The sequence below is a fragment of the Lunatimonas salinarum genome (assembly GCF_017811155.1).
Lineage (GTDB): Bacteria > Bacteroidota > Bacteroidia > Cytophagales > Cyclobacteriaceae > Lunatimonas > Lunatimonas salinarum.
In genome coordinates this window covers 1-50,173 of the sequence record NZ_JACVCV010000025.1, presented here as the reverse complement: position 1 = coordinate 50,173, position 50,173 = coordinate 1, and the positions used below count along the sequence as shown (strand labels likewise).

The 50,173-nt window shown below is 48.3% G+C and carries 36 protein-coding genes; 26 read left to right on the top strand and 10 right to left on the bottom strand.

Translation table 11 applies throughout. The annotated features are described in order from the left end of the window. The 4 genes from IAQ59_RS20360 to IAQ59_RS20350 all read left to right on the top strand — a co-directional run. The coding region (locus tag IAQ59_RS20360) for a Fic/DOC family protein (RefSeq protein ID WP_209332700.1) at positions 1 to 504 on the top strand (504 nt) is incomplete at its 5' end. Positions 505 to 1,342: 838 nt separating this feature from the next. After that, on the top strand, positions 1,343 to 1,441 hold the full coding sequence (locus tag IAQ59_RS22805; protein WP_425342625.1) for a DUF6934 family protein: 99 nt from the start codon (positions 1,343 to 1,345) through the stop codon (positions 1,439 to 1,441). Between the two features lie 7 nt (positions 1,442 to 1,448). Beyond that, positions 1,449 to 1,613 (top strand): hypothetical protein, encoded by a 165-nt coding sequence (locus IAQ59_RS20355; RefSeq protein WP_209332699.1) that lies wholly within the window; start codon positions 1,449 to 1,451, stop codon positions 1,611 to 1,613. Between the two features lie 552 nt (positions 1,614 to 2,165). Next, positions 2,166 to 2,678, top strand: a complete 513-nt coding sequence (locus IAQ59_RS20350; protein ID WP_209332698.1) for a GRAM domain-containing protein — start codon at positions 2,166 to 2,168, stop codon at positions 2,676 to 2,678. Between the two features lie 45 nt (positions 2,679 to 2,723). Here the strand turns inward: IAQ59_RS20350 and IAQ59_RS20345 are convergent, their stop codons facing one another. The 5 genes from IAQ59_RS20345 to IAQ59_RS20325 all read right to left on the bottom strand — a co-directional run bounded on the left by IAQ59_RS20345 (position 2,724) and on the right by IAQ59_RS20325 (position 7,823). After that, entirely contained in the window at positions 2,724 to 2,915 is a 192-nt protein-coding gene (locus IAQ59_RS20345) for a hypothetical protein (protein WP_209332697.1), read from the bottom strand. Between the two features lie 48 nt (positions 2,916 to 2,963). Further along, positions 2,964 to 3,536 (bottom strand): RidA family protein, encoded by a 573-nt coding sequence (locus tag IAQ59_RS20340; protein WP_209332696.1) that lies wholly within the window; start codon positions 3,534 to 3,536, stop codon positions 2,964 to 2,966. Between the two features lie 109 nt (positions 3,537 to 3,645). Then, complete coding sequence (locus tag IAQ59_RS20335) at positions 3,646 to 5,253, bottom strand: aminotransferase class V-fold PLP-dependent enzyme (protein WP_209332695.1); 1,608 nt, start codon at positions 5,251 to 5,253, stop codon at positions 3,646 to 3,648. Between the two features lie 5 nt (positions 5,254 to 5,258). Continuing rightward, positions 5,259 to 6,506, bottom strand: a complete 1,248-nt coding sequence (locus IAQ59_RS20330) for an amidohydrolase/deacetylase family metallohydrolase (protein ID WP_209332694.1) — start codon at positions 6,504 to 6,506, stop codon at positions 5,259 to 5,261. A gap of 18 nt (positions 6,507 to 6,524) precedes the next feature. Further along, a complete protein-coding gene (locus IAQ59_RS20325) occupies positions 6,525 to 7,823 on the bottom strand; it encodes an amidohydrolase/deacetylase family metallohydrolase (protein ID WP_209332693.1) in 1,299 nt (432 codons plus the stop codon). A 257-nt stretch (positions 7,824 to 8,080) separates the two neighbouring features. Here IAQ59_RS20325 and IAQ59_RS20320 point away from each other — a divergent pair, with 257 nt between their 5' ends. From IAQ59_RS20320 to IAQ59_RS20305, 4 genes are all read left to right on the top strand, one after another. Next, a complete protein-coding gene (locus IAQ59_RS20320) occupies positions 8,081 to 9,349 on the top strand; it encodes an Nramp family divalent metal transporter (protein WP_209332692.1) in 1,269 nt (422 codons plus the stop codon). 480 nt (positions 9,350 to 9,829) lie between these two features. Continuing rightward, entirely contained in the window at positions 9,830 to 12,886 is a 3,057-nt protein-coding gene (locus IAQ59_RS20315) for a SusC/RagA family TonB-linked outer membrane protein (protein ID WP_209332691.1), read from the top strand. A gap of 12 nt (positions 12,887 to 12,898) precedes the next feature. Then, positions 12,899 to 14,518 (top strand): SusD/RagB family nutrient-binding outer membrane lipoprotein, encoded by a 1,620-nt coding sequence (locus IAQ59_RS20310; RefSeq protein WP_209332690.1) that lies wholly within the window; start codon positions 12,899 to 12,901, stop codon positions 14,516 to 14,518. Positions 14,519 to 14,603: 85 nt separating this feature from the next. Next, positions 14,604 to 17,918 carry a VCBS repeat-containing protein gene (locus tag IAQ59_RS20305; RefSeq protein WP_245189741.1) on the top strand — a complete coding sequence of 1,105 codons (3,315 nt, stop codon included), beginning with the start codon at positions 14,604 to 14,606 and terminating at the stop codon, positions 17,916 to 17,918. Here the strand turns inward: IAQ59_RS20305 and IAQ59_RS20300 are convergent. From IAQ59_RS20300 to IAQ59_RS20290, 3 genes are read right to left on the bottom strand one after another with little or no spacing between them, the layout of a single operon-like run. Continuing rightward, the gene (locus IAQ59_RS20300) at positions 17,908 to 18,996 is read right to left on the bottom strand and encodes a bile acid:sodium symporter family protein (RefSeq protein ID WP_342450733.1); all 1,089 of its coding nucleotides are present in this window, start codon (positions 18,994 to 18,996) and stop codon (positions 17,908 to 17,910) included. The genes IAQ59_RS20305 and IAQ59_RS20300 overlap by 11 nt on opposite strands. Before the next feature lie 3 nt (positions 18,997 to 18,999). Next, positions 19,000 to 20,109: a bile acid:sodium symporter family protein gene (locus IAQ59_RS20295; protein WP_245189740.1), complete on the bottom strand. Its 1,110-nt coding sequence runs from the start codon at positions 20,107 to 20,109 to the stop codon at positions 19,000 to 19,002. Positions 20,110 to 20,142: 33 nt separating this feature from the next. Further along, positions 20,143 to 20,607, bottom strand: a complete 465-nt coding sequence (locus tag IAQ59_RS20290; RefSeq protein WP_209332689.1) for a RidA family protein — start codon at positions 20,605 to 20,607, stop codon at positions 20,143 to 20,145. A gap of 224 nt (positions 20,608 to 20,831) precedes the next feature. On the opposite strand from IAQ59_RS20290, the gene deoC reads away from it, so the two are divergent. The 4 genes from deoC (at position 20,832) to IAQ59_RS20270 (ending at position 26,847) form a co-directional block, all read left to right on the top strand. Continuing rightward, positions 20,832 to 21,491 (top strand): deoxyribose-phosphate aldolase, encoded by a 660-nt coding sequence (gene deoC / locus IAQ59_RS20285; protein WP_209332688.1) that lies wholly within the window; start codon positions 20,832 to 20,834, stop codon positions 21,489 to 21,491. Positions 21,492 to 21,871: 380 nt separating this feature from the next. After that, positions 21,872 to 24,202, top strand: coding sequence for a DUF1549 domain-containing protein (locus IAQ59_RS20280; protein WP_425342624.1), 2,331 nt, complete (start codon positions 21,872 to 21,874; stop codon positions 24,200 to 24,202). A gap of 25 nt (positions 24,203 to 24,227) precedes the next feature. After that, positions 24,228 to 25,655, top strand: coding sequence for a DUF1501 domain-containing protein (locus tag IAQ59_RS20275; protein WP_209332687.1), 1,428 nt, complete (start codon positions 24,228 to 24,230; stop codon positions 25,653 to 25,655). A 124-nt stretch (positions 25,656 to 25,779) separates the two neighbouring features. Next, entirely contained in the window at positions 25,780 to 26,847 is a 1,068-nt protein-coding gene (locus IAQ59_RS20270; RefSeq protein ID WP_209332686.1) for a twin-arginine translocation signal domain-containing protein, read from the top strand. Positions 26,848 to 27,050: 203 nt separating this feature from the next. Here IAQ59_RS20270 and IAQ59_RS20265 read toward each other — a convergent pair whose 3' ends face one another. Further along, on the bottom strand, positions 27,051 to 28,280 hold the full coding sequence (locus IAQ59_RS20265) for a type II toxin-antitoxin system HipA family toxin (protein WP_209332685.1): 1,230 nt from the start codon (positions 28,278 to 28,280) through the stop codon (positions 27,051 to 27,053). After that, positions 28,277 to 28,585, bottom strand: coding sequence for a helix-turn-helix domain-containing protein (locus IAQ59_RS20260; RefSeq protein ID WP_209332684.1), 309 nt, complete (start codon positions 28,583 to 28,585; stop codon positions 28,277 to 28,279). Before IAQ59_RS20260 ends, IAQ59_RS20265 begins: the two co-directional genes overlap by 4 nt. 203 nt (positions 28,586 to 28,788) lie before the next feature. Here IAQ59_RS20260 and IAQ59_RS20255 point away from each other — a divergent pair, with 203 nt between their 5' ends. The 14 genes from IAQ59_RS20255 to IAQ59_RS20190 all read left to right on the top strand — a co-directional run. Then, positions 28,789 to 29,103 (top strand): DUF418 domain-containing protein, encoded by a 315-nt coding sequence (locus tag IAQ59_RS20255; RefSeq protein ID WP_209332683.1) that lies wholly within the window; start codon positions 28,789 to 28,791, stop codon positions 29,101 to 29,103. 322 nt (positions 29,104 to 29,425) lie between these two features. Beyond that, positions 29,426 to 32,497, top strand: a complete 3,072-nt coding sequence (locus IAQ59_RS20250; RefSeq protein ID WP_209332682.1) for a SusC/RagA family TonB-linked outer membrane protein — start codon at positions 29,426 to 29,428, stop codon at positions 32,495 to 32,497. 17 nt (positions 32,498 to 32,514) lie between these two features. Continuing rightward, positions 32,515 to 34,020 (top strand): RagB/SusD family nutrient uptake outer membrane protein, encoded by a 1,506-nt coding sequence (locus tag IAQ59_RS20245; RefSeq protein WP_209332681.1) that lies wholly within the window; start codon positions 32,515 to 32,517, stop codon positions 34,018 to 34,020. A gap of 219 nt (positions 34,021 to 34,239) precedes the next feature. Beyond that, positions 34,240 to 37,335 (top strand): SusC/RagA family TonB-linked outer membrane protein, encoded by a 3,096-nt coding sequence (locus IAQ59_RS20240; protein WP_209332680.1) that lies wholly within the window; start codon positions 34,240 to 34,242, stop codon positions 37,333 to 37,335. A gap of 29 nt (positions 37,336 to 37,364) precedes the next feature. Continuing rightward, complete coding sequence (locus IAQ59_RS20235) at positions 37,365 to 38,870, top strand: RagB/SusD family nutrient uptake outer membrane protein (protein ID WP_209332679.1); 1,506 nt, start codon at positions 37,365 to 37,367, stop codon at positions 38,868 to 38,870. A gap of 232 nt (positions 38,871 to 39,102) precedes the next feature. Further along, on the top strand, positions 39,103 to 41,757 hold the full coding sequence (locus IAQ59_RS20230; protein ID WP_209332678.1) for a c-type cytochrome: 2,655 nt from the start codon (positions 39,103 to 39,105) through the stop codon (positions 41,755 to 41,757). A gap of 153 nt (positions 41,758 to 41,910) precedes the next feature. Then, complete coding sequence (locus tag IAQ59_RS20225) at positions 41,911 to 42,669, top strand: 3-keto-disaccharide hydrolase (protein WP_209332677.1); 759 nt, start codon at positions 41,911 to 41,913, stop codon at positions 42,667 to 42,669. A 236-nt stretch (positions 42,670 to 42,905) separates the two neighbouring features. Beyond that, positions 42,906 to 43,988, top strand: a complete 1,083-nt coding sequence (locus IAQ59_RS20220; protein WP_209332676.1) for an aldose 1-epimerase family protein — start codon at positions 42,906 to 42,908, stop codon at positions 43,986 to 43,988. Positions 43,989 to 44,018: 30 nt separating this feature from the next. Further along, positions 44,019 to 45,224, top strand: a complete 1,206-nt coding sequence (locus IAQ59_RS20215; RefSeq protein WP_010856540.1) for a class I mannose-6-phosphate isomerase — start codon at positions 44,019 to 44,021, stop codon at positions 45,222 to 45,224. Between the two features lie 118 nt (positions 45,225 to 45,342). Continuing rightward, positions 45,343 to 46,374, top strand: a complete 1,032-nt coding sequence (locus IAQ59_RS20210; protein ID WP_209332675.1) for a sugar phosphate isomerase/epimerase family protein — start codon at positions 45,343 to 45,345, stop codon at positions 46,372 to 46,374. Positions 46,375 to 46,422: 48 nt separating this feature from the next. Then, positions 46,423 to 47,586 (top strand): Gfo/Idh/MocA family protein, encoded by a 1,164-nt coding sequence (locus IAQ59_RS20205; protein ID WP_209332674.1) that lies wholly within the window; start codon positions 46,423 to 46,425, stop codon positions 47,584 to 47,586. 1,442 nt (positions 47,587 to 49,028) lie between these two features. Further along, positions 49,029 to 49,217, top strand: coding sequence for a hypothetical protein (locus IAQ59_RS20200; protein WP_209332673.1), 189 nt, complete (start codon positions 49,029 to 49,031; stop codon positions 49,215 to 49,217). Between the two features lie 202 nt (positions 49,218 to 49,419). Then, on the top strand, positions 49,420 to 49,797 hold the full coding sequence (locus tag IAQ59_RS20195) for a hypothetical protein (RefSeq protein ID WP_209332672.1): 378 nt from the start codon (positions 49,420 to 49,422) through the stop codon (positions 49,795 to 49,797). A gap of 3 nt (positions 49,798 to 49,800) precedes the next feature. Next, a partial coding sequence (locus IAQ59_RS20190; RefSeq protein WP_209332671.1) for a 6-bladed beta-propeller occupies positions 49,801 to 50,173 on the top strand: 373 nt, incomplete at its 3' end.

Below are 50,173 nucleotides of genomic sequence, written 5' to 3'. Positions count from 1 at the left end.
AAAAGTGGTCAACATCACCGGAACAGGTGGTCAAGATGGATCGGAATATACAATCCGATTAAGATTAAAGGAATTGAAAGCCTTTTTGATATTCACAAACATTTGTTTCAAGATATATATGTTTGGGCTGGTAAAAAACGGATAGTGGAAATAAGTAAAGATGGGAAGCAATTTTTTCCCACCACGCATTTTGATAATGCCAGTAACTACATTAATTCTTTGATAGATGACTACAAAAAAACTCGAAGGAACAGAAGAAAGGAATTAGCAGAGAAGTTAGCAGAAATTTTAGATACTGTAAATTACTTTCACCCCTTTAGAGAAGGGAACGGACGTACACAAAGAGAGTTTTTAAGGTTGTTGGCCTTGGAAAAAGGACTGATTCTGAACCTTAACCCTCCGGATAATAAAAGTGTGTATGAAAGATATATGAAAGGAACAATAGAGAGTGATTTGGTGACATTGAAAGAATTGATTTTTGAACTCATTGCCTCAAAAAAATGAAAAAGAACAGTGCATAACATACCTTGGAAGATAGCGGGCGGTTCCGAGTAAATAGAAAGTTTAGCATCTTTGAGAAGTTAGGAGTTGATTGGAAGAGAACGGCTCCGAATGCCCGCCGTCGCCAATTGAATCGACCTTAAAAGCAGGTCGAATGCTTTGAAATGGATGGAGGACTATTGGGCAACCAATAGATAGGCCCTCCGGTGCCTTGACGCTGTCAGGGGGCAGACTCATGCGTAGTAGTGATGAAACTCCTGAAAACCGATAGCATTCACGAATACCGATAAGATCAGTTACCTTATGAGTAAATGGGAGTGGAGCACGGCAAATGTCCGGGAGGACGTTTGACCGAGGTATGAGGGGAGGGAGCATGCCCTGTTTCGCCTTCATTTGCAACCTTGACTATTCAAGGGAGGATTTATGGAAAAGAAGCAGAACCACCGCTACCTGATGAAGCTAGCGCATTACCTTTAAGTGGTTGTTGGGATGAGGAGCCACCGATGTATCGGGGTGAGCATCTCACGCACAGCCTGTCCCGTTTTTTGCGGGAGTTCCGTAGGAAGGTGAGGGTGAGATTCCCTTGTCTGACCCGATTGTGGGTAATATCAAAACGCTACAATCATTGCTAGTAAATCGTATCTTTGGATGTCATGAAATCGAGCATGACGCAAGCGACACACACTGGGATGACTATGCTACATGCGAGATTCCATGTGACCGCTGAAAAACAATTATAGACACATGAAATCGAGCACGACGCAAGCGACACACGGAGGAACGATTGTAATACGTGCGAGATTCCATCTGACCGCTAAAGAACAAATTATAAACAGATGAAATTAAAAATGATTTTGAGATTTTTGGTTTAAGAGAAAATGAGTGGGAAATGTTTCATAGAGAAGTGGAATATGACGCTTTTCTGGTAAGACGTAAATAGTTCAAATATGAAAAAGATTGATGAATTAAATAAAAATAAGGTTCCTATTGTTCGGATAGACAATTCATTAGAACAATTTAAGGGGCAACCTCTATTTCAAGAGAAGGTGGATAAGGCAAATGAAATCCTGAAAAACATAGGCCTACCGAAAATAAAGAAGCACCACACCTAACATTTAGCCCACTAGCGAAAAGCCCCTGCAAAAAAGCCCTGATTGATGCAATGAGCTATCAGGGTCAGCGATTGGGATCGGGATGCTAGTGGCTGTCATCCCTGCGGGAGATAAATTGACTGACATTCTCTAGGTGAAGCGGCGGCTAGGTGGAATTGTAGATTGGTCGGTGAATTTCAGGAGCTGGTTGTTCGGGCTTTTCGGGAATTTTCCCACCATTTGGGCACAGCGTCCCCTACCCATTTTTTGGGAGTCGATTTTTGGCATGTCCCGGATCCAACCATTGGCTTCTTGGATCCCGCAAATGGATCAAGATGGGGCCGGACTAGGTTTGAAAAGTTTTGGTTTTCCAGCCATCTGAAGTTCTGGTTATCGGTTTGGTAAAACCGCTAATTAACCTAAATCCATTTAGGGGGGCAGCATACTCCGGATTATAGACCTGGGGGTCGATATGCTCCGGATTATTCAAAACGAAGGGGTCAGCATCTGCCGGATTTGCAGTTATAGGGAAGCTGAATCTCAATTACCACCAATTCGCAAAAAGATCATAATATGACAAAGAGGTTTTGGACAATAGCATTGACATTTGGACTACCATGGACAATCATCATGATTGTTATTAATCTAATAATAAAGGACGGACCAATACTTGGGATAGTTGTTTCTACTTTAATGGGTGGCATTGTCGCTGGACTTCTTTTCGCCTGGATGATGCAGTACACCGCTAAAAGACTATTCAAAAGGATAACCATTGAGACAGCAGACAACGAAGAAATTATTAAGGAAGGTGGAGCTAATCACTTCAAGGGAAAGGAAGGAGTTGGGGGTAAGCTGCTTTTAACAGACAAGCGACTTATTTTCAAATCCCACAAATTCAATATTCAAAACCATCAAGACAATTTTGACCTTGGACAAGTTGAGAAACTTCAGGTAACGAAGACATGTAAGTTTTTAGAAAATGGTCTGACTCTAGAGTTAAAAAATGGCGACAGACATAAATTCATTGTTGACGAACCGGCAGATTGGATGGAAAAGATAATGAACCAACAACAACTTAGCAGCTGACCGTTGACAACGTTGCATTAATGACGAAACGCATGGATAAAGTAGCTAACGGCGGAAGCGTATCGGCTGTGTAACGCCTTTGTTATAGCAGGGACAACGGCTGTGGTCGTCGTTTTCCTGAAAATGGAGGGGCTGCTCCACAAAGCCGCTCCGGGATTGATTGAACATTGGAAATACGTATTGAGGGCCAAATGCAAAAAGAGGCTGTCCGAAATGGGCAGCCTCTTCCTTTATCATGATCGAAGCGGTGTAGCGATTGTTTTCCCCAAGTTGCGTGGGGAATGCTCAATCCTCAACTTCCACGATCATATCAATCTCGACGGCAATGTTGTTGGGAAGGGAACTCATACCAATAGCGGCCCTCGCATGTTTGCCTTTTTCCCCAAATACCTCTACCATCAGATCTGAAAACCCGTTGATAACTTGGGAATGGTTTTTGAAGCCTGCATCAGCATTCACCATGCCCTGCGCACGAACGATACTCTTTACCTTGTTCAGATCCCCGATTTCCGCTTTGAGAGAGGAGAGTAAGGAAATACCGGTAAACCTAGCTGCTTCGTAGCCGGCGTCTATGTCCAAGTCCTCACCAAGCCTGCCGATTACCTGGGTACCGTCGGGGCGGTCTGGTCCATGCCCCGCTAAGTATACTAGATTCCCAGATCGTTTCGCCTTTAGGTAATTGGCAGTAGGTGCATTTGGCATGATGAGGGTAATCCCCAGGTTCTTAAGATTGGCTTCGGCATCCACGCCATCATTTAGGGAAGCGACGGGCTTTTGATCGGCGGTTTCGGTTTTTTCAGAGCTGCACCCTACGGATAGCAGCATGGGTACAAGGAGTGTAAGCAATGCTTTTTTCATCGTGACGTTCGTGGTTAGTTGCAAGTTAGATATTGAGCATTTTTTGAAGCGGAAAGTTACCCCAACTCCTGACATTTTGCAAGTGCCGGGTAGCTGGGGTGTAGGGGGATTAGGTCGCCAACGGCGGTCCATCGGGAATGAGGATGTTCCTTCGCGGTGCCTGATAGTCCTGTTTGGTGGCTGTAAATTTGGCATTCTGGTACTCTCCTAGGTGGATATTGCCGGTGAGGGTATTGCCTTCCAAGGTGCCCGAAAACATAAAAGGAACACTTTTTCCTGGTTCTCGGAAGGTAGAATGCAGCTTGACCGTTTTTCCATCCATGGTACCTATGATATCCTGGGTGGCAAAGTCGCTTTCATGTCTGCCAGCCAGCCAGTTTTCGTCCTGCTCTAAAAACCACTGATGGGTGGTTTGGCTGCTGGAATATTGAACCACCACGGTCCAACGGCCAGCCATGCTTCCGGTAGGTGCCGCCATTCCTTTCTTGGGCTGCCGTTTCATTTTCAGCACCTCTTGGATGCGATTGGCCACGACGGGGACTTCGGCGGCAATCATCTGACTGGGGGTCACGGTCAGCAAGGTCCTTTCGGAGCCATTGTCTCTGCCTCCCACAGCAATTCGTGGCTTGTTTCTGCCCAAGTACTCCGCCATTTCGGGGCCCGTAATGTGCAGCGCCGCGGGGTCCCACATGATGTGCAGGGTTGGGGCTCGGTTGTTGAGCCCAGTAGGCTCCTGGATTTGGGTCGTTACCCCTTTTACTTTGGTGACGGCATCGGAAATCTGACCCAGCCATTTCATCCAATTGTCCCATTCTTGGGGGTGGTTTCGCGTAGTCCAAGCTTCGACGGCGGCGAGCATGCCCATCATTTCTTCTTTGCCGACCTTGTTGTCCCTTCCTGGTCCATGGTGGGGGGATGATGCCTGCCAAGCTGAAAGCAAAATGTCCTTTTGTCCCAACAAGAGTCCGGCACACTGTGGGCCACAGATGGCTTTGCCGCCGCTGTAGGCCACCATGGTTGCGCCCCGTTCGAAATGGACTACGGGAATCGTGAGGTCTTCCGCTGCCGCATCCACGAGTACGGGGATGTTTTTGGGTTTGGCAATCCTGGCGATATTCTCTAGCGAAAGCGGTTTGCCTGTGTCGGAGGCATTGTTGGTCATTAGGTAGATCATCGCGGTGCGCGGGTTGATGGCTTCTTCCAGCTCTTCCGGGGTATTGACCTCGATTATTTTTACGCCTACGTTTCGGATAGAGGCATCATAGACGTTTCGTGAGTGGCGCGGGATGATGACCTCGTTTTTTGGCACATCGTCCAGAAACGGCACCTTCATCAATATTTCCGGATTGCCCCCGGTGACACAGGCCACGGTGGCGTGTTTCATTGCGGCCGCACAACCGGCTGTGATGATGCCCCATTCGGCTTTGGTGATATCTGCTAGGCGCTGCCCTATGCCCGCAGCCAGCTCATCATACTGGATGAAGTTGCCTGCCGCTGCTTTCATGGCATCCAATACCTCCGGGCGCTCCCTTGATCCGCCGATGATGGTGAATGTACCCCGGCAGTTGATAATGGTGTCTACACCGATGGAGCCGTAGATGTCTTCGTTTAATGCGAGCGGACCGTTTTCCCGCTGCTGGCCTGCTTCTGCCATAGACATAAAACTGCCCCCAATGGGCAGCATGGCCAATCCTTTGATTACTTCTCTTCTATCCATGTTAGTTAATCGAATTTAAAGGGTGAGGCCGAAAGTCCGTTTAAGTCATATACAATGCGGCCTGCCCGAATGGTGAGTTCGGGCTCAATGAGTTTGTTTCCTGTAATGCGCACTCCGCCTGAATCCACAAATCCAAAAGATCCTTCCCGAATGCGGATAAGCGTCAAGTCTGCAACGGTGCCTTCGCTGAGGTGTCCCAAATCCTCCCGCAGGAGGGCTTTCGCGGTTCCCCAGGTAGCTTTTTCCAATACTTCTTCCAGCCCCATCCCCAGAGCGAGGAACTTGGAGAGCACATTGGCGAAGTTTTTCATGCCGGAATTCATACTAAATCGGTGCAAATCGGTGCCAAAGGTATCTGGAGTCAACCCTTGTTGGATGGCCGGCACCGCTTGATCAAACCAAAAGCCCGCGCCTCCATGGCTTAGGTCAAAGAGCACTCCCCGGTGTTTGGCCTCCAGTACTTCGGGGCGAAGATTTCCCTGCTCGTCTACGACGGGGCTTCGGTCGCGAATGTTTTCGTAGGTGTGGGTCAGCAAATCCCCCGGCCTCATCCGTTTGAGTTGATCTTCTAGGCTGTATTCCGGCAGGTGGCATTCCACAAGCAGTGGACGTTTGGCCAGCGTGGCCGCCTCAATGGCAAGATCAAACGGCTGCCAGCTTTTTCCTTCGTAATGGCCGATTTTTACCCCAACCATCAGGTCAGGGTATTTTTGGATCATGTTAAAGGTCATTTCGGGATTCATGTCTTGTATGTCCTGCTGGAAAGGGTCTCCACTCATTCCTCCACCGGCGATGTTTAGAAAGGCCAACACGCGGGTCTGAGCCACATCAATGACGGAGGTCTTAAAATCCTCGAAATTCCGCCACCCGGAAGTGCCTGCATCCACTACGGTGGTGACCCCGGACCGAAAGGAGAAGGCATCGGGGAATACACTGGACGAACCTCCTGCAAAGACTCGTGGGTTTTCCCCGACAAATACGTGCGTATGGGGATCGATAAATCCCGGACTGATCCAAAGCCCGGTGGCGTCAATTGCCTTTTTTCCATCTCCGGCAGGTATTTTGGGGGCAACTTTTGCGATTTTTCCGCCTTTAATGGCAAGATCCATGGGTTGGTTTATCCGGTTTTTTGCGTCATATAGGTGACCGTTTTTGATGACCAGGTCATAGGATTGACTTTTTACGCCCATCGGGACTGCGAGGCAAAGAAGCCAGAGAATGGATGCTATGTAAAAATCCAGATTCCACCTCATGATTTGTGTGGTTTTTGGTTATTCATTGCCAAGTTCCGTTTCCCAGTAGGGAGCGCTGATGCCGTTCAGGTCCCATACAATGCGACCCGCACGTAAGGTCAACTCGGCCTCCAGGCGTTTGTCTCCATCAATTTTCATTCTTCGGATGTCCATAAACCCAAAATCGCCCTCTCTTAACCGAAATACGGCAACGTCCGCTTCTGCTCCCACATCTAGGTTCCCCAATTTAGGGCGTGAGATCACCTGGGCGGGTCTCCAAGTGGAGCGGTGAATCACCTCCTGCAGGGACATACCCATGGCCATAAATTTGGACAGGAGGTTGCACATGTCTTTAAATGCTCCGTTCATGCTGTCCTTGTGAAGATCTGAGCTGATCACGTCGGGGAAGAAACCCTGTTGCAGGGAAGGAATGGCTTGACGGAAGGAAAAAGCGCCGCCTCCATGCCCTACATCGAACAGGATTCCCCGTTTTTGGGCTTCAAAGATAAAGGGTTTCACTTTCAGGTTTTCGTCTACGACCGTTTCCCTGTTGGCCGGACCGTAGGAATAAGTGTGTGTAAAAATGTCCCCAGGTCTGAGGTGCTTCATAAATAGGTCTTCGATGGAGTTTGGCGGCTGATGTTCGCCAAAGTCTACCATCACGGGAACTTGGGCGAGATTCCCGGCTTCTACGGCCAAATCCACCTGGGTGAAGCCACCCCAGTAATGAGCAGATTTGATGCCGACAATCAGGTCTGGAAAGAGCCGGGTAATCATATGGGAGGTCATGGTAGGATTCATGTCGGACACATCCTGCTCCTCGAAGCGACCATACATGCCTGTGCCCACGATATTCAAAAAAGCCAAAATCCTGGTTTGGGAGCGATCTATGGTCTGCTGCTTAAACTGCCGAAAATTACGCCAGCCGGAGGAACCGGCATCCACTACCGTGGTTACCCCTGATCGGAAGGTAAATCCGTCCGGCGGCAGACTCGTATGGCCATCGGCAATATAGGATAGCGGCTCCGTGCCATGAAAGACGTGTACGTGCATGTCCACCAGACCAGGCGTGACATACAGGCCGGATACGTCTATGACCTTTTTGGCCTCAGCTGCAGGGATATTGGGGGCGACCCGGTGGATTTTCCGATTGGATATGGCCACGTCCATCACCGCATCGATGTTGTTTTTGGGATCGATTACGTGGCCGCCCTTAAGAAGCAGATCGATGTCTTGGGCATAGGCCGTCAATTCCAACAAAAGCAGGATGGCACAGGTGCCTACGTATTGCAGCACTGCCCTTGCAGTGGTGCCTGAATGGTTGTTTTTTCTGTTCATGTGAAAAGCAGGCAATAAAGCGTGAGTAAATCATGATGGCTTATTCTTCCCCCGTAACGTTCGAATGGGGTGATCGGGCGGGTTAGGTAGGTGATCGGTATTTTGGTGGGTTAATTTATGAGAAATATTGCTTAAAAATCTATTTTTCCCAAGCAATATTTTATAAGTTTAGCCTGTCTGGGTAAAATGGCAATCTGAATGGATAAAAGGTATTCTTTTTCCTTTGGGTCGTATTTACCCGAAGCCTTTCAAATACTATGAACGATAAGAATCACACCTTTTTGGGTCGCATATGGCTATGGATGCTCAGCATTGGGCCGGGGATTTTTTGTATTGGCTATACGGTAGGCACGGGCAGCGTTACTTCCATGGCCAAGGCCGGAAGCCAGTTCGGCATGGAGCTGTTGTGGGTCCTGGTGCTGAGTTGTTTTTTTTCGTGGACGCTCATGGAAGCCTATGGGCGGTATGCGATCGTCACGGGGAGCACCTCCATTTATAGTTTCAAAACAAAGATAAGAGGTGGCAAATGGATAGCCATCCTGGTGGTAGTTGGAATCATCATTGCTCAGTGGAATTCCCTTTCGGGGATATTGGGGCTGAGTGCGAATGCACTCTATGAGGTGGCAGTTCTCTTTTTCCCGGGCCTCCCTGCGCAAAATTATTGGGCTGTATTGGGTATCGCTGTTTTTTTGGTCGTTGTAATGTATGGGTTTCTCTGGGTGGGACAATATTCATTTTTTGAAAAAGTGCTCATCGTGTTTGTGACGCTGATGGGAATATCCTTTATCATTTCCATGTTCGTGGTCTTACCGGATCCGCTTGATATCGCAAAAGGGCTAAAGCCCAGTATTCCGTCGGTGCCTGGGGGCAAGCTGTTGGTCGCGGCATTTGTTGGGACTACGATGGCAGCGCCCACCTTTGTGGTGAGGCCGCTGTTGATGAAGGGAAAGGGCTGGAATGAGCTGCATACCAAAGAACAGTCCAAAGATGCCTTATTATCAGCTTCTTTGATGCTGTTGATAAACCTGGCGATTATGGCTGCCGCTGCGGGGTCTTTGTTTGTAGAGGGGAAGACCATTGAAAAGGTGATGGATATGGTCTATACCTTGGAGCCCATAGCAGGTAAGTTTGCCGTGGCGATCTTTATGACCGGAGCACTGAGTGCCGGGCTTTCTTCGGTTTTTCCGATTCTCATGGTTGCTCCTTTGCTGGTGGCAGATTACAAAGAGGGGGTTTTGGATACCACTTCTACTCGCTTTCGGGTGTTGACCGGCATTGCTTGTATAGTAGGGCTTACCGTGCCAATATTGGGAGCCAACCCGATACTGGCGCAGATTCTCACACAGGTAGCCGCGGTTTTTATCTTGCCTGTCGTAATAGCCTGTATCTTTTACTTGGTGAATCGTGCAGATTTGATGCGGGCCCACCGGGCCGGAGGGTGGCTTAATTTGGGGTTGGGGGCAGCATTTATTTTTTCCTTATTAATATCGTATACAGGATTTTTAGCCCTTCGGGAAATGTTTTGATGAAAGGAAATGAGGCCGGATAATTGGTGAAACCTCGGGCGTTATATAAAACTAGTATAAAAAAATTTAGGCTGAAATAAAATTTTTTTTTAGGCTTAAAACCTTATTCTAGGCAAGTAAATGCGGAATGAGGCAAAAATAATTTTATTTTATTTTATATCTGTTCAATAAAAGATGGTTTTACAAGGGTTAGGAGCAAAATTCAGGAACGATGGTATTTGCGGTAGATTGCAAGTGATTTTTTTTATTCGTAATATTCGGTTGAAAATTGCCCACCAAGCCTAAACCAAACCTAGCTGATTTCATTGAATAGCGTTGTGTAGTCTATCTTGCAACATGCAGTCACTTCCTCGATTGCGAGACGTGGTTTCATTTGCGTGCGGGTTGCACTGGATTTTGATGGGATGGCGGTAAGGTAAACGGTGACTGGAAAGCGGTGATTTCAAAGACAACTATTTACGTTAATCAATCAATCATCTTATGAAAAAAAGTTTACTCGCTTTTCTTCTGCTGCTGTTTACAGGCATATATGCCTTTGCACAGGAGAGGACAGTTACCGGAACGGTGACTGACGCTGATGCCGCCGCACCCTTGCCGGGTGTCAGTGTACTTGTAAAGGGGACGAATACGGGTACCATTACCGATATCGACGGAAGGTATAGTATCAGCGTTCCTTCTTCGAGTACTACCTTGGTGTTTTCTTATTTGGGTTACACCCGGCAAGAAATGACCATCGGCAATTCGAACGTGATCAATGTAGCTCTTAAGGCGGAAGAAACAGCCCTTGGAGAAGTGGTAGTGACAGCATTCGGATTGGAACGGGAAAAGAAGGCCCTTACCTATACCGTTCAAGATGTGGGCACCAGGGAACTTACCGAGGCCAGAGAACTGAATGTAATGAACTCTCTTTCCGGAAAAGTAGCGGGGTTATCCATTAACCGTTCCGGTTCTGGGGTGGGTTCTCCTACCAGGGTTATTTTAAGAGGTAACCGCTCCATCAGTGGTGATTCGCAGCCCCTTTATATCGTAGATGGTGTGCCTGCTTCCGGCATCGAAAATTTGAACCCCGATGATATCGAAAGTATCAACGTATTGAAGGGGCCAAACGCTGCCGCACTTTACGGTAGCCGGGCAAACAACGGAGCGATCGTGGTGAATACCAAGCGAGGAAAGCAAGGTTTTGCGGTGAATTTCAACACCAGCATCATGTTTGACAATCCCATCCTGATGACGAACTATCAGAATTTGTATGGACAGGGTTCCGGTGGAGCTTACTCTCCTGCTTCTGAGTTTTCTTGGGGTCCCCGGCTGGATGGTTCCCAAGTGGCACAATGGTCTAGGGTAGAAGGAAAGGAAGGCACTACTTACCCATTTTCCCCACAGCCTAACAACGTGAGGGATTTCTTTCAGACCGGGCACAACCGAGCGTACACGCTGTCTGTTACAGGCGGTGGCGAAAAGAACCAAACCTACTTTTCGTATACCTTTGCAGACGCAGCTGGGGTAGTGCCTGGCAACGAGCTGAAGCGTCATAGTATTAACCTGCGTCTGACCAATAAGCTCACAGATAAGTTGACCTTGGATTCTAAGTTGAACTATATCCGTCAGGATATTGATCAGCTTTTGAGGCAAGGGGAGGATTTTGCCAACCCAATCCGAAATGCTTACCGTATTCCCCGAAATATCCGAACAGAGGATCTTAACCAATTTGAGTATACGAATGCCGCAGGACTTCTGAGACAAAACTATTTCAATCCCGGCTCAAACGGTGGTATGAATCCCTACTGGACCGTCAACAGAAACCTGTTTAAAAATACCCTGGACCGGATGATTGGCTTAACCTCCCTGACGTATGACATCACCGAGGGGCTTACCGTGTTGGCGAGGGCAGCTGTAGACCGTTCATTTACAACCAATGAGGATGCAATATATAATGATACCTATATCATTGCCCAAGATGGTAGGTATGGTGTAGGTTTTGGCGAATCCATGGAAATCAATACGGATTTCCTGGTTTCTTACGAAAAGAGTTTGAATCAAGATTGGTACTTTAATGTCAACGTAGGTGGAAACGCACGGAAGAACCGAAATACGACTCTAAGTTCCAATACCGGACCCAACTTGGTGGTTCCAAACTTCTTTGCATTGAGCAACACGCAGTTGGTAGCTTCTACTTACGGGGTAGGTGCTCCTAGAGATGTAAACTCTCTTTACGGCTTTAGCCAAATCTCCTGGAAAAATGCGGTTTTCTTGGACATTACCGCCAGAAATGACTGGAGTTCCACGCTTCCTAGAGACAACTGGTCGTTTTTTTATCCCTCTGTAGGGTTAAATGCAGTTATTTCTGACTTGGTAGAACTTCCTACTTGGTTGACCTTCGCCAAAGTAAGGGGTTCGTTTGCAGAGGTAGGTAATGATACTAGCCCTTTCCAGCTTCAAAGACAGGCATTTTTAGATCCGGGAGGACGTGCAGGTTACCTGAGGCTTAATACTACTTTGCCAAATGCCAACTTGCTTCCGGAAACAACCCAGTCGATTGAATTGGGTGCTGATGTGCGATTGTTTGACAACAAACTAGGTATTGATTTCACCTACTACAAGACCAACTCGTTTAATCAGTTGTTTACGGTAGGCCTTCCCGTGGGTTCCGGTGCCTCTCAGTTCTTTACCAACGGAGGGGATGTTCAAAACGAGGGTATCGAAACAGTGATTACCTTGAACCCAATCAAACGGGCGGATTTTGAATGGAATATCACCGCTAACTTTGCGCGAAACATATCCATGGTTAACTCCATCAACGATCAGCGTCCTCGTGTGGAAGTTGGAGGGGATTTCCTTCGTCGATTCTTTGTAGAGGAAGGTGCGATGTTTGGTGAGGTGTATTCCAGAGGTTATTTGAGAGACGAGCAGGGGAGGGTAATTGTTGGTTCTAACGGTATCCCTAGAACTACTCCCGGCTTTACTGTACGGGTAGCCAACTACAATCCAATCTGGTTGGGCGGTATTCAGAATAACTTCAAGTATAAGAACTTCCGAGCTAACTTTACTATCGACTTCCGTCAGGGTGGATCCATTGCTTCTCTTACAAACGCCATTATTTATGCGGATGGTTTGACCGAGGAGACCTTGCAAGGTCGCGAGGGCGGGTTGATCTTCGGACAGAACTTTATGGAGCATGAAACTGCCGTGTTAGAAACGGGCGAACCCAATAATATTCCGATTACTGCAGAGCAATTTTGGGTACAGATGGGTGGACGAAACGCACCTATCGGTGAGGTGTTCTCGGTATCTGCTACTAACGTAAGGATGCGTGAAGCGGTTATCGGCTACAACATCCCAGCGAGCAAATTAGAAAGGCTGCCCATAAGAACGGCTAGTGTGAACTTCGTAGCCCGTAACTTATTCTTCCTGCTGAATAGGGCCGGTAATATTGATCCGGACGTGACTGTAGGTACTGGTACGGCCGCGCAGGGTTTTGACTCCTTTGCACCCCCTACTGCTAGATCCTTTGGTTTCAACGTTAATCTTGGATTCTAAAATTTGTAAACTATGAAATTGATAAAAAATATACTCGGATTTTCTTTGGCAGCCGGTTTGTTTCTGGGCTGTACAGAAAATTTTGAAGAGCTAAATACCCGTCCCGACGTTATTCTTGCAGATAATTTGGATCTGGGCTTATTGGGTCAGGCATTTGCCAACGCACAGTGGAGAACCATGTACGGTGTGCCAGGCACGGCGGGTCCGGGTGGATTCCAATTAGCGCAAAGTTTGTTTGCGGATATTTATTCCCAATACTTTGCCAATACGGCCACAAACTTCGATTCAGACAGGCATACTCAAGTAGGCGGCTGGTCGAACGGCGCTTGGAATTCTTTCTATCAGCAGGCCGCTCCGGTTATCGACTTTGTGGAAAAGTTTACCGCTGCAAATAATCTTCCCTTGGAGAATGCTTTTGCAAAGGTGTTAAAGGTTTATGCATATCACAGAATCACAGATTATTGGGGTCCTATCATCTATTCTAATTTTGGAAACGGAGAGACCACCGTGCCGTATGATTCACAAGAGGATATCTACAAAAGTTTCTTCCAGGAGCTCGACGCTGCGGTTACTGTATTAAAGGCAAATGCCGGAGGTACGGCGTTCTTGGCACACGACCAGGTGTATGGAGGCAATGTGAATCAGTGGCTTCTATTTGCCAATTCGTTGCGGTTGAGACTGGCCATGCGGGTGAAGTACGTAGAACCTGCACTAGCAAGGACTGAGGCAGAGAAGGCCATTAATGACGGGGTGATCATGACAAATGAAAATAGTGCCTCTGTTTTGACAACCACCAATTCCCGCCATCCTTACTGGACCATTACCAACTGGGGCGAGTTCAGAATGAGTGCCTTGATGGAGAGTGTGCTTAAAGGATACGATGATCCCCGTATGGGTGTTTATTTCAGTCCAACAGTAGACTTTGTGGAAGACGAATCTGGAGAGGAATACAAGGGTGTTCGAAATGGATTACCTAGGGCTGATTTGGATCAGGGTGCACTTAATAGGGCTCACTCTGATATGGGAGTCAGATGGTTGAATGCAGGACGCGGTGGCTTGCCTTTCGGTCCAAGATTTAGAATGATCAGTGCAGCGGAAGTGTTCTTCTTGCGAGCAGAGGGTGCTTTGGAAGGTTGGAATATGGGCGGAACTGCCAAAGACCTCTACGAAAAAGGCATCGAAATGTCCATGACCGAAGAGCGAATCGGTGCAACACCAGAGCAAGTACAAGACTATATCTCCCGTACAAATACCCCCGCGCCGGTTACCTATGCTGCGAGACCAGATTGGAACCTGCCAGCTTCTTCTGATATCCCGGTTGCTTTCTTAACAGCAGGTACCAAGGAGAAGCAGCTGGAGCAGATTATTACCCAAAAGTGGCTTGCGCTATACCCCGATGGATGGGAAGCTTGGACTGAATTGAGAAGAACCAAGTATCCTCGGCATTTCCCTAGGGTGGCATCTGATAACGTAGATGTGCCAAGGGATCAAGTAATGCCTAGGTTGATCTTTGTAGAGGGTGAATACAACAATAACCGCTCTGCGGTAGAGGCAGCAGAGCAACTGCCAGAGCTTACGTCCCGAGGAGGAAATAGAAACTCCACCAAACTCTGGTGGGATGCCAAACCGTAATTTTATATTCTTCGACCGTTTTGGTTAATAAAAGTGCCGTCGATTGACGGCACTTTTTTATTTTAGTGCCTAAATAGCTACCGTTATGTCTGTCACCACCCGTATGCGCACCCTTTCTGCGTTCCTGGTTTTGTTGGTTGGAGTTGCCTGTCAGCAGGAAGATCCAAATGCGCTTTTTACCGAGTTGTCCTCCAAGCAAACCGGCATCAGCTTCCGAAACCTGGTACGTGAAACCGAGGAGTTCAATGTGCTTACCTACGGTTATTTTTACCAGGGTGGAGGGGTAGCTATCGGTGACATAAATAACGATGGGCTCCCGGATATCTATTTCACAGGAAATATGATGGCAAGTAAACTCTACCTAAACAAAGGCAACCTGGAGTTTGAAGATATCACCGAGTCGGCTGGTGTGGCGGCTGCCGGACTGTGGAACACCGGCGTGACCATGGCCGATGTCAACGAGGACGGGCTATTGGACATATACATTTGCCGATCTGCTGCAAACGACCCAAATCGGCGTAGAAATGTGTTGCTCATAAACAATGGGGACCTGACCTTTACCGACCGAGCCAAGGAATTTGGTTTGGATGATCCGGGCTATTCTACCCAGGCCACCTTTTTCGATTATGACAGGGACGGCGATTTGGACATGTTTCTGCTCAACCATTCCACCCAGGAGTATGCCGGCTTTAGCCGTATAGACGGTAGTTTTAAAAACCGAAAGGGGGAGTATTTGGGTGATAAGCTGTTTCGCAATGAGGGGGGCAAATTTGTGGACGTCACCCAAGAGAGCGGAATCATCAACAACGTACTGGGATTTGGACTTGCCGTTACCGTTACAGATGTCAACGACGACGGATGGCCGGATATCTATGTCAGCAACGATTATAACGAGGAGGACTACCTGTACATCAATCAACAAGATGGTACCTTTTTTGAATCGGTACGCGAATACTTTGGGCATGTCTCGCTGTTTTCCATGGGGGCCGATGCCGCCGATATCAATAACGACGGGTTGGTGGACCTGCTGACCATGGACATGATGCCGGAGTACACTTACAACCAAAAGACGATCCTGGGTCCGGAGAATTACGACAAATACCGAGAGCTGCTCGCAAAGGGCTTCTTTCCCCAAACCATGCGTAATATGCTACACCTTAACCTTGGTAATGGCTATTTTAGCGAGATTGGTCAATACGCCGGTGTGTCCCAAACGGACTGGAGCTGGGCAGCATTGGCCGCTGACTTTGATAACGATGGATGGAAGGATATTTTTGTGGCCAATGGTTACGCCAGAAACTACCTGGACATGGATTTTTTAAACTACATGGTGAGCGAGCGCATCCGGAGTAATCAGGGAGCCAACAAGGAGGATGCGCTTATCGAATTGATCGAAAAGATGCCTCCTATCTATGTGGAGAACTACCTGTTCCACAACAACCAGGATCTTACCTTTACCAATCGTGCCTCGGAGTGGGGCTTAAAGGGCCTCACCGTTTCAAATGCAGCGGCCTATGCCGATTTGGATGGGGATGGAGACCTCGACCTGATCGTTTGTCATACGAATGATCCGGTTTCCATTTACCGAAACAATAGCGAACGGCTATTTGAGAGAAATTACCTTAAGCTTCGCTTTGTGGGCAACAACCAGAACACCAAAGGGATTGGCGCAACGGTGACCGCCTATCAGGGCGACCGACTGTTCAAAAATGAGCTGATGCCAGTGAGGGGCTATCAATCCGCCGTCGATCAGGAACTGCTGATCGGATTGGGCGATGTGCCATCATTGGACAGCTTGGTAGTGCGCTGGCCCACCGGCGAGCGAGAAATTCTTCGTAGTGTGGCCGTTAACCAAATCCTGACTATGCGACAGGAAAATGCCCGGATTGAAGAAGTCGTGCCGGAAAAGCCTAAACCGGTTTTAGCAGAAGTAGACGGGCAATTGGGCTTCACATTTACGCATTCCGAAAGCGGCATTTTGGAGTTTACGCAGGATCGGTTGATGCCCAATACCCTGTCAGCATTGGGGCCGAAAATGGCATTGGGAGATGTGAACGGAGATGGCTTGGACGATATCTACGTGGGCGGGGGAAAGGGCCAAGCCGGTCGGTTGTTTATTCAGAGGGCCTCCGGGGAATTTGCTGCCAGTGGGCAGGAGGTATTTGGACTTGATGCAGCCCATATAGATACGGATGCTGTGTTTCTGGATGCCGATAGTGACGGGCATCTGGATCTCTACGTAGTGAGTGGTGGGAGTGATTTTGTAGCTGGAGATGCATTGTACCGGGACCGATTGTACCTGAATGATGGGCGGGGTGCGTTTCGCCGGGCACCGCGGCAGCTTCCTCACCTGCCGGGAAGCGGTGGCACCGTGGGCGCGGCAGATCTAGATGGGGATGGTTTAGCGGATTTGGTTATTGGGGGGCGTTATGTGCCCGGAAGCTTTCCGCTGGTACCGGACAGTTACCTGCTGCGGAATTTAGGAAATGGAGCTTTTGAAGATATTACACAGTCCTTTGCGGCAGCGCTTGGCCAAGCAGGGCTGATTGCCGATCTACAGTTGGTGGACCTCAACGGAGATCAATGGATGGATCTGGTGTTGGTAGGTGAGTGGATGGAACCAAAGGTTTTTATGAACAATGGTGGCAAAGGCCTAGCGCTCCAAGCCAATGTCTTTGATATCGACCTCTCCGGGTGGTGGCTAAGTATTACGGCCGCAGATCTGAATGGAGACGGTCACCAGGATCTTATACTCGGAAATTTTGGGGACAACAACCCGTTCAATCCAAGCACGGAACAGCCTATGCGGTTGATTTATAAAGACTTTGACGGAAATGGGTCGGTGGATCCCATTTTCACCTATTACATTGCCGATACCAGTACCTTTGCATACAGCCGCGATGAATTAGTGGGACAGCTTCCATTTCTAAAAGGAAGATTTACGGATTACCGGTCCTTTGCTAAGCAGGATATTGGTGGTTTTTTTACGACCGAAGAAATGGAAGGTGCCGATACCCTGCGTGTCGTAACCCTGCAATCCGTGGTATTGATCAATGATGGTAATGCTAGCTTTAAGGTGAAGCCATTGCCTAAAGAGGCGCAGTTTTCCCCACTTTATGCCGTTGAGGTGGTGGATGTAAACGGTGACGGGGCACTTGATTTATTATCGGGAGGAAACCTGGCGAAGTCACGGGTGAGTATGGGTCAGCAGGATGCGAATCCAGGTTTTATCTTTCTGGGTGATGGAAGTGGATCCTTTAGCCTTCGAAGCCCATCCTTGGGTCAGTTAGCGGTGAAGGGGGACATTCGGGATATTCGACACCTTTCGCTGGATGGGGAGGATTATTTTATTTATTTGCGGAATAACGGGTCTGTCAAGGTGTATCGTCTTAGCCGGTGACCTTGGGGGGCCTACGGTGCCAATGCGAAGCAAGTACGGAACCGGTGATATTTTGGAGTACGCTAAAAATGGCAGGAGCCAGTCCCACGGTAGCCAATTTGCCCATTTCTTTGGCTAATCCACCTGCCATGCCTCCATTTTGAAGCCCCACCTCCAAGGCGATGGTTCGGCAGTCTCTCTCGGCTAGTCCAAAAAGCCTTGCAGTGAAGTAGCCTAAGTTGTATCCAAGTGCATTGTGCAGCAGCACCCAAAAAGTCAGGGCAGCTCCGAGAGCCAGAAAATTGTCCCTTCCCGATGCGGTGATTAGGATAATCACGCAGGCAATAACCACCATGGAGGCAGTGGGCATGATGCGTTGTATCCAAGCTGCATGGTTGCGCATAAGATGGTTAAATGCCAATCCTCCCACTACGGGGAAAATGACCAGTTTGAAAATGGTCCACATCATCTCAGAAACCTGTATGGAGACAAACTCTCCGGCGAGCAATTTCATCAGTAGCGGTGTGGTAAAGGGGGCTAAAAGCGTGGAAACGGCCGTTAGTGTGATGGAAAGTGCCAGGTTGGCCTTGGCTAGGTAGCTAATCACATTGGAGGCTACGCCACTGGGCGAGCAACCCACCAAGATGATGCCAGCGGCGATTTCCGGGGGCATACTGCTCCACTTGGCAATCAAAAATCCAGAAAGTGGCATTAGGCTTAGTTGGCAAGCAAGCCCAATGGCAACTCCTTTGGGCATTTTAGCCACGCCAACAAAATCCTGTACCGTCATAGATGACCCCATGCCAAACATGATAAATTGGAGCATGGGTATGATAAGCTGGTTTAATTGGTAGCCATTGTAGACGACAAAGGGCTGGGGATAAAGCAAGGCCAAGGCAGCGGCGGCCAGTATCATCAGGGTATAGACATATCCTTTCAGCCTTTCATGGTGGTGAAAGGCCATACCCAGGCAACATAGCGCAAAAATTAGCGAGGGGCCTCGATGGTCGAAGGAAATCAATGACAGGGGAAGGATAGTTAGTAGCAGTGCCGCAGCTGACAACCCCGAGAGGTACGCAAAAATACGCTGATTTCTCACGGATTATCTCTGGGGCTTTTTTTGGCTGGGTTTTTCCAGTGGCGGTTTCCGGTGCCAGTAGGACGCCAATACGGATCCGGTGATGTTCATGAGTGGTCCGAAAACTGCCGGAGCCAATCCGACAGTGGCTGCTTTTCCCATTTCATTTGCTAATCCAGAGGCTAGGCCACCGTTTTGCATGCCGACTTCCAGGGCAATGGTTCGGCAATCTTTTTCATCCAACCGTAGCAACCGGCTGACCCAGTAACCAAGATTATAGCCCATTAGGTTATGAATCATTACCAAAACGATCAGAATGCCGCCAATTTCCAGCAAGCTGTCTCTGCCTGCAGCAGTGATGATGGTAATGATGATGCCAATTCCGATCATAGAAACCAAGGGCATGGCATCATCCAGCCATTTGGCTCTACCGCTCAGAAAGCGGTTGAAAAGCAAGCCTCCCCCGATCGGGAAGATGACCATCTTGACGATGCTCCACATCATGTCCCACACATCGATGGCTATGAAGGTGCCTGCCAGCATTTTCATCAGAAAGGGCGTGGTGAAAGGTGCCAATAGCGTTGCTACCGCAGTGATGGTGATGGAGAGGGCCAAATTAGCCTTGGCAAGGTAACTCATCACATTGGATGCTAGGCCAGAAGGCGTACATCCGATGAGGATGATACCGGCGGCTATTTCAGGAGGGAAAGCACTAAAACTGGCAATTACAAAACCCAGCAGGGGCATGATGGTTAGCTGGGACGTCAGCCCTACAAGAACCCCTTTGGGCATCTTGGCCACACCTACGAAATCCCTGATGGACATGGAGGTTCCCATACCAAACATGATAATCTGAATGAGTGGGGTAATCAGTTTGCTAAAGGAATAGCCATTGTATTCGGTAAGCGGTTGTGGGTAATACATGGCAGCGGTAACACCGGCAAAAATCATGGTGGTATAGGTGTATCCTTTTAGCTTGGGAAACCCCCTAAACCCAACTCCCAGAAGCACAAAGAACCCAATCATTAAGGGGCCTGTGGATTCGATTTGGCCACTTGCCATTAAGATAAGTGCGATCAGAAACAACAGCAGGGCTGCAATCAAAAGGCCCATAAATAGTTTTTGGGTTTTCAAGGCTGTTTAGGTTTAGGGGGGTGTTCGTAAGGATTAAATATAGGCAATACAGTCCATTTCAACCAAAGAGTCGCCTGGGACACCACCATAGGTAGCTACTGTGGTTCGTACAGGAGGCTTGCTGCCAAACCTGCCTCTGAATACCTCATTCATTCCTTTGTAATCATTCAAATCGTGCAGGTATACGTTTACTTTCAGGACCTTCTCCATAGAGGAGCCCGCCTTTACCAATTCTTTTTCCAGTTCTTTCAATACGTGATCGGTGTGTGCCTTGATATCGCCGTCGAAGTGGGCACCTTTACCGGCGATAAACACCATGTTACCTAATTTGGTAGCTCCTGAGAAAAGGGGTACATCCTGATCTTCCACAATGTTGAAAGCTTGCTTTTCAGGAGCGGCTGTTTCCGAGTTGGCGTTTGCTACGGTAGTGATTCCGGCGAAACCTGCCAAGGAGGCAAACAGTTTCTTTAATGTTGATCTTCTTTCGATTTTTTTCATACTGAAACCATTTTGGTTTAATTCAAAATTCGGTGAATTTATACTTTTCTATGCGTAACTGCAAATGCTTTCCCATGTCAGGCCGCTAATTGGTGATCGCCTGTTTTTACTCGTTTTCCGAGAAGATACTGGTTTCTGTATAAAGGGATATCGTCCAGAATGGCGACTTGGTTGACTGGTGTTTTGGTTTTGTTTTACTATATTCGGGGGAACTACGCAGCGGCATGCAACACCTAAATCGATACTTAGAGCACACGATCTTGAAAGCCACCTGTACCCAGCAGGATATAGATCAACTTATATTGGATGCAAAGCGCCACCAATTTAGGGGTGTCTGTGTCCCTCCCTTTTGGGTGAGGAAGGTGAAGCGGGACCTTGGCGATTTGGATATCCAAGTGGTGACCGTAGTCGGGTTTCCCTTTGGGTACACAACTACCGAGGCCAAGGTGGACGAAACCCGGCAGGCAATTCGTGATGGCGCAGATGAGATCGATGTGGTCTGGTCCCTGACTGCTTTTAAGTCAGGAATGCCTTGGCCTAAGATTGAATTGGCGAAGCTATCCACTCTTTGCCACGATGAGGGGTGCTTGCTTAAGGTTATCGTCGAAACGGCCTATCTAAGTGACTCGGAGCTAATCCAGGCCTGTGACATTTGTAGCGACGCAGGGGCGGATTTTGTAAAAACCTCTACCGGCTACGCCCCGGAGGGTGCCAAGGAAGCTCAGGTGCGCTTAATGCGCAGTCGACTACCAAGTCAAGTAGGCATCAAGGCAAGCGGCGGCATCCGAGATTTAGGCGGTGCTGTTCGCCTTATAAAGGCCGGTGCGGATCGAATAGGAACGAGTGCAGGACCCGCTATCCTGCAATCACTGACGGGATCTTGATCGTTTTGTGTAAAAAGATCGCCATCGAAAAGAGCGTATAGCCGATCACACGATCCTGTACCGAAGCAGGTAAGTACAGGAAGGTATATTCATATAAAATAGATAATATTGTAAATAGGAGAAATAGGGGGTAGTCGGGGTGCGAAACGATTTCAAATTGCGAGTTGTTTTTAAATTCCGGGCTAATCCCAAATGAAATGTATATGCGAGTTATGAACAGCCTTTCTTTCCCCCAAACCATCAAGCGGGGGCTACCGAAAATAATCATTTTGGGCTTTTTGGTTACCCTTGGCACACTTGGCGATGCATGGGCAGACGACGGGGCCGTGGCATCCGGAGATTCCTTTTGGCTTTGGAAGCTTTTGGGCCGCCTACACCCCATGGTCGTTCACTTTCCCGTAAGCTTATTGGTCTTTGCGGCTTTTTTGGAGCTTTTTACACTGCGTAACTTTCAAAGTAAGCTCCGTCCCGGCATTCGGATGTTGGTGCTTGGGGGAATCTTTGCGGCCTTCGCATCGACCCTATTTGGAATCTTATTGGCCAATGTAGAAGGTTATGGGGGAGACACATTGGTGATTCACCAATGGGCCGGCATTGCAACCGCGGTATTGGGGATTCCACTTTACCTCATGCTGAAAAGGACGGAAGATTCTTTCAATGCTGCTTCGGTGAAGGGTTATCGAGCGGTTCTTTTTGTGGCTGCTTTTGGCGTTTCCTTTGCGGGGCATTTTGGGGCTTCGCTAACACACGGGGATGATTACCTTACTAGCGTTTTGCCATGGAATGAAGATAGCAGCTATTCTCAAGTAGCCATGGACATTGATCTGGTGGCCTATCAAGCGGAGGATCTTTCAGAGGAAAAGCAGGTGAAGCTGGTGGGGCAGGTTCGGGCAATTTTTGCCCACAACTGCTACAACTGCCACAGCAGCGCAAAAATCAAGGGTGATCTGAGATTGGACAGCAAGGAGGCGATCTTTGCAGGTGGGGAATCTGGTCCTGTGATTGTTCCCGGTAATCCGTCGTCCAGTGATCTGATTCGCCGGATCAAGCTACCGGCAAGCCATGAAGATGCTATGCCATCCAAGGGGAAAACCCTTAGCAAAGAAGAGATCGCCGTGATCAACTTATGGGTGGAAAAGGGCGCTCCCTGGCCAGACGCCGTAGAAAACCAAAGTGTGTACCGGGTAGCAGAACTAGCCCCGCGCATGCCGAAACTTCCTGCGCCTAAAGCGGGATTGGAAAGCCCCGTAGACTTATTGGTGGACAATTACTTCGCGACAAAATCAGTCAAGTGGAAGCAGCCAATCGACGACAAAACCTACCTAAGGCGCGTTTACTTGGATGTATTGGGAGTGTTGCCAAGCCCTGAGGCTTATGAGGCATTCCTGGCAGATACGAAAGCAGATAAGCGGGAACGCATAGTAGATGAGCTGCTGTCAAAGAACGACGAATACGCGATCCATTGGCTTACCTTTTGGAACGACGCCCTTCGTAATGATTATACCGGGACGGGTTACATTACAAGGGGGCGTTTTGCCATCACCGACTGGCTGTATACGTCTTTGCGTGATAATAAACCCTATGATGTATTTGTGAAGCAATTGTTGAATCCGGATGAGAGTTCTAAAGGCTTTATTGAGGGTATCCGGTGGAGAGGCGACGTGAATGCCAGTCAAGTGACCGAAATGCAGGCCGCACAAAATGTGGGGCAGGTGATTTTAGGACTGAACCTGAAATGTGCTTCCTGCCACGACAGTTTTATCAGTGATTGGAAGTTGGAAGAGGCGTATGCCTTTGCGAATATCTTTGCCGAAGAGGACTTGGAAGTAGCCCGCTGTGAAACCCCTATCGGAAAAAAGGCCAGTACCAAATTACTCTGGGAAGAACTCGGAGAGATAGACAGTACTGCAAACCGTGCTGAAAAGCTTCGCCAGCTTTCCGAATACCTGGTACAGCCTGCCAACGGTCGGCTATACCGTACCATCGTGAACCGAATATGGAAGCAGCTAATGGGCCGCGGATTGGTAGAACCTGTGGACGAAATGGATAACGAGCCTTGGAGTCAGGATCTGTTGGACTGGCTGGCAAGTGACTTTGCTGACAATGGGTATGACCTGAAAAGGCTTATACGGATCATTGCCACTTCGAAGGCCTATCAACAGCCTTCCATCAGCTTTGATGACCCCTTGGATTTGGCGGATGAAAATTACGTGTTTGAAGGAATGGTGCGTAGACGGTTGACGGCGGAGCAGTTTTCGGATGCCATCAGCAGCTTTATTTACCCCTTGTTTGACGAGAAGCAGGTCAAGTATAACCCCTATCAGCTTGTTAGCTCTGAACAAGCGAAATTGGAATATCCACGGGCTTCTTTGGTTCAAAATAACGAGTTCCTAAAAGCCTTGGGAAGGCCGAATCGTGAAATCGTATCTACCAATAGGGATTCTCAAGCAAGTCTGCTACAGGCGTTGGAGCTTACCAATGGTGTAACCCTGAACGAAGCCCTTCGGCTGGGAGCGGAACGTTGGAAGGAAAAGTACCCCGATGGTGACATTTTGATCCACGAGGTCTTTAGGCAGCTCTTAGCCCGTGATCCCCAACAGTCGGAATACCGAATTGCCCAAGAAGTATTAGGGGATTCTCCTTCGGTGGAGGCTGTACAGGACTTCTTTTGGGCGCTGGTTCTATTGCCCGAATTTCAATTAATATATTGACAGCGAAAATAAATTCAACATCATCATGAAGACGCTTAGGAATAGAAGGGACTTTCTCAAAAAAACCAGCGCAGCGGCCATGGCCACCATGGCGATGGGTGCACCGCTGTCCGGTTTACTCAGTTCCTGCCAACGCACGCAGGCGATGCCCACCACCGCAGACAGTGTTATACTCCTGTACATGGCGGGGGGCATGGCCCATACCGAAACCTTTGATCCGAAGAGGTATACCCCCTTTCGCAAAGGGATGGAATCAAAAGAGGTATTGAGTACCTTCCCTTCCATTCCTACGGCATTGGATGGGATACATTTCTCGGAAGGCCTGGAGAACATTGCACAGATCATTGACCGTGGCACGCTGATACGCTCTTATGTGGCGGCTGACCTCGGGCATATTTTGCATACGCGACACCAATACCATTGGCATACCTGTTACGAACCGCCCCAATCGGTGCTGGTTCCGCACATGGGATCTTGGATATCAAAGGAATTGGGCCCATTGAATCCGGTAATTCCTGCATTTATCAATATAGGACAGCGATTTACGGTAGGCGAGGGAGAAGAGCTAAAGGCCTTTCACAGCGCCGGTTTCTTGGGAAGTGAATATGGTCCCTTTCTGATCCCGGATCCTACCGGTGGCCTCGATAGTGTGCGACCGCCTGTGGGCATGTCGACCAAACGATTTGAATCCAGAAACCAACTGTACGAGCGCCTCATCAGTGAAAGTGCCATGGGTGAGTTTGGAAGTGACTACCAAAAGGAATCCCTGAAGCGCTCTATGGAGCAGGCGTACATCTTGCTTAACTCGCCTGAAGCGAAGGCATTTGATCTGAGTCAGGAGCCGAAGGAGAAATATGACGCGTACAATACCGGTAAATTTGGACTTGGGTGCCTGATGGCAAAGCGGTTGGTTGAGCAGGGTGCCCGGTTTATCAGTGTGACCACCGAATACGAGCCGTTTTTTGGCTGGGACACCCATGAAAACGGACACACGAGGCTGGTAGATATGAAAAAGATGATCGATGCGCCCATTGCGCAGTTGATTAAAGACTTGGACGAGAGTGGGAGGCTGGACCGAACCATGATCATTTTGGCGAGTGAATTCAGCAGAGATATGCTTACCGAGGGCCGCCCTGACCTGAAGGTGAAAGATCAAGTAGAGGTGCCGGATATTATCGAAGACATGAAGAATTACGGCATGCACCGCCACTTTACAGACGGGTGCTCCATGCTGATGTTTGGTGGTGGCATCAAGCGAGGTCACGTGTACGGAAAGACAGCGGATGAGCGACCCTGTAAAACCATCGAAAAGCCAATCAAGATAGATAGCATCCATCAAACCATGTACCACGCATTGGGGATAGACCCCGAGAAGCATTACGAAATCGAAAAAAGGCCCTTCTATACCACACCGGATGGATTGGGCAAGGCGGAGTTGGATCTCTTGGCCTAAGTTACCATGGAAGGGAAGACCTGATAACGGGCAGGTCTTCCCTTTTTGTTCCATTTGACGGTTTCCTTCGGGCGTAAAGCGATCACTATGAACCATACAGATTAACCCACTCAATTTCCCATCAATGAAAAAACCACAAGAATCGCGGAGATCATTTATGAAAAAAACAGGTGTTGCCGCCCTAGCTGGTGCAGTGGCACCCACGATCATTATCCAAAAAACCCATGCTATGAAAAAAGAAACTATTCTGGGCCACGGCTCATACCGCTATCGTGTCATCGAGGGCTGGGGAGTCCTTGACGCAGGCAAAAACCCTGTAAACGACTGTCATGAGATGGTGGAAGATGCCAAAGGCAGGCTTTTTATGCTGACCAACGAAACCAAAAACAATATTCTGGTATACGACAAGTCGGGAAAACTTTTGGAAAGCTGGGGTACCACCTATCCGGGTGCACATGGACTCACCCTGAGCAATGAAGGAGGGGAAGAGTTTTTGTTCATCACCGACACTGCCCGTCATCAGGTAATCAAGACTGACCTGAAAGGTAAGGAAGTGATGAAATTGGATTACCCGCGGGAAAACGGTAAGTACGATTTTCCCAACCAATTTGTGCCTACAGAAACTGCGATCAACCCGGCCAATGGTGACATTTATGTGGTGGATGGATACGGTAAAAACCACGTAATGCAGTACAACGCAAAGGGTGAGCTTATTCGGACATTTGGCGGTGCCGGAAGTTCGGACGAGACGTTTAATTGCTGCCACGGCATCGTGGTAGATACACGCAATAAAAGCAATCCAACCCTGTTGATTACAGATCGGGGAAATATGCAGTATAAGCGCTTCACACTGGATGGCAAATACCTCAAAACCATCCCCATGCCGGGTTCCTTCGTGTGTAGACCCGTTCTGCACGGCGATAATGTGTATGCAGCGGTGTACCGAAGCACCACGCAGGAATACCCCAATTCCGGTTACATCACCATCCTAGATGCCAACGACAAAGTGGTCAGCACGCCAGGTGGTACCGCTCCGGAATATGTCGGCGGCAAACTGCAGGAGCAACGGAAAGACAGATCATTTATGGGCTTTATGCATCCTCATGATGTATGTGTGGATCGGGATGGCAACATCTACGTACCTCAATGGGCATCAAAAAAGACGTATCCGGTGAAATTGGAACGGGTGTAAATCCTAGTAGAAAACGCTAAAAGGAGCCGTTTACAAACGGGCTAGGTCGTTTAGCCCTATCTATACAATTGAATAAATTCACAAAAGGCTGCCAAGTGCAGTCTTTTGTTTTTATGTGGTGTTTTGGTCTCGCGGAGCGTAGGATGTATTGTGTCTCGTAATGCCGTTTAAATCAACTTAGGAATACCGGTTTTTCTCTGCTTTCAAATCCTCAGAAATTTGGAAACCAATAGGATGTTTGATTTACTTACTCCGAATTCAGAAGCTAAAGATTCCCATTTGCGTAACGCTGTTTGGGTTTGGTCGATCACGTTAATTACGGTTGTTTTGGAAAGATTTGCCTCCATGGCAAGTTTGGTCAAGTGGTCTATACCTGGATTTTTTCCTTCGCCATATACCAATGTACTTTGCTCTCCGGAGGGTCCTCCAGAGAACGTGAGATCATAGCCCGGTGCCAGTTTCCAAGCACCGGAATGATCCATTAGAAAACTGAAATTCTTGGCATGGTCATCTCTGTTGTGGGCAAGAACGTTAAATACAGCTAAGCGGAACATTTTTTCAACCTCCCTAATATCTTTGGTAAGCGCCCCAGTCAGATTTAAGAGATCTTCGTAGTCAAGTGAGGGTGTTCTGAAATCGGAGTGCAACAAGCCAGCTACGGTGTGCATGTGCTGCCTTCTGCTACCGATCCTATCAAAACGCTTGACAGCAAAGTAGCCGGCTCCACTTTTTTTAGCATTAAACAAATGGGTATCAGGCATGGCAATACCAGCCTCCTTCGCCATGATGGCATAGCAGTATTCAATTGCCCCCGCATCCTCTCCGTCTTGTGTATTGTGAAATTTTACAATCCAGGGCTCAAGTCCATTCCCCAACTGTTTGGCTCCATGATGGATGACACTTTTTGTATCATCCAGTCCTATCAGGGCCTTTGGGCGAGCTCCTGCCGAGGATCCGTTTAATGCCAAAAGTTCATTCAATACTTCCTCCGAGTTTCCCTTTAGCACTTCCTGAGTTTGACTGGCCAAAAGATCCAGATCAATGATATGAGCATCTACCGGTTGACTTTGATCCGGTTCATATACCAACGCTCCCAATCCCCAAAGGCCTACATAGGTGAGGCGGTCCAAACTGGAAACAGCTGACGGATGGATACCATTTGCTCGTAGCTTTCGATCAAACAACAAACGTCCCCATCCGTCCGGTAAAGAATCCGCAAAAACCCCGGCTAAACCCTCAAACGGGCGAAGTGGCAATTCCATGACACCGCGCTGCCGAGATAATTTTAGGGGTGAAATTTCAATTCCCTTTTGCAGAAATTCTTCAGAAAACTCAAAGTATATCCGATGGTCACGAATTGCCAACCGTCCAACAGACTGTATTCCGGATCCGAAATCCAAACCGACCTTCACTGATGAGATTTCGACTTTCATTTTCTACTTCCTCTCTTTCGTGTTTTTTCAACGTTTTTTGCTAAGACCTCTTCTATCGAATTGAAAGTAGTTTTCGAGGCCTTTAAAGCAGTCAGCATATCTTCCAATCCTCCAAGTACCCACATCAATTTGAGGAAGGATTCGAGTGAAATGCTGCCCTTTTGTTCAAACTTCCGAAGCGTGGAGACGGGTACCCCCGACCGGTCAGCCAAGCCTTCTTGAGTTAAATTCTGTGCCAATCGTTTTTCTCGCACGATGGTAGTCAGGATTTGCTGAGCTCTTGCGGGAGAAATAAGGGATATCATAGTAGTAATAAAGGTAATTTATGCTTAAATCTAACACAATAATAGCAATTAAATCTGATATTTTCGCTTATCCTCCTTAGGCTAAGTGTCTGCCGCCAAAGCAGCGTTCCAATCTAACTATTCAAAATCAATTTGTAGGGATAGGTTGTGATCAGGTTAACGCAATAACAGACACATGCCATGGAAAAATCGGAATACAGATAGTGGTGTTCGATGTAATGCAAAGCTTGGGCTATATCCTGCTCATTTTTTCACCTGTGCAGTATAGCAAGCTATCGAAACTGTTCGTTCTAGTAAGCTTTGCAGGGAGGATGGCATTGACCAACTACCTCATGCAGACAATTGTAGGTATTTTTCTATTTACCTTTTTGGGGCTCGGCCTTTTCGGTACGCTGGCACCTTCTCGGTTGCTTTTGTTGTGCGTAGTGGTTTTTGGTTTGCAGGTATATGCGTCAAGAGGATACCTAAAAGTATACAAGCAGGGTCCCATGGAGAGTCTATGGAGGAAATTGATCTAACATCACGTCCAGGTTTATTCACAAGTAGCGTGATGAGAACCAAGAACTTTTTTCTTCTACTTGACTATCGGCACCTTTGAAAGAAGGATGGCGTATTCCTTCTATGGTCGGGTATCCGTTTTTCTGCCATCGTTGGATTTGCTTAACTAAAGTGAGAAAAAGTGTTGCGTTTACAGTTTAAAAACTTTTCATAATAATTAATCGCCATAATAAATTTTGAAAAAACAGCACAGTACAGGATGGTTGTCTATGCTGATTTTTGTTATTTCAAGTTGTTTTGTCAAATAATACAATAACCAAATCAACTCAAAATTTAAGTCGTATGAAGAAAATTTATGATCGTTGGATCAGAGGGAAGCTTTGTCTTTTTCTCTGTGCATTGCTTTTGATACCGGGATACCTCCATGCCCAGCAAGGCGGAGTAATTTCCGGTAAGGTCGTTTCCGCAGAGGACTCAGAGCCACTCCCGGGTGTTTCCATCTTGGTGAAGGGTTCTAACCGAGGTACTGTCACCGATATGGAGGGGGATTTTTCCATTCAGGCAAGTTCCGGTGAAACATTGACTGTAAGCTTTATCGGTTTTCAAACCACTGAAGTGCCGGTTACCACACAGACCAGCTATCAGATTTCGTTGAATTCCTCCATGGGGGACTTGGGAGAGGTCGTGGTAGTGGGCTATGGTTCCCAGCGTAGGGCGGACATTACCTCTGCCGTATCGGTGATCAACATGGAAAACATCGGAGACGTGCCTACCACGAACGTGTCGCGATTGCTCCAAGGCCAGGCGGCCGGTGTGCAAGTGAGGCAGCGCTCCGGAAGACCGGGAGAGGAAATGGAGATTACCATTCGGGGTCTTGGGTCATTGGGTGCGGGAAGTCAGCCGCTGTTCGTCGTTGATGGGTTTCCGATTGGTACCTCTCTGGGTCAAAACCTAAACCCTGCGGATATCGAGAGTATCACTGTTTTGAAAGATGCGGCATCCACTGCAATCTATGGTGCTAGGGGATCCAATGGGGTAATCCTTATCACCACGAAGTCCGCCAAAGAAGGTAAGGTGGGCATAGACTTTGTCGTGAACCAAGGTTTTACGAATGTGCCGGACTCCCGACGTACCATCATGATGAATGGACCTGAGTTTGCCCAGTTTAAGAAGGAAAGTTTCCAGGATCGGGTGCGGTATTTTGAGGGAAGGGAACCCTCTTTGGAAGAGATACCCTTGGAATTCCGTTTTCCGGAGCAGACGCAGTACAGTACGGACTGGTTTCAGGAAATCATGAATCAAAACGCCAAATTCCAAAATTACAATGCCACCTTGACAGCCGGCAAGGGCGACATCCGGTCATTGATCTCCGTAGGATACATCAATCAGGAAGGAGCGGTCATCAACACCAATTTTGACCGATTCAACGTCCGAGCGAACATTGACGGGAAGATCAACGATTGGTTGAGCATGGGCTGGAACATTGCCGCCTCGCATTCTCGGGAAAATTATGCGTCTACCGACGGTAGGGATGCGTTGATCGGAAGGGCGCTTTGGGCAGACCCTCGGTATCCAGTTTACAATGAAGATGGTACATTCAACTCCTATATCGGTGGAACCAATGGGGTGTTTGGTACGGCAAACGTGGTCCAGGAATTGCATGAAATGGAGCGTACACTGAATACCAACAACGTACTGAGCAATGGGTATTTGGAGTTTTCCTTTTTGAAAGACTTCAAATTCCGGACTTCTGTGAATGCTACGCTGATTGGAACCGAGCAGAAGGAATATCGTCCATCTACCCTCGCAGGCACTGGATTTAATCAGCCACCTCCACGGGAAGCGAACCTGATGCAGCGCGCCGATAATGTACTGAACATTGCCGCGGATCAATTGCTGTCCTACAGTAAAGTTTTGGGACAACACCGCGTAGAAGGTCTACTGGGTTATTCCGCCCAAGAAGAAACCTTCAAGCGCCTGCAAGGCAACGGCAACGAGTTTCCCAATGATGTGAACCGCTACCTGAATTCAGCGATTCGGCAGACATCGAGCTCCGGTGAATACTCTTGGAGTCTGTTGGCCTATTTTGCCCGGGCAAACTACTCCTTTAATGACAAGTACCTGTTTTCGGCATCCATTCGACGGGAAGGTAGTTCCCGGTTCGGTGCAAACAACAAATGGGGAAATTTTCCGGCTTTTTCAGCTGGATGGAGGGTTTCGGAGGAGGACTTTATGCCTCAAACCAACTGGATTACTGACCTGAAGGTGCGGGCCAGTTATGGTATTACCGGTAACAACGCAATCGGAAATTATTCCAGCTTGTCCAATATGGCTATTTCCAACTACGTGCTGGGAGGTAATATCGCCAATGGGCAGCGGTTGGCCAATTTTGCCAATGCCAACCTAGGCTGGGAGCAATCGGAGCAAACGGATATCGGACTGGATCTGGCCATGTTTGACAACCGATTGATCTTCACCGCTGAGTATTATAATCGGCTTACCAACGATATGTTGCTCTCGGTAGAGATGCCCATCGTATCCGGATTTGGTTCCTCCCTGGACAACGTGGGAAGTGTGCGTAACCGCGGTGTAGAACTGGCATTGGACTACCGAACCCGAATCAACCAATTAAATCTGAGAAGTAACCTGAATTTCACCCTGAACCGAAACAAGGTACTGGAGATACGGGGAGATAATGATGAGATTTGGAGTGGTGGATTTTACAGTGTTTACAACGTGTCCCAAGTTGGTCGTCCTATGGCCATGCTGCACGGTTTTAGGATGATGGGCATATTCAATACCGAAGAAGAGATCGCTGCCTGGCCAGAACAGGATGGCGCTGTTCCCGGTACCTACAAGTACTTCGATGCCAATGGGGACGGAGTTATCTCCTACGATCAGCAGGACATGATCGAGATTGGCAATCCGCATCCTGATTACATCATCAATTTGACGCTGGGGGGTGATTACAAAAAGTTTGACTTCAATGTCCTGTTCACAGGGGCATTTAACTACGATGTGATGCGTAACATCGAAGCGACTACGATGAACATGGATGGGGTATTTAATATCCTCCGTTCTGGGATCAATCGATGGAGGTCTCCAGAAAATCCTGGAGATGGCGTGGGAGCAACTACCAATACCTGGAAATGGCAGCGTGAGTCCAACTCCCGGTATATCTATGATGCGACACACGTGTGGTTGAGAAACGTAAGCTTAGGTTATGCAATTCCCAAGAATCCGGTCATACCCAACGCCCGTTTGTTTGTAAGTGCGGAAAACCTCTTTCTGATCACTTCCTATCCAGGATCAAATCCCGAAGTAAATCGGCGAGGTGGTATCAACATCGGTGTGGATGACGAAAGTTACCCTGTGCCACGCACATTTACCTTGGGTGCGACCATCAAGTTTTAATAATAATCCCAGTAAAGATGAAAAATACAACAGTTTATTCCATAATGGCAGGGATTGTGTTGGCTTGCGCTTCTTGTAGCGATGAGTTTCTTAACAAGACAGACCCTACGGTCTTGGTGGCCGATACCTTCTATAGCAATGAAAAAGAAGTAGAACAGGCAGTTGCCGGCGTTTATGGTATGCTTCGTGGCCATTTCAATAACGAATGGCAGTACAACGAGTACATTTCCGACAACACGACCCTTCATTTCAATGTAGGCAATAGAGGTAACGGGCCGGCCCTGGAAGCGATCGAGTTTTGGCAGTACAACGCTGCTACACCGAATGTGGCAACCCTGTACAACAATATCTACAGTGTAATGGTCAATGTGAACACCACCCTGGTTCGCCTACCGGACGCCAATGCCTCAGATGCCGTAAAACGGCGGGCAGAGGGGGAGATGAAGATGATCCGTGCATACCTGTATTTTCAGTTGGTGCAGCATTTTGGAGATGTGATTATTGTAACGGAACCGGTAAGTACACCCTCTGAGGCATTTGCGTTAGAGCGACAGCCCGTAGAGACCGTTTACCAATTGATTGTCGCAGATCTAAACGATGCGATCGCGGCGTTGCCTGTAAGCCATCCGGCCAATCAAACTGGTCGGGTAACTAGAGGAGCAGCGCTTTCGCTGCTAGGTAAGGTACACCTTACCCGCAAGGAATACCCGCAGGCGATTGCGGCCCTTAATCAGGTGACTACCTTAGGGTATGAGTTACTTCCAAACTATGGCGACATCTTTGTGCCAGCCAATAAAAACCACAAAGAATCAATTTGGGATATTCAATACCAAGGGGACAACCTGTTTGGGGTGCACAGCAGCTTTATTTACACCTTTGCACCGCGTGAATCCGGTGGTGCTGTGATCAACTTTCCTGGCCAGGAAGGGGGTGGATGGAACACACCTACAAGGGATATCATTGCTGCATACGAAGAGGGAGACCTGCGAAAGGAACCGTCTTTACAGGAGGGCTATACCAACCTGCAAGGACAGTGGGTTCCCGTTCCGTTTATCAATAAATTCAATCATCCCCATACGATTCGGGGGGTTACCAATGACAACTGGCCGGTGATACGGTATGCGGATGTGTTGCTTATGCTGGCTGAGGCGATCAACGAAGCTAGCGGACCCACCGGAGAAGCATTTGGCTACCTGAATGCCATTCGGGAGCGTGCCGGCTTGGATCCGTTGAGCGGTTTAAGTCAGGCTGCGTTCCGGGAGGCGGTGCTTAAAGAGCGAAGGATTGAACTGGCCTTTGAAAACCACCGTTGGCTGGATCTGAAGCGCACGATGACTACGCCCGAGTTGGTTTCTTTCCTGAATGCATACGGGCTTAGGGAGCGTGCCAATCCGACTACTTCCCGAGGAGGTATTCCTTTTTCCAATGATGATTTTGTGTTTGAGGCGCATCAGGTGCTCTTTCCAATCCCTGAAGTACAGATGCGGATTAATCCATCTACCCGACAGAACCCGGGTTACTAGCATCGTTTTTGGATAGGTAACCTATCCATGAATGTCCATTCAGCCAGAGAGGTCCTTACAGGGATTTTCTCTGGCTTTTCTTTTTTTTTAACCTATATGATTTTTTGAAGCAGCATAGTACAGGATGGTTTATAGAAAACTTTAGCGTTAATTAGAATTACGTTTGGCAGGATACTGCCTGGCGTTAAATCTATTATTAACCCAAAAAACCAAATGATTATGAAGGTAAATCATTACTTGACCGGGAGTGGCAAATCGCTGCTCCTTACTTTTGTATCCATGCTGCTCGCCCTGGGCAGCTGGGCACAATCCGCCATCTCAGGCGTAGTTCGTTCCGAAGGTGATAACGAGACCATACCTGGCGTATCTGTGTTGGTCAAAGGAACAACTCGGGGAAGCGTAACCGACCTGGACGGGATGTTTCAGGTCAATGCGTCTCCGGGAGAAGTATTGACGGTAAGCTACATTGGTTACACCACCAAAGAAGTTCCCGTTCTGTCCGGGCAGACGAGCTATGAAATTACACTGGCCTCTTCCATGAGCGACCTTAGTGAGGTAGTGGTTGTGGGCTATGGTAGCCAGTTGAAGAAGGAGATCACGGGGGCGGTACAGACCATACAAGGGGATGACCTGTTGGATATTCCGGTTCCCTTAATGGCACAGAAACTACAAGGACAGTTGGCCGGAGTGCAAATCAATCAAACTACTGGACAGCCGGGCAGAGGAATGAACGTACGTATCCGAGGACAGTTATCGGTATCTGCGGGAAGTGAGCCTTTATACGTAGTGGATGGGTTTCCCATTACGGGTGACATCTCCACTTTGAACCCGGACGAGATTCAGGACATTACCGTTTTGAAGGATGCCGCTTCTACTTCCCTCTACGGGTCTCGTGCGGCAAATGGTGTCGTGCTGATCACTACCAAAAGAGGCAAGGCCGGACAGTCAAGCGTATCTCTCAATGTGTACCGGGGACTGCAAAACGTACCTCATTATAACCGCTTAGAAATGATGGACGCCGTGGAGTTTGCACAGTTTAAAAAGGAATACTTCGAAGATGCGGGACGTCCTGTGCCTGCCATGTTTCAGAATCCTTCCCAATACGAAGGACAAACCCAAGACTGGTACGATGCCTTGCTTCAGACCGCACCGATTTCCAACTATAATCTGACAATTAACAACAATACCGAAAAAATGCGGACTTCGATTGTGGCAGGGTTTTTTGACCAGGAAGGCGTTGTACTGAACACCGACTATGAGCGCTTTTCGTTGCGAATCAATTCCGACTTCAAAGTATCGGACAAGCTAACCGTGGGGTTTAACCTGGCCCCCACCTACATTCGTGACAATATCCCCAGAACCGATGGGTCCAGGGGTACGGGTATTTTATTTAATGCCTTGCATACCTGGCCAAACATGCCTATATACGACGAAAACGGGGAACTAACCTACTTTAATCGGTTTCCCAGTGAAACCGGTAACATCTTCGCCTATCCAAATTACGTACGTTCAGCCTTGGAAATTACCAATGAGACCAAAGAGACCAACTTGCTTTCCAATGCCTACATTCAGTACCAACCTATCGAGGGGCTGGAACTCAAATCGACCATCAACGCGGAGCTCAGAAACGACAGGTTCTTTTACTTCAATCCGTCAACGGCCACGCCGGGGATGAACCAAGCCATTCCCACGGTAGCGCGTTCGACACGGGATGATCGGGAAATCTTCAGCTGGTTGAACGAAAACACAGTAACCTATACCAAGTCGATCAACGATCACAACTTCCAGTTGTTGGGCGGATTTACCAACCAGTACTTCCGATTGGATCGTACTCAAGTGGTGGGAGATACCTATGCAGACGATCGTTTACCAACCATACAGGGTGCGCTAAACATTAACAGAGGAAGTACGATTTCTGACGTGCAGGAGTGGGCATTGACCTCTTTCCTAAGCCGACTAACCTATAATTACCAAGGCAAGTACTTATTGACGGCTGCCATCCGTGCCGACGGATCTTCCCGATTTGGTTCGGAAAACAGGTGGGGGGTATTTCCTTCCGTATCTGCAGGATGGGTGGTGTCTGACGAAGGCTTCCTTAGTACCAGTGACAAAGTTTCCTTCATGAAAATGCGGGGTAGCTACGGAGTAACCGGTAACAATAACATCGGTAATTACACGCAGTACGCCCTGGTAAACAATACCGTAAATCACGTTTTTAACAATACTGTGGTACCTGGAGCGGCGGTTACCTCACTCCAAAACCCTTTCTTGGGATGGGAAACAACCCATCAGTTTGATGTCGGATTGGACCTGGGTTTGTTTGATGACCGTGTTCAGTTTGTGTATGATTTTTATACCAAGAATACTACCAACCTGCTTTATAATGTGCAGATACCTCAGGAAGCAGGCTTCGGTAGCATCACCGATAACATTGGAGAGATTAAGTTTTGGGGACATGAATTCTCAGTCACGACCCGAAACACGCAGGGAAAACTGCTTTGGACCACCAATGCAAACATTTCCTTTAACCGTAACCGGGTAATGGCGCTGGCAGAAGGGATCGATCGCGTTTACGGTCAATTCCACATTACGCAAGTGGGGCAGCCGTTCGGACAGTTTTACGGACTGAGAAAACTAGGGAACTACATGAACGAGGAAGATCTGAACAGTTCTCCTCAGGTACCTGGACGTTCTAGGGTAGGTTCGATCAAGTTGGAAGATATCAACGGAGATGGGATCATCACGATCGGTGGAAACAACGACGACCGTACGATCATTGGCAATCCCTTTCCGGATTTCACGTATGGCATCACCAACAACTTCAAGTATGGAAAGTGGGACATGAATATCATCACTTCCGGATCGCACGGAAATCAGCTGTACATGCGCCACTTGTTTAGTACCGCCAACCTGGACGGCGTGTTCAATATGGTTCGTAAAGCGACTGACCGCTTCCGTTCGCCCGAAGATCCGGGAGAGGGAATTTTCGGAACCACTGTGGGTGGCGGAAACGTAACCGGTATCGAACGAGATTGGGCAAACAGCAACTTTGTTTGGGATGCATCCTTCTTTTCCATCAAAAACATCACGCTTGGCTTCAATGCAGGGGCCATCGCGAATGTGGTAAAGGCGGCCAGGTTTTATGCCTCCGTGCAGAATGTTTACATCTTTACACCTTATTGGGGAGGACCCAATCCGGAGGTTAGCCAGCAAGACAACGGACAAGGAGACGGTGGAAACCTGAGTCCAGGAATCGACTTGACCGGATACCCGGTTCCACGTACCTTTACCATAGGTGCAAACTTTACGTTCTAAAGCCACTTTCACCTTAAATTGACCGACAAATGAAAAAAATATCGATATATATAGCACTATTGGGAATAATTATGTCAAGTTGCGAAGACTTCTTGACAATTGCCCCAGAAACATCCCTAAGTTCGGCGACGTTTTACAAAACAGAATCTGATTTCCAACAAGCCGTAAATGCTACCTATGCGCCGCTACGGACGATCGCAAACACCCGATCTTGGTTGTTGTGTGAGATGCGCTCGGACAATACCATCTATGCCCGTAATATTAACTTTGGTGCTACAGAGCAACAGGAAGATATCTCCGACCACTGCTTGCCGGATGATCAGGGAATTACGACCAACACACACGTATTGAACCAATACCGACAGGATTACCTGATCATTGCACGTGCTAACCAGATTTTGAGCCAGATCGACCAGGTCGAATTCAATCAGGCAGCGAAGGACAATTTAAAAGGGCAGACGCTATTTCTTCGCGGATACGCCTATTACGAGTTGGCCCGGTATTTCGGAAGTGTTCCGCTGCATTTAGTCCCGGTGACTACCCGGGAAGAAGCGGCCCAGCCTTTGGCTCCGGAATCTGAGATTTATGCACAGTTGATCAGTGATATCCAATCTGCTGTTAACTTGCTCCCTGTGCGTTCACAGCAGGGTGTGGGCCGTGCCTCCAAGGGTGCCGCCCAAATGTTGCTGGCAGACGTATTTATAACCCAGAAGCGCTGGGCAGAAGCTGAGACTCTGCTGAAGGGTATTGTCAATAGCGGGGAGTATTCGTTGATCGGCAATTACGAGGATGTGTTTTCCGAAAGTGTGGGCAATAAAAACAATGCGGAGTCTCTATTCGAGATCCAGTTTCTGGAAGGCCCAGAGGGCTTGCATAGTAGTTTCCTGTACAGCTTTATGCCACGGCCCATTTCTTTGCAGGAATTGCAGCCCATTACCGGTACTTCCAACCCGCAGCCGCTGGACGGTGAAGGAAATAATATTCCTACCCCAGATATTATTGCGGCATATGAGGAAGGCGACCTGAGAAAGGATGCTTCCATCGCTTATGTTGAGATAGCAGGCAGTGACCGGGAAGATAAGGTATATCCATACATAAAGAAATACGCCAAGCATCATGCCCTGCACAATGTTCATGGCATGAATTGGCCCATTTACCGCTATGCGGAGGTGTTACTCTTCTTAGCGGAAGCTTTGAATGAACAGGGTAAGACAGTAGAGGCTGCAGGGTACTTGAATCAGGTTCGGAACCGTGCCGGATTAGCAAATTCGACCGCATCCGGGCAGGCCGATATGCGAGAAGCCATCTTTAAGGAAAGAAGGGTAGAATTGGCCTTTGAAAACAAGCGCTGGTTTGACATTACCCGGGCGGACAGGGTGCAGGAGATCATTGGTGATTTTGGCGCACGTGCGCTGGCCAATCCGCTGGATTACTACTATCCTGCCGGAGCTACGTTTCGATCTATTGCCTTTACCAACATCACTAAATACTATGCACTACCAGCTGCAGAAGCAGAAATCACTCCGCACTTCTAATCGGATATTTCTGAAATACAGGTAGTTTGTCAAAATTTAAGCACCGGAATGGCAGCATATAAATTGCCCTCCGGTGCTTACTTGGTTTCATTCAACAGCAGGCCTAAATTTATAAATGGCACACTCATCCCACCATCGGTTTTTGTTTGCCAATAATATGCGATAACTTTCAAGTCCGTTTCACCCTGTATGATAAATCGATACACGAAATAACAACAATAACAGATAACCAATGAATTATAAACTCGTATTCAAGCACTTCCCGGTGCTGCTTATCGCCGCACTGCTCTTTGCCTGCGGTGGTCAGGAAGAAACACGGGAGCCCAATCCCAAGGTGGATAAATTAAAATTTCCTTCTGGGTTTGAGGTAGAACACCTGTATAGCCCTGGCGTAAACGATCAGGGATCCTGGGTGGGAATGACCTTTGACGATAAGGGAAGGATGATCACTTCCGATCAGTATGGTGCGATTTATCGCCTTGAGATACCTGCCATAGGATCCGATTCATTGACCCCCAAAGTGGAAAAGTTAAAGATTGGTCCGAACGGGGAGGAAAAGTTGGGAATGGGATTTGCCCAGGCGGTTACCTATGCCTTCAACAGCCTCTACGTGATGGTAAACCACAATCCCAATGACCAGTTTGACAAAGCAACCGGGTTGTATCGCCTGAAGGATACCAATGGTGACGATCAGTTTGACGAAGTGATTGAAGTGAGGACTTTTACCGGAGGGCAAGGAGAACACGGCCCCCACAGTATTGTGGTGTCTCCAGATGGACAATCCTTGTACATCGTGGTCGGTAACCACATCGATGTGCCCGAGATGGACCACTACCGCATTCCACGGGTTTGGGAAGATGATAACTTGATTCCAGAGATCAAAGATCCCAGAGGGCATGCCAATAGCCGGGGTGCCCCAGGAGGATGGATTGCCAAGATTGACCCGGAAGGCAAACATTGGGAGCTTGTCAGCGTAGGCTTCCGAAATGAATTCGACATCGCCTTTAACGAAGTGGGGGACATTTTCACCTACGATTCCGATATGGAATGGGACTTTGGTATGCCTTGGTACCGACCCACCCGTATCAACCACGTTACCAGTGGCAGTGAATTTGGCTGGAGAACCGGCAATAAAAAGTGGTCTCCAGACTATACCGACAATCTTCCCGCCATCTTAAACATTGGACAGGGTTCACCAACTAACGTGGTCTCTGGTGCCAAATCCAATTTCCCCGATAAATACAAGCGGTCCATCTTTGCTTTTGACTGGAGCTTTGGGATTATCTATGCCATGCAGATGACCCCTCAGGGAGGTAGTTATGCTGTGAAAGCGGAAGAGTTCATTTCCGGATCTCCACTTCCCCTGACGGACGGTATTTTCGGTCCTGATGGCGCATTTTATTTTGCCACGGGTGGACGTAGACTGGAGTCGGATCTTTATCGGGTGTACTATAAAGGCGACTTAAGTAACGAGGCGTCGCAGGGTCTTAAGGAAGCTGATCTTCCGGAAGAACACAAAATCCGCCGTATGCTAGAGGAATTCCACGTAGGCGGACCTAAGGCGGGTGCCATAGAGGCCGCATGGCCCTACCTAAGCCATGCGGATCGCTTTGTCCAATATGCTGCACGTATCGCTGTGGAGCATCAGCCGGTAAGTGAGTGGCAAGCAAAGGCATTGGCCGAAGAAAATCCCAGAGCCTTGGCACATGCGATTATCGCACTGGCAAGGCACGGGAGCAAGTCCCAGTTAAACGGCATGTTGGAAGCATTGATGAAGCCAGATTTTGCGGCACTAAGTGAAGAAGATCAAATGAACCTTGTCCGAGCATTTGAGGTGGTGTTGTTTCGCCATGATAACCCAGCAGGTGCCATGCGAAGCAAGGTGATTGCCTATTTGGATCCGAACTTCCCGGCTTCTACCAACCGACTAAACCGCGTAATGGGCAAGGTCTTGGTCAAGTTAGAAGCACCTTCCGCGGTGCCTAAGCTGTTGGCCATGCTGGATAATGCGGAAGATGATCCAAACTTCCAGAAAACGTTTACCTCATCCTCTGATTTGATCATGAGGAATCCCCAATACGGATTGGATATTGCCGGGATGTTGGCAGCAGTGCCTCCAGCACAGCAGACCTATTATGCGACGGTGCTCGGAGGTGCCAAAGCAGGATGGAATGACCAGAATTACGAAAAGTACTTCACTTGGATAGACAACGCTTTCCAATACAAAGGCGGTAGAAGCTACGTAGGTTTTATCGATCGTGCCAGGAAAATGGCGTTGGCTACTGTTCCCAAGGATAAATTTGACCATTACAACGAGATGTCAGGAGCTGCTAGGCTCACAGGTAGTGGCAATGATCTTCAAGTGGCGGCTGTTCAGCCGGAAGGACCCGGACGTCGATGGACGGTTGAGGAAGCAGAACCATTGATGGCTCAGCTCGCTGGCAGGGACTTTGAGAAGGGCCATGCCATGTATCAGGCCACGCTTTGCCAATCCTGCCATGCCATGCGTGGTGAGGGCGGTGCAGTGGGTCCCGACCTGACGCAGCTGGGAACACGCTTTTCGCCAAGGGATATCCTGGATGCCACCATCAACCCCAGTTCCGAGATTTCGGATCAATATGAAGCGACTGTCTTTGTAATGAACGACGAGTCCACTGTGGTGGGCAGGTTGATTACCGAAGAAGACGGGGTGTATCATGTGTCCCAAAATCCCTTTGCTCCTAACGATTTAAGGGAGATACCCAAGAGCCAGGTGAAATCGACCAAAGTTTCGGAGGTTTCGGTGATGCTTCCAGGTCTGATCAACCGGCTGAACGAAGAGGAATTAAAGGACTTAATGGCCTACCTGATTTCTGGAGGTAATCCGGAGCACGAGGTATTCCAATAAACAACTATCGATCAGGTAAGCCTGCTTTGCGGGATCTGTGCGTGTCATCCGGCACCACCTGGATTTCCGGAAAGCAGCCTTCCTGATTTTTTTGATTATACCATGGCCTCCTGCTATGATGGTCGGTCGGCTATTACCAAAAAGAACAGTACCATGATAAAAAACATCTTACCTCTGATGGCCTTTGTGGCCCTTGTAGTATTCAGCTGTAACGGGCAGCGCGCTGCGCAATCCGGTAGCAACGATGGATTTAACTCCATCTTCGACGGCAAATCCCTTTCCGGTTGGGAGGGCGACGCCACTTACTGGCGCGTCGAAAATGGGAGTATCGTCGGCGAACTGACAGAAAATACCCCGCTTAAAGCAAATACCTTTTTGATCTGGGAGGGTGGACAGCCTTCGGATTTCGAGTTGAAAGGAGAGTTTCGTATCTCCGAGCGGGGAAATTCCGGTATTCAATATCGTAGTGACCGGCTGGCGGACGTTCCCTTCGCACTAAGAGGTTACCAAGCCGACATCGATGGTAGAAATGCCTATACCGGACAAAACTACGAAGAGCGTAAGCGTACCACGCTTGCCTATCGTGGACAGAAAACCAAAATCAATCCCCAGCCGGGAGGAGGGAACCCCCGAGAGTACGTGGAACGGAATGCATGGAAGGGCTTGGAAGTGATCGAAGAGTTGGGTGACAGAGATGCGCTTAAGGAAAAAATCAACGCGGAAGACTGGAATACCTTTCATTTGGTCATCAAAGGAAATCGACTGCAGCACTACATCAACGGCGTGCTGATGAGTGACGTGACCGACGAGGATCCGGCTAACCGGGCAGATTCCGGCTATTTGGGGATTCAGGTTCATGTGGGCCCTCCAATGAAGGTTGAGTTAAAAAATTTGTACTTGAAAGAACTTTAATCCACCTGAATCAAGTGTTCCTTGGTGACCGAATATTATGCTGGAATTCCCGTTGGAATAAGATAGGGTTTCCATTTCCACGCGTTTGCTTTTCGAAATAATAGTAGATTCTTTGGCAGTTAGTGGCGGATTTTAATTGTGCAGGCTAACCACTTCCCAACTGTGCTCGGAGTACCCGACACAGCAGGATAGTGGTTAGCTTTTGATTGCTTATATTGGGAGTGGAAAAAAATAACATGGACAACAATACAGAGGAGTTAAAGCACAGGATGCGCGGAAAGGTTGGAAACCGCTGTCAGGTGGGAGGAATAGAGCTGGCTGTCTTGGACAATGGTCCTGCAAAGGGCAGCCGGATTGCTTGGATAGATACCGGTGCCGGTCTCCGCTATAAAGTGCTTTTGGATCGGGGCATGGATATTGCTGAGGCCTTTTACCAGCAGCATTCCCTCGCTTGGATGAGCCATTCGGGTCCGGTCAATCCCCAGCCTATGTCGGATCGGGGGATAGATTGGCTGCGTACCTTTGGTGGTGGTCTCATGACTACCTGCGGGCTGTGCCATGTCGGGGGCCCGGAAGACGATGGTTTCGGCAGTAGGGGACTTCATGGCAGAATCAGCAATACACCGGCGGAGCTAGTTCAGGTAGACCAACCAGATCCCTTGATGGGAAAAATGGATTTCTGTCTTATAGGAGAGATCTTTGAAAGCCAAGTGTTTGGCCCCCACCTGCTGCTTCGACGAAAAATCAGTGGAACGCTTGGAAATCCCTCCCTTCGTGTGGAGGACGAAGTGATCAACCGGGGAAATACGCAGGCACCGCACATGCTTTTGTACCACCTGAACTTGGGGTGGCCGCTGCTCGATGAGGGGGCAGAAATCGTGTGGTCCGGACACTGGCATGCAAGGGATCAAGATCCCAACAACCGAATCTTTAACCCGTCCAACAATTTCAAAGCCTGCCCAGCACCGCGCGCAGACCATGCGGGCAGTGGGGAAGACGTGGCCTTTATAGACGTGGCGGCAGATCGCAGTGGGCGCTGCTTCACCGGAGTACACAACCCACGCCTAGGCTTTGCGCTACAGATTGCATTTCAGAAAAAACAATTGCCTTGGTTAATCAATTGGCAGCACTGGGGCACAAATGAATACGTGATGGCCTTGGAGCCGGGCACCAACCCGCCCATAGGACAGGCCAAAGCCCGGGAGGAGGGAACATTGATTTTCTTGGAGCCTGGAGAGTCACGCAGCTACAGATTGGATTTTGAAGTACTGCATGAACCCGCTGCCATAGAGATACTGACGAAATGGAATTCCATCTAAAATAACTAACAATAAATCGATTTACTACCTATGAGTTTGGCAAAAAAAGCATTAGAAGAAGGCCAGGGCATTTTGAGACTGGCTCCTAACTGGGTTCCACGTTCATTTTGCGTACCCGGAAGAAGGATCAAGCTGCATCCGGATGATTATTATATCTTGGGCGGCGAGCGCGGCGGCATTGACGAGCGCTGGTTTTCATCCACCACCCCCGCCGAAAACGGCCCGCTAACAGGCAAAGACGAAGGCTTGAGTAAAGTGGTAGTGGGGCCTGAGGGTAAGGAGGAATTGATTCTGTTGAAGGATGTAATCGACGAGCTTCAAGGAGCCATCATCGGTGACCGGATCTGGAACGAGTACAAAAGCTGGCCTATGTACTCCAAGTTTTTTGACAACATGGGGCCCCTTCCCCACCACATACACCACAACGACGAGCATGCCGCCAAAGTAGGCCAAAAAGGCAAGCCCGAGGCCTATTACTTCCCGCCCCAGTTGAACAACCATGGGGGAGATTTCCCCTACACCTTCTTTGGCATTGCGCCAGGTACCACCAAAGAGCAGATCAAAGAATGCTTGATGAATTTTACCAAAGGGGATAACAAAATCACCAACTATTCCCAAGCTTTCAGACTGCAGCCGGGAACCGGATGGGATGTGCCTCCGGGGATGCTTCATGCGCCGGGAAGCTTGTGTACCTATGAGCCGCAGAAGGCTTCTGACGTATTTGCCATGTATCAGTCGCTGGTAAATGAGGCGATTATTCCGGAAGAACTGCTTTGGAAGGGCACGCCCAAAGATCGAATCGGAGACTATGATCAGTTGATGGAGGTGATCGATTGGGAATTGAACGTTAACCCCAACCTGCTTGAGACGCGCTTTATGGAGCCTATTCCGGTTAAGCCGTTGGAGGAAATGGAAGCGGCTGGATACATTGACAAGTGGATTTGTTACCGTTCGGCTGATTTTTCCGCGAAGGAATTAACCGTCCTCCCAGGACAGACGGTCGTTATCAAAGACAGCGCCGCCTACGGCTTTATCATGATGCAGGGGCACGGCACCATAGGGGTGTGGGATATAGAAACCCCGGCTTTGATCCGTTACGGGCAGCTTACCCACGACGAGTACTTTGTGACGGAAAAAGCCGCCATGGAAGGGGTGAAGATCACCAATCTCTCCAAGACGGACCCCATCGTGATGCTTAAGCATTTCGGCCCGAACAATCCCGATCTGAAATTGTAAACATCTATTGGAGAAAGGCGTTAAAATATGCGTATACTCTAGGGTAAATGCATTATTTTTATCTGCCTTACTTCTATTAGTACATTAATCAGTTAGTTAACCTAAAACCATTTTAATTATGTCCCAAAATAATTTTCCAAAGTTACATAATGCTACTTGGCCTGGGATTGTAGGTAAAGGGCCTGATTCCGAGCCGGTAATTTCACTGGACGAGATGCTTCAATTCACCGCCAATGCGGAGGTAGACGGTGTCAAGTTTGACGGTGTGGATGTGGGGTTGTTTGAACCCCATGTAAACTTGGAAGGCGGAGATGACGAGGCCAAGAGGCTGGCGGATAAAGTCTCGGCTTTAGGCTTGAAGATCGGCAGTGTGGTAGCACCCATCTGGGGTGGTCCCATACTGGGCTCCGACGAAGATAGAGCGACTTACCTCGATATGGTGGAGAAGTCCTGCAAGTTTGCCCAAAAGCTAAAAGACCTTGGCGTTAGAGAGTACGGGATTGTGCGTGTGGATACCGCAAGTAGTCCGGAACAATGGGCGAAGGATCCCAAGGGAAGTCAGAAAATCATTGTGGAGACGCTAAAAGAAGCTGCCAATATCGCCGGAAACTACGGGGAGAGGCTGGCTGCCGAAGGCGAAATCTGCTGGGGAGGTATGCACTCTTGGAAAACGATGCTGGAAACGCTGGAATCGGTAAACAGTCCGAATTTGGGCTTTCAGGCTGATATGGCCCATACCCTGCTCTATACCATGGGATATAACTTTCCGGAGCACAGGATATTGCCAGAGGGATACGATTGGCAGGACAGAAGTGTGCTGACCGCGGCGTTGAAAGAAATGACAGCAGCCCTACGTCCCTGGACGATCGACTTTCACGTAGCTCAAAACGACGGTTCTGTATTTGGATCCGGTTCACACGATAAGACCGGTCGCCACTGTCTGGCTACCGATCCCCATGGCAAGCTCAATGTAGTGGAAGACGCTGCACACTGGCTGAGGGATGAAAACGGTAATCTTACCAAAGCCTTCAAGCATATCTGCTGGGATGGCTGTATGTTCCCCAACGCCGTCATGGGCAAGCAGCAAACCTGGAACGATATCTTGGCAGCGCTGATCAAGGTGCGAAACGCCCACGGCTGGAGTGAATAGACTCCGCATTTTCTTTGATGTAGTTTTAACGTTAAATGTGAAATAACCATGAGTGAAAAGAAGCCAATACGAATTGCCATGATCGGTACGGGTTTGATGGGAAGAATCCATACCAACGGATATAAAAGACTGGGAGACTTCTTTCCCGAATACGAATACCGTCCAGTGTTGCAGGTAGCCTGTTCACGTAGGGAGGAAAAGATCAAAGCCTTTGCCGAGCAGTGGGGCTATGCCTCCTACGAAACAGACTGGAGAAAAGTAATCGAGCGTGACGATGTAGACGCCGTGGATATCTGTACGCCCAACGACACCCACGCCGAAATTTCCATCGCCGCCGCCAAGGCCGGTAAGATGATCCTTTGCGAAAAGCCACTGGCACGTACGTTGGATGAAGCCAAAGAGATGGTGGAGGTGATCGAGAAGGCTGGAGTGAAAAATACCGTTTGGTACAACTACCGGCGTATTCCTGCGGTTACGCTTGCCAAGCAGGTGGTGGAATCCGGTAAATTGGGAAAAATATTCCACTACAGGGCCAATTTCCTACAGGATTGGACCATCAGTCCGGATTTGCCTCAGGGGGGGGATGCGCTGTGGAGGTTGGATGTGGACGCAGCTGGATCCGGAGTTACCGGTGACCTGTTGGCACACTGTGTGGATACAGCGATGTGGCTAAACGGTGGTATCAAGGACGTTTCCGCGGTGACGGAGACCTTTATCAAGGAGCGGGTGCATCAAGGTAGCGGAGAGAAGAAGAAAGTTGGTATTGACGATGCCTGCCTATTCCACTGCCACTTTGATAACGGTTCCCTGGGCTTGTTTGAAGCTACCCGTTATGCACGTGGACACAAGGCGCTATATACCTTCGAAATCAACGGAGAGCACGCCTCTATCCGTTGGGATCTGCACGATATGAACCGGCTGGAATACTTTGACCATAGCGATGATTCGATCGTAAGAGGTTGGAGGTCCATCCACGTGACCGACGGCGATCAGCCCTATATGAACCGTTGGTGGATACCCGGTACCAGTGTAGGGTATGAACATTCCTTTATCCATCAGGTGGCCGATTTCTTCAAGAGCTTGGAGACCGGCGAGCCCTGTCATCCTACCTTCCGAGACGCCTACGAAACACAGAAGGTATGTCAGGCCGTGCTCGACTCTGCCGCGTCACGTAGCTGGAAAGATACCGGCGTGGAGTGGGTGGAAAAGTAAAAAAAGAAAGTAGCCGATAGAATCGGTTTTACCTAATAAATAGCTAAGCCCGGAGCCGTGTTCCGGGCTTTACTTTTTATCACTAGTTCTTCCAGAGGTAGTAGGATCTATTCTCCCGAACAGGGAGTAGTATCCACTACACCCGATTGTCTTTTCCTTTTTTGAACAACGCAAAATTCGTCAAGCCATTTGTTGTGGCAGGATATCCGGGAATAAGGTTCACGCAAAGGCGCTAAGACGCAAAGGAAAATAGGGGTGGATTTGTCTCTCTCGTTGCGAGGAGGAGTCAACAATACCTGTAGCAAATTTTTTGCACCACCCCAAGGGCGTAGCTCTGCCATGTTCAAAAGTCCTGTTCCGGTTTTTCCGGGAGAAGAGATTCACGCAAAGGCGCCAAGACGCAAAGGAAAATAGAGGGGATATGTTCGTCGACCTCGGTCCCAATTGGAATCAAAAATACAAATAGCAAAGCCTTCTAACTACCTCAGGGCAATAGCCCTGCATTCTTCAATAGAGCTGTTCCGGTTTTTCCGGGAGAAGAGGTTCACGCAAAGGCGCTAAGACGCAAAGGAAAATAGAGGTGGATTTGTCTCTCTCGTTATGAGAAGGAATCAAAAAAACGAGTAGAAAAGGCTTCTAGCTTCTGCAGGGGCGTTGGATTGTTATCTTCAATAGATCTGCTCCAGTTTTTCCGGGAGGAGTGGTTCACGCAAAGGCGCTAAGACGCAAAGGAAATAGAGGTGGATTTGCCTCTCTTGTTGCGAGAAGGATTCGAAAATACCAGTAGCAAAGTTTTGAACGACTCCAGAGCCGTAGCCCCGCGTACTTTACCCATAACGGCAAGCTGTACCTTTCTCTTAACCATCCCGACGATAACCCCTCGGGAAATCAGATGGTGTTTGTGGGGTTTAAGCCGGAGAGGTTGTAAATTGGACGAGTATAACTATGAAATTTACAATGCTGACGCGATTTCCGTCTGGTCTCTTCCAGATCTTATAGTTAAACTCAGGCCTGTAGTCCCAGAACATTAATAATCGTAGGGGAACCACGATTATCGAATAGCCGGTCGACTCTAACCTTGGATCAGATGTAATCTAATGTGGAAATTTTTCTAGCCTTGTCGGATCGGTTCCCGAAACCAGGCCTGTAGGGCCTGAACAACAATAACCGTGGGTGGCAACCCACGGCAGCGGGACTACCTACTACCTCCAACCCCGGATGGGGTTGAACTTGACGTAAATGACTTTATAGGATAAAATAACCTCGCATTCAATCCATTATTTGGAAGCGGGTTTGTCAAGGGAAATCTTCTCCACGGATGGACAGATGGTTCGCAGGACTTGTTCAACCCACTTTGGGGTTGAGGGTGGGATGGATGTCTGTCAATCCCCGCCCTGGGGCTGTATCAGGAGGCGGAGGAGGCCTATCAACTGGCTGTGGACATGCTTCCTGACCGTTTTTATGCAGGGTACTTGTTGGCAAAACTTTATTCGGAGACAGGGCAAACCGGAAAACTGCTGCCGATTGCATGTTATCTGCTGGAAAAAGATCCCAAGATCCCTTCATCCGCAGTGTATGATATCAAAGCGGACATGAACCTCATTTTGAAACAATACCAAGAAACGAACTGAGTAATAAACCACCCTGTCCGGTTTTGTCCTATTTTTTTGGTTTCATCGTAATTTTTATTAGCTTAATTTTATCTCGTAAATATTTTATTGTTCATTTAAATAATAACAACATGAAATCGAGCACGACGCAAGCGACACACGGAGGAACGATTGTAATACGTGCGAGATTCCATCTGACCGCTTAAAGACAAATTATAAACAGATGAAAAATTATCTAAAAGCAAGCAAATGGCTGCGGTGGGTCGCTGCGGGTGCATTCGGCGTTATGCTGGTACTTAACATCATGATCAGCTTAGAATTTGAGAAGGATAAGACGCTGCCTTCGTTGACCTTGATTGAACTGGGGAATAGGGCTTATGCGCAGGGTGAAAATGGAAGTGGTGGAAATTGTATGCCAAAACCTATCGATGTGTCATGTACAGCAGGAGGGCCAGGTGCTTCTCAATGCTTACTTGACGTGGAAGTATTGGGTGTATCTAGAAAACTTCAAGTTACCTGTGTAACTGAGGGGGGATGTTACGCTTGTTGTTGGAACAATTTCCCTGGCCCCAACTATGGAGCTAATTGTTTTAAAGATTAAGGAATGAAGAACATATTAACATTACTGGTTTTGGTTTTTTCTTTTTCATGTGACCCTCCTAAGGTAGTTGAGAACGGAGAAGTCAAAACCATTCCTTTTCAAATTAAGGATATGGTTGATGTAAATTTGTCCGATGTAGTAGATGTCAATAAAATCATTCAGTTGGAATTAAATGAACAAGCACTAATTGGAAAAATAGATAAGCTGATACAGCATGGAGACAGGATTTATATTTTAGATAGACATATTGCCAAATCAGTATTGTGTTTTAAGAATACCGGAGATTTTCTATTTAAGGTAAGCAACTTTCTTGACCACAAAGATTTTCCTGATATGGATTTTGCCTTTGACGATTTTATCGTGGACAAGGAAGGCG

Coding starts and splice junctions, on each gene's coding strand:
- IAQ59_RS20355 (WP_209332699.1), top strand. CDS start 1,449: ATGAAAAAGATTGATGAATTAAATAAAAATAAGGTTCCTATTGTTCGG.
- IAQ59_RS20350 (WP_209332698.1), top strand. CDS start 2,166: ATGACAAAGAGGTTTTGGACAATAGCATTGACATTTGGACTACCATGG.
- IAQ59_RS20345 (WP_209332697.1), bottom strand. CDS start 2,915: ATGATAAAGGAAGAGGCTGCCCATTTCGGACAGCCTCTTTTTGCATTT.
- IAQ59_RS20340 (WP_209332696.1), bottom strand. CDS start 3,536: ATGAAAAAAGCATTGCTTACACTCCTTGTACCCATGCTGCTATCCGTA.
- IAQ59_RS20335 (WP_209332695.1), bottom strand. CDS start 5,253: ATGGATAGAAGAGAAGTAATCAAAGGATTGGCCATGCTGCCCATTGGG.
- IAQ59_RS20330 (WP_209332694.1), bottom strand. CDS start 6,506: ATGAGGTGGAATCTGGATTTTTACATAGCATCCATTCTCTGGCTTCTT.
- IAQ59_RS20325 (WP_209332693.1), bottom strand. CDS start 7,823: ATGAACAGAAAAAACAACCATTCAGGCACCACTGCAAGGGCAGTGCTG.
- IAQ59_RS20320 (WP_209332692.1), top strand. CDS start 8,081: ATGAACGATAAGAATCACACCTTTTTGGGTCGCATATGGCTATGGATG.
- IAQ59_RS20315 (WP_209332691.1), top strand. CDS start 9,830: ATGAAAAAAAGTTTACTCGCTTTTCTTCTGCTGCTGTTTACAGGCATA.
- IAQ59_RS20310 (WP_209332690.1), top strand. CDS start 12,899: ATGAAATTGATAAAAAATATACTCGGATTTTCTTTGGCAGCCGGTTTG.
- IAQ59_RS20305 (WP_245189741.1), top strand. CDS start 14,604: ATGTCTGTCACCACCCGTATGCGCACCCTTTCTGCGTTCCTGGTTTTG.
- IAQ59_RS20290 (WP_209332689.1), bottom strand. CDS start 20,607: ATGAAAAAAATCGAAAGAAGATCAACATTAAAGAAACTGTTTGCCTCC.
- deoC (WP_209332688.1), top strand. CDS start 20,832: ATGCAACACCTAAATCGATACTTAGAGCACACGATCTTGAAAGCCACC.
- IAQ59_RS20280 (WP_425342624.1), top strand. CDS start 21,872: ATGGTCGTTCACTTTCCCGTAAGCTTATTGGTCTTTGCGGCTTTTTTG.
- IAQ59_RS20275 (WP_209332687.1), top strand. CDS start 24,228: ATGAAGACGCTTAGGAATAGAAGGGACTTTCTCAAAAAAACCAGCGCA.
- IAQ59_RS20270 (WP_209332686.1), top strand. CDS start 25,780: ATGAAAAAACCACAAGAATCGCGGAGATCATTTATGAAAAAAACAGGT.
- IAQ59_RS20265 (WP_209332685.1), bottom strand. CDS start 28,280: ATGAAAGTCGAAATCTCATCAGTGAAGGTCGGTTTGGATTTCGGATCC.
- IAQ59_RS20260 (WP_209332684.1), bottom strand. CDS start 28,585: ATGATATCCCTTATTTCTCCCGCAAGAGCTCAGCAAATCCTGACTACC.
- IAQ59_RS20250 (WP_209332682.1), top strand. CDS start 29,426: ATGAAGAAAATTTATGATCGTTGGATCAGAGGGAAGCTTTGTCTTTTT.
- IAQ59_RS20245 (WP_209332681.1), top strand. CDS start 32,515: ATGAAAAATACAACAGTTTATTCCATAATGGCAGGGATTGTGTTGGCT.
- IAQ59_RS20240 (WP_209332680.1), top strand. CDS start 34,240: ATGAAGGTAAATCATTACTTGACCGGGAGTGGCAAATCGCTGCTCCTT.
- IAQ59_RS20235 (WP_209332679.1), top strand. CDS start 37,365: ATGAAAAAAATATCGATATATATAGCACTATTGGGAATAATTATGTCA.
- IAQ59_RS20230 (WP_209332678.1), top strand. CDS start 39,103: ATGAATTATAAACTCGTATTCAAGCACTTCCCGGTGCTGCTTATCGCC.
- IAQ59_RS20225 (WP_209332677.1), top strand. CDS start 41,911: ATGATAAAAAACATCTTACCTCTGATGGCCTTTGTGGCCCTTGTAGTA.
- IAQ59_RS20220 (WP_209332676.1), top strand. CDS start 42,906: ATGGACAACAATACAGAGGAGTTAAAGCACAGGATGCGCGGAAAGGTT.
- IAQ59_RS20215 (WP_010856540.1), top strand. CDS start 44,019: ATGAGTTTGGCAAAAAAAGCATTAGAAGAAGGCCAGGGCATTTTGAGA.
- IAQ59_RS20210 (WP_209332675.1), top strand. CDS start 45,343: ATGTCCCAAAATAATTTTCCAAAGTTACATAATGCTACTTGGCCTGGG.
- IAQ59_RS20205 (WP_209332674.1), top strand. CDS start 46,423: ATGAGTGAAAAGAAGCCAATACGAATTGCCATGATCGGTACGGGTTTG.
- IAQ59_RS20200 (WP_209332673.1), top strand. CDS start 49,029: ATGCTTCCTGACCGTTTTTATGCAGGGTACTTGTTGGCAAAACTTTAT.
- IAQ59_RS20195 (WP_209332672.1), top strand. CDS start 49,420: ATGAAAAATTATCTAAAAGCAAGCAAATGGCTGCGGTGGGTCGCTGCG.